Source organism: Nocardia blacklockiae (assembly GCF_015477355.1).
In the GTDB taxonomy this organism is placed as follows: domain Bacteria; phylum Actinomycetota; class Actinomycetes; order Mycobacteriales; family Mycobacteriaceae; genus Nocardia; species Nocardia blacklockiae.
Genome location: NZ_JADLRJ010000001.1, coordinates 115343 through 170723, shown reverse-complemented (window position 1 = coordinate 170723; position 55381 = coordinate 115343). Strand labels below are relative to the sequence as shown.

Here is a 55381-nt window from a genome sequence, read left to right as displayed (position 1 = left end):
TTGGTGATGCGCGCCAATCCCTTCAGCAGGTACGGCAGGTTGAACCCCACGTACGCGAACTTGTCCTTGCCGTCCACGAAGTGCTGGGCGAAACCCGGCTCGCGGTCGACGAATTGGTTCAGCGCGGGACTCGCGCCGCGCACCACCGCCGCGGCCCGGCCCAGCGTGCCCGAGATCGCGTCGATCTGCCCGAACAGCTGATCGCGCTGCTGCGCGAGCCCGTCGAAGATCCGCCGCGTCTGCCGCAGCACGGTCTGCAAGTTGTCGCTCTGCCGCGACAGGTCGCCGAGCACGCTGCTCAGATTGTCGATGACCTGCCCCAGCACCTGGTCCGGTCCCGCGAAAGCCTGTGCGAACGAGGCGGTTTCGGCGATCAGGGTGGTGATCGCGCCGTCGTCGCCCTGTAGCGCCCGCACCACCGCCGCGCTGATGTTGTCGACCTGCTGCGGATCGAGCACGCTGAACAGCGGCTCGAAACCGTTGAGCAGCCTGGAGATGTCGAACGAGGGCTCGGTGTGCTCGAGCGGAATCTGCCAGCCGGGCCGCAGCACCTGCGGATCGCCGAAGTCGCGCAGCGACAGTCCGAGATAGCGCTGCCCGATCAGGTTCTGGTACGTCACCGACGCCGCGGTGTTGCCGTACACGGCCTGGCCCCGCTGCACCTCGAAGGTGACCTTCGCCCGAACCCCGTCCAGGTCGACGGATTTCACGCGGCCGACCCGCACCCCGGCCATCCGCACGTCGTCGCCGGCGTGCAGGCCGGACACGTCGGTGAACAGCGCGGAGTAGGTGTCGGTCCGCCCACTCACGCTGCGCGACAACGTGACATACATCGTCCAGGTCAGGCCGAGCGAGACGACCAGGAACACGATCAGCGCCAGCAGCGGCTTGCGGTAGCTCATCGGGGCTCCTCCACGGAGTCGGGCGCCGGGAGGACCTTCGCGTCGTTGCCGCGCAGCAGCGGGCCGAACAGGATGTCGGCCGCGACATTCGGCGCGCCGCCGAGGATCGAGGCGATCTGCTCCTGCTCCTGCCGGCTGCCGATCGCGCCCACATTGCCGCCGATCAGCGTCGGCACGCTCGCGGGCGCGGCGTTCGGGCCGATGATGGTGGGGCCGCCCGGCGGGCCGGTGGCGCAGCTCGGCCCTGCGAGGTCGCCGTAGCGCGGGCAGTCGGCGCGGGTGTACTGCCGGTGCGGCGTCATCTCGATGATGACCTTGGCGGTCATGTTCTGGTCCGCGGTGTTCCAGAGCTTGATGAAGTCGTAGGACATCTGGCTCTGCGAGGTGGCCATCTGCGCGAAATTCGGGCTGCCGTCGGCGATCACGCCGAGCGCCGGGCCGAGCTTGCCGGTGATGTCGGTGAGAGTGCCGGTGTTGTTCTCCAGGGCGGTGCCCACCGTGCCGGTGGTGGTCAGGCCGCTGCTGAGCAGATTCGCCAGCTGGTCTCGGCGCTCGGCCACCGCGCGCAGCGGGGCGACCGAATTGTGTACCGCGCCCAGCAGATCGGGCGCGGAGGACCGCAGCCCGGCCAGCGCCTGGGACAGCGCGTCGAGGGTCGAGCCGGTGCCGTCCGGGGCCATGGCGGCGTTGAACGCCTGCGCGATCCGGGTGAGCTCGGTGCCCGCGCGCACCGCTTCGGCGCCGTGCCCGGCGGTGGCGCGTTCGACGACGGCCAGGATGCCCAGCGCCGGATCCGAGCCGGAACGTCCTGCGGCGGCGGCGATTCGGCTGAGCGCGGTCAGCGAGGTCTGCAACCGCACGGTCTCCTGGCTGCGGTCCTCCGGGATGTGCGCGCCCGCGGCCAGCGGCGCGCCGGCGCCGTTGTGGACCAGCTGGACGGACGGCACCGCGAACACGTTGCTCGGCACCACGCGGGCGGTCACCGTGGCCGGAATGCCTTGCAGGTACTCGGGTTTCAGGTCGATGTGCACCTGGTTCGGTCCGCCGTCGGTGGCCGGGGACACGCTGTCCACCTGGCCGACCAGCACGCCCTGGTATTTCACATCCGATTTCGCCGGCAGCCCGTCGCCGACGTTGACCAGCTCGGCGGTGACCCGCACGGTCTCGCGGAACGCGCCCTGCGAGCGGGCCAGCATCAGGCCCGCGAGGGCGGCGACGACCACCAGGCAGGCCACGCCGCGCAGCAGCAGCTTCCAGTTCGGCAAGACCTTGCCGTCCGATTCGAACGCAATCGACATCTGCTACCCACTGATTCTCGCGCCGGCGTCGAAGCCCCACAGCGTCATCGTCATCATCAGATTCACGAAGATCATCACGGTGATACCGGCGCGCATCGCACGCCCGGCCGCCACCCCGACGCCCTGCGGGCCGCCCGAGGCGTAGAAGCCGAAATAGCACTGGATCGTCGTGGTGAGAATGACGAAAACGACCGCTTTCGACAAGGAATAGAGGATGTCCGTGCCGCTGAGCACGAGACGGAAGTAGTGTTCGTAGGTGCCCGGCGACTGCCCGCCCGACAGGCCGACGACGATTTCCACGGCCAGGTAGCTGAACGCCAGGCACGCCAGGTACAGCGGAATCATCGCCACGATCGAGGCCAGCATTCGCGTGGTGACCAGATACGGGATCGGGCGAATGGCGATGGCGTCGAGGGCGTCGATCTCCTCGGCGATCCGCATCGAGCCGAGTTGCGCGGTGAACCGGCAGCCCGCCTGCGCGGCGAAGGCGATCGAGGCCATGATCGGCGCCAGTTCCCGGGTCGCCGCGGTGGAGGCGATCATGCCGGTGGCCGGGGCCATGCCCAGCAGTTTCAGCGCGCTGAAACCCTCGATGCCGACGATGGCCCCGGCGGCGGCGCCCAGTACGAGAATGACCTGCCCGGTTCCGCCGCCGACGACGATGGAGCCGTTGCCCCACGTCACGTTCGACAGCATCTTCAGAAACTCCGCCCGATAATGCCGCAGCACCACGGGAATTCCGGCGAGCACCCGGACGAAGAACGTCGCCATGTACCCCAGCCGCATGACGGGAACCGACACCGCCGTCCCGGCGACGAGGACAGGCCGAACCCCCGGCGGATAGTATCGCGAGGCCATCAGAGCGTCGTCCTCGGAAAGAGAATCGTGTACAGCTCGGTGAAGCCCGCGTTCACCAGCATCAGCAGGATGATCGAGGCGACCACCGCGGCATTGACCGAATTCGCCACGCCGCCCGGGCCGCCCTTGGCGTTCAGCCCTTTCTCGCACGAGACGATGGTGACGATGACGCCGAACACCACGGCCTTCACCATCGCCAGATACAGATCTCCGACGCGGGCGAACGAGGAGAACGTGGCCAGATAGCTGCCGGGCGTACCGTCCTGGATGTAGACGTTGAACAGATATCCGGCCAGGAATCCGACGAACGCGCTCAGCCCGGTCAGCCCGAGCGCGACCACGACACCGGCCGCCAGCCGCGGCACCACCAGCGCGCGCAGCGCCGAGACGCCCATGACCTCCATGGCATCGATCTCCTCGCGGATCTTGCGCGCGCCGAGATCCGAGCAGATGGCCGATCCGACCGCGGCCGCCAGCAGGATCGCGGTGACCAGCGGGGCCGCCTGGCGGATCACCGCCAAGCCGCCCGCGGCACCGGCCAGCGACGTGGCGCCGACCTGTCCGGCGAGCAGGCCGAACTGGATGGACATGGTGGCGCTGATCGGCAGCGCCACCGCGATGGTCGGCACGTAGGCGGTCTTCGCCATGAACACCGCCTGCTGCACGAACTCCCGGAACGGGAACTGCCCGCGGGCGATGTCGACGAACAGGTACTGGACGGCGCGGACGGCCAGAACGAACTGTCCCCCAACGGTTTCCAGCGCGGCGCCGGGATGGCGGCGCAGGTATCCGCCCGCCCACTGCCTGATCTCACGGACCGCGGACCGCTCGGCGATCCCGTCCGGCGTGACCGACGGCGCGGCCATCACGAGCCCGCTTCCCGCGCGGCGCGGTCCTCGGCGTCGGTCATCGTTTCCTCCCTGATGCGCCGGCCGCATCCGGTGCTGTGCACTTGCTCAGCGCGAGGCCGCGCACTTGTGTAGCATCTGCGGTCGCGGGGGTCGAGAGAGCGCCGGGCATCGCCCCTCCTCGTCGGGGTGGAAAGTTTCATTCTCGTTATCGGAGAATGATACATCCATCACACGAGGACTGTAGCAACATTCCGACCACGGCAACACCCTCGACGTCAGGCCGCCGGAGTGCGCTCGCACTCCGGCGAACGAGTTCCACAGGGACATCGGGAAGCTGCTGCGACGAACAGTCGCGAGAGTACGGTTCTCACCGACGGAACTTGGATTCTTTCAGCCGCCGGAGGCTGCCGCTATGCGCAGGCAGGCTTCGGCGATGTGGTCGATGTCGGGCGGCGTGGGTTCGGTGCGCTCCCAGAGGAATTCGGCCAGCTTCCCGATCGTGGCGTGACCGGCGAGGGAGGCGTCGAATTCCGGTGTCGCGCTGCCAAGTTCGGCGAAGGGCGCGTGCAGCAGGTGGGCCAGGCGCACACCGGCCGCGCCCGCGCCGGAGACGACGCCCTGGCCGGCGCCGCTCGCGTTCCACAGCACGGCGCGGGTGGTCGCCGCGATCTCGGCGTCGGCCTGGACCATGATGGCCGCCACCCAGGCCCGGACTCGGTCCGCCGGGGTGTGCGCCTTGCCCATCCGGTGGGCGACGTAGCCGTACAGCCGCTCGGTTCCGTCCTCCAGCAGCGCGGCCACCAGCGCGTCCTTGGATTTGAAGTGCCGGTAGAAGGCGTCGTTGGACAATCCCGCGGCCGCCACGATGTCGGCCACCCGCGACGGGGCCACGGTGCCGCCGGTGCGCATGAGTTCCAGTGCGGCATCGAGCAATCGGCGCACCTCACCGGCATAGTCCGCCGCCCGCGCGGCCAGCGACTGCCGCGCGATCCGGTCCGCCACATCCCCCGGCGCGCTCGCCGCGGCTCCGTTCCGCTCGGCTCGCGCGCCGGGCCCTACCGCCGTCATTCGCCCTCCACAGCTGATCAAGAATTGCATTCTTCGATACAAGAAGCATATTCTCACTCGGACGAGAGGAGGGCGCAAGATGGCGTGGGACTTCGACACCGACCCCGACTACCGAGCCCGGCTGGACTGGGCCGACGAGTTCGTCCGCGAGCAGGTCGAGCCGCTGGATCTGGTGTGGCCGCACCAGGAATTCGTGCCGCTGGCGGGCGCGCGGCGCGCGGCGATCGAGCCGCTGAAACAGGAGGTGCGCCGGCAGGGATTGTGGGCCACGCACCTGAGTCCGGAGTTGGGCGGCCAAGGGTACGGGCAGCTGAAACTCGCACTGCTGAACGAGATTCTGGGCCGCTCGTCGTGGGCGCCGATCGTGTTCGGCTGCCAGGCGCCCGACACCGGCAACGCGGAGATCATCGCCCACTACGGCACCGCCGAGCAGCGGCGGCGGTATCTGCGGCCGCTGCTCGACGGCGAGCTGTTCTCCTGCTATTCGATGACCGAACCACAGGCCGGAGCGGACCCGTCGGAGTTCACCACCCGCGCGGTGCGCGACGGCGACGACTGGATCATCGACGGCTGGAAGTTCTTCTCCTCCAACGCCCGCACCGCCGCGTTCCTCATCGTCATGGCGGTCACCGACCCGGATGTCGCGGTGTACGAGGGCATGTCGATGTTCCTGGTGCCGGCCGACACCCCCGGCATCAGAATCGTCCGCGACGTCGGGCTGTACGGCGAGCCGGACAACGAGGGCCAGCACGCGCTCATCCACTACGACCGGGTCCGGGTGCCCGGCGACGCGCTGCTCGGCGGCGAGGGCAAGGCGTTCGCCATCGCCCAGACCCGGCTGGGCGGCGGCCGCGTCCACCACGCCATGCGCACCATCGGCCTGGCCCGCCGCGCGCTGGACATGATGTGCGAGCGCGCCCTGAGCCGCCGGACCGCCGGAACCCGCCTGGCGGACAAGCAGTTCGTGCAGGGCTACATCGCCGACTCCTACGCGCAGCTGCAGCAGTTCCGGCTGTTCGTGCTCTACACCGCCTGGGAGATCGACAAATACAACGACTACCGCAAGGTGCGCAAGGACATCGCGGCGGTGAAGGTCGTCATGCCCACCGTGCTGCACGACATCGCCTGGCGCGCCATGCAGGTGCACGGCGCGCTCGGCGTCACCAACGAGATGCCGTTCTTCCGGATGATCCACGGCGCGGGCGTGCTGGGGCTGGCCGACGGTCCCACCGAGGTGCACAAGGCCACCGTCGCCAAGCAGGTGCTGCGCGACCACTCCCCCGCCGAGGGCGCCTGGCCCACCGCCTGGATTCCGGCGAAACGCGAAGCGGCACTGGCGAAGTACGCGCAGTATCTGGAACACGAGGTGGGCAACCGATGACCGCCGAACCGCAGACCGCACCGTCGATCGATACGGCCCGGCTGGCCGAGTGGATGGACCGCCGGGGGCTGCCCGGCGCGGGCGCGCCCTTGCACGCCCGCTTCCTGTCCGGCGGCACGCAGAACGAGATCTACGCACTGCGCCGCGGCGAGCACCGCAGCGTACTGCGCATTCCCCCGCCGCACGCGCCGGCGGACCGCGACCGGGGCATCGTGCGGGAGTGGCGCATCATCGAGGCGCTGGACCGCACCGACGTGCCGCACCCTCCGGCCATCGCGGTCTGCATCGACACCTCGGTACTCGGACGCACCTTCTATCTGATGGGGTTCGTCGACGGCTGGTCGCCGATGGACCATCAGAAGACCTGGCCGCGGCCGTTCGACACCGACCTGGCCGCCCGCGCCGGGCTGGCCTACCAGCTGGCCGAGGGCATCGCCCTGCTCGCTCGGGTCGACTGGCGCGGTGTGGGCCTGCACGACCTGGGCCGTCCCGACGGCTTCCACGAACGCCAGGTCGACCGCTGGACAAGGTTTTTCGAGCGGATCAAGAACCGCGAACTCGACGGCATGGACGCGGCCACGAACTGGCTGCGCGCCCACCGGCCGCTGGACTACATCCCGGGCGTGATGCACGGCGACTACCAGTTCGCCAACGTCATGTACCGCGACGGCGCGCCCGCCCGGCTCGCCGCCATCGTCGACTGGGAGATGGGCACCGTCGGCGACCCCAAACTCGACCTGGGCTGGATGCTGCAGGACTGGCCCGAGGACACCCGCACGCCCGCGGCGAGCGCGGCCGGCTACGTCGACATGTACGCCATGCCCGGCCGCGGCGACCTGGCCGCGCACTACGCCGAGGTGTCGGGCCGCCAGGTCGACGATCTCGACTACTACCTGGTGCTGGCCAAGTGGAAGCTCGCGATCGTGCTCGAACAGGGCTTCCAGCGGGCCGGTGACGACGTGAAACTGCGGTCGTTCGGCCCGATCGTGCCCGAGCTCATGCGGTCCGCCGCCGAGCTCGCCGAGACGAGCGAGTACCGATGAGCGAGAACGACGACATCCTGATCGAGCGGCAGGGCGCGGTCCTGATCGTGCGGTTGCACCGCCCGCGGGCCCGCAACGCCCTGACCGTTCCGATGATGCGCGGCATCGGCGCGGCCGCCGCGACGGCCGAGCGCGACCCGGGCGTGCGGGCGCTGGTGCTCACCGGTTCCGGCGACCGGGCCTTCTGCTCCGGCATGGACCTGCGCGCCTTCGCCGACGGGGCCGCGTTCGACGACAGCGACGCCGATATCGAGACCTACACCCGCCTGACCCGGGGGCAGCTCGCGGTGCCGGTCGTCGGGGCGGCCAACGGGACCGCGGTCGGCGGCGGCCTGGAACTGCTGCTCGGCGCGGACATCATCATCGCCTCCGCCGCAGCGGAATTCGCTTTTCCCGAGGTGAAGCGGGGACTGTTCCCCGGTGGTGGCGGCACGTCGATCGGCGCCCGCATCCCCTTGAGCGTCGCGCTGGAGATGACGCTGACCGGCGACCCGATGAGCGCCGCGCGCGGCTACGAACTCGGATTGCTCAACGCCGTCGTCGAACCCGAACGGGTTCTGGCGACCGCACTGGAGTTCGCCGAGCGGGTCGCGGCCAACGCGCCGCTGGGCCTGGCCGCGTGCAAGGAACTGGTCCGGCTGGCCGTCACCGACGCCGAGCGCGCCGACCGGCGGCTCCTCGAACTACAGAGCACGGTGTTCGCCAGCGACGACGCGCAGGAAGGCGCCCGCGCGTTCGTGGAGAAGCGAGCGCCGGTCTGGCGGGGGCGCTGAGGTGCGCGCGGCCGTCTGCCTCCGCTACGGTCCACCGGAAGTCGTTGCGGTGCAGGAGCTTCCGAGTCCTGCCGTGAACGCGGGTCAAGTGCGGGTGCGGGTTTCGGCGGCGGCCGTCAACTATCCGGACGTGCTGCTGATCGCGAACCGGTATCAGCTCACCGTGCCGCCGCCGTTCGTCCCGGGCAGCGAATTCGCCGGAGCCGTCATCGAACTCGGCGCGCGGGTGAGCGGGTTCGCGGTCGGCGACCGCGTCACGGGCACCGGCCTCCACGGGGCGTTCGCCGAGGAGGTCGTCGTGGACGCCGCGGCCGTGGCCCGCATTCCCGACGGCGTCGACGACCGCGTCGCCGCGGCCGCCGGGGTCGCGCACCGGACCGCCTATCACGCCCTGCGCTCGGTCGCCCGCGTCCGGCGCGGCGACCGGGTGATCGTGCTCGGCGCGGGCGGCGGGGTGGGCCTGGCCGCCGTGCGACTGGCCACCCTGCTCGGCGCCGAGGTCACGGCCGTGGCCTCGACGCCGGAGAAACTGGCGGCCGCCGCCGCGCATGGTGCCCGCCACCTGATCGACCACCGGGCCGTCGGCGCCGGGCCCGCGCTGCGCACCGCCCTGCGCGCGGCCGTGCCCGACGGCGCGCACGCGGTCCTCGACCCCGTCGGCGGCGATCTGTCGGAGCCCGCGCTGCGGTCGCTCGGGCGCGGCGGGCGGTTCGTCACCCTCGGCTACGCCTCCGGCGTCATCCCCCGCATCCCGTTGAACCTCGTGCTGGTCAAGGGAATTCACGTCGTGGGCTTCCAGTTCCAGGACATCGACCCGGCCGAGTTCCGGCGCACCGAGGCGGAGTGGACCGGGCTGCTCGCCACCGGCCGGATCCGCCCGCACATCGGCAGCACCTATCCCCTGGAGCGCACGGCCGACGCCCTGCGCCTGGTCGCCGACGGCCACGCCGTGGGCAAGGTCCTCATCGACCCGACCGCCCGCTAGCACGATTCCCGTCCGATCGCGAGATTGACTCCGGAGCGCCCGCATGGAAATCTAATGGTTAGAAATTGAGAATATAATTCTCGTGAGAGGAGTGCGGATGCGCGTGCCGCCGCTGCCGGACGACCAGTGGGACGACCGGACCCGCGCCGCGTTGCGGCCGTTACTACCGCGCGCCCGGCGCAATCCCGCCGGGGCCGGGCCCGCGATGTCCACCCTGGTCCGGCACCCCGACCTGACCGAGGCGTTCCTGAATTTCGGTGTCTACCTACTGTTCCGCTCCACCCTGCCGCCCCGGATCCGGGAGCTGGCGGTGCTGCGGGTGGCGCATCTGAGCGGCTGCGCCTACGAGTGGCAGAGCCATGTCGACATCGCCCCGCAGGTCGGCCTGACCGACGCCGACATCGACGGGATCCGGCGCGGCCGCCTCGCCGACGCCTTCGAGCAGACGGTGCTCGACGCGGTCGCCGAACTGCGCGAGCGGTCGCAGCTGTCCGACGCGGTGTGGGACGAGCTCGGCGAGCGGCTCGACGAGCAGCAGCGCATGGACCTGATCTTCACCGTCGGCGGCTACGGCCTGATGGCCATGGCGTTCAACACCTTCGGCGTCGAGCCGAAGCCCGGCGGACACGACGCCGTACCGATCGACACCCGACGAAACGACCGAGAGCAGGTGGTCTGAATGCCCAAGGGCTACGTCATCTTCACCGAAGCCGTCAAGGACCCCGAGGGCATGCGCGCCTACGCGGAGGCCGCCGGACCCGCCACCAAGGGCGTGCGGGTGCTCGCGGTCGAGTCGCGGCCGGAGGTGCTCGAGGGCCGGTGGCACGGCGACCAGACCGTGATCCTCGAATTCGACTCGGTCGAGGACGCGCGCGCCTGGTACCACTCCGAGGCCTACCAGAACGCCGCGCGGCTGCGGCAGCGAGCCGCCGACACCAACGCCGCCATCGTCTCCGGGCTGGGCTGAGCGGACCATGCTGACCCTCAGAGCGGCGGGGCTGCTCGACGTCGATTCCGGCGAGATCGTGCGGCCCGGCATCCTGCGCATCGACGGCGACCGGATCGCGGGCGTCGGCGGCGCCGCGCGCGCCGGCAGCGACGAGGTGATCGACCTCGGCGACCTGATCCTGCTGCCCGGCCTGATGGACATGGAGGTCAACCTCCTGATGGGCGGCCGGGGCGAGACGGGCCTGTCCTCGAGCGTGAAAGACGATCCGGCGCTGCGCATGCTGCGCGCGGTCGGCAACGCCCGCCGCACCCTGCGCGCCGGGTTCACCACCGTGCGCAACCTCGGCCTGTTCGTCAAGACGGGCGGCTATCTACTGGACGTGGCCTTGGGCAAGGCGATCGACCAGGGCTGGATCGAGGGTCCGCGCATCGTCCCCGCCGGCCATGCCATCACCCCGACCGGCGGCCACCTGGACCCGACCATGTTCTCCGCCTTCGCGCCCGACGTGCTGAAGCTGACCCTCGAGGAGGGCATCGCCAACGGCGTCGACGAGGTCCGCAAGGCGGTGCGGTACCAGATCAAGCACGGCGCGCAGCTGATCAAGATCTGCGTCTCCGGCGGCGTCATGTCGCTCACCGGAGCACCCGGGGCACAACATTATTCGGACGAGGAGCTGCGCGCGATCGTCGACGAGGCGCACCGGCGCGGGCTCAAGGTCGCCGCCCACACGCACGGCGCGGACGCGGTGAAACACGCTGTGGCGGCGGGGATCGACTGCATCGAGCACGGTTTCCTCATCGACGACGAGACCATCGAGCTGATGGTGGAGGCGAACACCTGGCTCGTCCCCACCACCCGGCTCGCCGACGCCATGGACGTGTCCAAGGCCGACCCGGCGTTGCAGGCCAAGGCGGCCGAGATGTTCCCGAAGGCGCGGGCGTCGGTGCGCGCCGCCTACGAGGCGGGCGTGCGGATCGCCGTGGGCACCGACGCACCGGCGATTCCGCACGGGCGCAACGCCGATGAGCTGGTGGCGCTGGTCGAGCGCGGGCTGGAACCGGCCGACGTGCTGCGCGCGGCGACGGTGCGCGCCGCCGAGCTGATCGACGCGCCCGACCGCGGCCGGCTGGCCGAGGGACTGCTCGCCGACGTCATCGCGGTGCCCGGGGATCCGTTGCGCGACATCACCGTCACCCAGGACGTGCGGTTCGTGATGAAAGGCGGCAAGGTCCATGTCGACAAGCGATGATCTGCTCGAGTTGCAGCAACTGCTGGCCCGCTACGCGGTGACCATCACCAAGGGCGACATCGACGGCCTGCTCGGGGTGTTCACCCCCGACGGCACCTACAGCGCCTTCGGCGACACCTACACCCTGGACCTGTTCCCGGACCTCGTGGCCGCCGCGCCGAAGGGTCTGTTCCTCACCGGCACACCGCTGCTCGACCTCGACGGCGACGCCGCCACCGGCACCCAGCCGCTGTGCTTCATCGACCACAGCACCCACGACATGCGGATCGGCTACTACACCGACACCTACGCCCGCACCGCCGACGGCTGGCGGATCAAGACCCGGCGGATGACCTTCATCCGCCGCAACGGCGACCACGATTCGGGCATCCCGCACGCCTTCGAGCCGACCCGCGGCTGAGCCTGCGGCACAACGGAATTCACAGAAGACAACGGAGGACGCCCCGATGGCGAAGGTACTCGCGGATGACGTCTCGACCTGGCCGGCGGACGACCCGCAGCTGATCGGCAGCCGCTGCGACGCGTGCGCCGCCACCACCTGGCCGCGCCAGCCGCGCTGCCCGCGGTGCAGCGGCGCGCGGATGTCGGAGCTGCTGCTGCCCCGGCGCGGCACGCTGGTGGCCTGGACGACACAGGGATTCGTGCCGAAACTGCCCTACGCCGGCAAGGAGAACGCCGACAACTTCCAGCCCTTCGGCATCGGCCTGGTCCAGCTCGGCGACGACGTGCGCGTGGAGACCCGGCTGACCGAGGCGGATCCGCAGGTGCTGCGCTTCGGCATGGAGGTCGAACTCACCTTCGTCCCGCTCTATGTCGACGAATCCGGGGACGAGGTCTTGACGTGTGCTTTCTCCCCGGTGTGAGGCCGAGGGTACGGGACGAAGGAGATTTCGGATGAACGACGTCGCGATCATCGGGGTGGGCCTGCATCCGTTCGGCCGCTTCCCCAAGACCGCCATCGAGATGGGCGCCGAGGCGATCCAACTCGCGCTGTCCGACGCCGGTGTCCGGTGGCAGGACATCCAGTTCGGATTCGGCGGCAGCTACGAGGTGAGCAATCCCGACGCCGTCACCCGCCTCGTCGGGCTGACCGGGATTCCGTTCACCAACGTGTTCAATGCCTGTGCGACAGCGGCCAGTTCGATCGAGCAGACCGCCGAGGCGATCCGGTCGGGCCGCTACGACATCGGCATCGCCGTCGGCATGGACAAGCATCCGCGCGGCGCCTTCACCGACGACCCCGCCAAGCTCGGCCTGCCCGCGTGGTACGCGGAGAACGGCCAGTTCGTGACCACGAAGTTCTTCGGCATCAAGGCCAATCGCTACATCCACCGGCACGGCATCTCACAGCGCACGCTCGCCAAGGTGGCCGCCAAGAACTTCCGCAACGGCGCGCTCAACCCGAATGCCTTCCGCCGCAAGCCGATCAGCGAGGACGACATCCTCGCCTCGGCCGTACTCAACTATCCGTTGACCCAGTACATGTTCTGCGCGCCCGACGAGGGCGCCGCGGCGGTGATCATGTGCCGCGGCGACCTCGCCGCCCGCTACACCACCAAGCCGGTCTACCTGCGCTCCACCGCGATTCGCACCCGCCGCTACGGCGCCTACGAGGTGCACAGCACCTGGGCGGCCATCGACGAGGACGCCTCGCCCACGGTCTACGCCTCGCGCGCCGCGTACGAGGCGGCGGGGATCGGCCCCGAGGACGTCGGCGTCGCCCAGCTCCAGGACACCGACGCCGGTTCGGAGGTGATCCACATGGCGGAGAACGGATTCTGCGCCGACGGCGAGCAGGAGAAGCTGCTCGCGGAGGGCGCGACCGAGATCGGCGGGCGCATCCCCGTCAACACCGACGGCGGCCTGATCGCCAACGGCGAGCCGATCGGCGCCTCCGGCATCCGGCAGGTCTACGAGCTCGTGCTGCAGCTGCGCGGGCAGGCCGGCGACCGGCAGGTGCCCGGCCGCCCCACGGTAGGCTACGCCCAGGTATACGGGGCGCCCGGGACCGCCGCCGCGTCCGTGCTGAGCATCTGAGGGGGCCGCTACTTCCCACAGTTGAGAATTCAATTCTCACAAATTCAAATCGCTAATCTCGTGAATGTCGATGGACACGCGACCTGGACAACGGTTACCACGCCATTCTCCGGTACAGTGCGTTCATGTTCTCTTCAAGTGACCGAGGACCGTGGCGCCCGTGACCAGTCCCAGCGAAGAGCCCGCCTGGAAGCAGCGCGCCGTCGAGCGCTCGCTGCGCACCGCGAAACGGCGGGCCGAACAACGGGTGCAGAAATTCCTCGACGCCGCCCAGGCCATCATCACCGAGAAGGGCACCACCGACTTCACCGTGCAGGAGGTCGTCGACCGCTCGCGGCAGTCACTGCGCAGCTTCTACCTGCAGTTCGACGGGAAGCACGAGCTGTTGCTGGCGCTGTTCGAGGATGCGCTGAGCCGCACCGCCGAGCAGTTGCGCGCGGCCGCGGACGGCAAGAAGAAGCCCCTGGACAAGCTGCAGGTCACCGTCGAGCTGCTGTTCGAGCTGTGCCGGCCCGACCCGTCCGCGCAGCGCCCGCTGTTCACCGACTTCGCCCCGCAGCTGCTGGTCTCCCATCCCACGCAGGTCAAGGTGGCGCACGCGCCGCTGCTGGCGCTGTTCACCGAGCTGATGGAACAGGCCGAGCAGGCCGGCCAGTTGCGCAGCGGCGTGCAGCCGCACCGGGCGGCCGCGATGGTGATGCAGACCGTGATGTTCACCGCGCAGTCGGCGGGCACGACGGACGACGAAAACCAGAACCCGCTTTCCGCCGACGAAGTCTGGAACTTCTGCGCGCACGGTTTCACCAAGTAGCGAGAAGGCCGTTCTCGCTCCGGATCCTCAGCCGTGCCCGGTTGCCAGGACGCGGCGCAGCACCTTGCCGGAGGGCAGGCGCGGGATCTCCGGCACGAACACGATGCGGCGGGGACGCTTGTAGGAGGCCAGGCGGTCGGCGACGAGGGCGATCAGATCCTCGGCGGGCACCGGCTCGTGCGTGGTGACCGCGGCGACGATCGCCTCCCCGTCGGCCGGATCGGGCAGGCCGAAGACGGCGCAGTCGGCGACGGCCGGGTGCCCGTGCAACACGGCCTCGATCTCGGCCGGGGCCACCTGGAACCCGCGAACCTTGATCATCTCCTTGGCGCGGTCGGTGATGCGGACCCAGCCGTCGGCGTCGACGGAGCCGACGTCGCCGGTGCGGAACCAGCCGTCGTCGAAGGCCGCCGCGGTGGCGTCGTCCGGGAGGTAGCCGGCCATCACCGACTCCGAACGCGCTTGCAGCTCACCGGTTTCCGACGGGCCGAGGGGTTCGCCGGTCGTCAGTGAGACGACCCGCAAACGCACTCCGGGCGCGGCGCGGCCCACGCTGTCGAGCCGGGCGCCGCGGATCGGGTTGCAGGCGATGACGGGCAGTTCGGTGGCGCCGTAGGCGGGTAGCCAGCCGGCTCCCGTTCTGCGGGTGACGGTTTCGGCGATGCTCGGCGTCACCGGCGTCGCGCCCCACATGATGTAGCGCAGCGACGACAGGTCGAAGCGCTCCAGGTCGGGGTGCGAGGCGAGGGCCAGCGCGATCGGCGCCACCGCCATCTCGACGGTGATCCGGTCGCGTTCGACGCAGCGCAGCATCCGCTCCGTGTCGAACCGGCGGTGCAGGCGCATCCAGGCGCCCGCGTCCAGCACCGTCACGATGTTGAGCAGGCCCAGGATGTGCGAGGGCGGGGTGGCGATCTGCAGGCGGTCGTAGGAGGTCAGTTCCAGCACCGCGCGCCAGTGCCGCACGGCGGCGGCGATCGACGCGTGGGTGTGGCGGACGGCCTTCGGCAAACCCGTTGTGCCGGAACTGAATACCAGCACGGCGTCGGCCCCGGGATCCGGCTCGGGGAAGGTCCGCGACGACGGGGTGATCGGCTCGTCCAGGTGCCGCATCGCCAGCAGCTCGGCCAGGACCGGATGGTCGCCCACGCCGAACGCGGCACCGGTGATTCGCAGGGCGTGCTCGACCTCCGCCCGCTTCCAGGCCGGACTGAGCAGGACGACGGCCGCGCGCGCCCGCCAGATCGCCAGCACCGCGATCACGAATTCCGGCCGGTTCGACGACATCAGCGCCACCCGCTCCCCCGCCCGCACCCCGCGGCCGGCGAGTTCGGTGGCCAGCCCGGCGGCGAGGCGTTCGAGCTCCCCGAGCGTGTAGTCGCGGCCCTCGAACGCGAGCACGACCGGCTCCGTGCGTTCCGTCACCGATGAGAATATAATTCTCCTAGTGACAGAACACAACTACCGCTCAGGATCCGTCCGCCGCATCCTCGCGCGCGGCGGCGGCCAGGAAGTCGTCGACGATGCGGGCGCAGTCGGCCCGCGTGGCGGTGCCGATGCCCACCAGGCGCACGAAGACGAGCGGCCCGACCAGCTGCGCCAGCACCGAGACCAGGTCCCGGTCGCCCAGCACCGCACGGGCTTCGGCGCTGTCGAACAGTTCGTCGAACGGGCGGCGGTAGTTCTCGATCAGCCGCAGTCGCAGCGAACCGGCCGGTGCGCCCGCGCCGTCGTCGGCGGGATCCGCCGTGGCCAGCCACGCCAGCGTCGTCAGATGCAGCGGCGCCTCGCCGATCGCGGCGGCCTGGCGGGCGACCAGCTCGACCAGACGCTCCCGCAGCGTCCCCTCGGTCGGCGCCTCGAGCACCGGCGGCAGCAGATGCTCGAGCGTGGCGGCGCGCAGGTGCACGACATTGTCGAAGTGGCGGTACAGCGTCGTGCGGGCGACGTGCGACACCCGTGTCACCGCGTCCACCGTGATCGCTTCCAGCCCACCGGTTTTCAGAAGTTCGGCGGCGGCCTCGAGCAGCCGGGCGCGGGAGCGGATCTTGCGCGGGTCGACATCGGCACGCGGCGGCCGCCCGTCGGCAGTGGTCGTGGTCATGAACGCAGGATTCCTCCTCGGTAGCCCTATTGCCACGCACCCTACTTATGATACTTCTAGTATCGTACCGATACTGTCAGTTTCCTTTCTGCGGGAGAACCCATGGCCACGACCGTGACAGGACTGTCGGCCCGGCTGCGGTGGGTGGTGACGGTGTCCTGCCTGGCGGTGGCGCTGGTCGTGGCCGCCATGGCCGCCCTCTACACCGCGCTGCCCGCGATCGCCGCCGACACGGGCGCCACGCAGGCGCAGCTGACCTGGGTCATCGACGGCTACACCCTCGCGCTGGCCTGTCTGGTGCTGCCCGCCGGAGCGCTCGGTGATCGGTACGGGCGCCGGCTGGTGTTGATCGCGGGGCTCGCGATCTTCGCCGGCGCGTCGGCGGTGCCGCTGATCGTCGACGAGCCGATCTGGCTGATCGCGGCGCGGGCCGCGGCCGGTGTCGGCGCGGCGCTCGTCATGCCGTCCACGCTGTCGATCCTGACCGCCGGGCTGCCGAAGGAGAAACGCAGTGTGGCCGTGGGGATCTGGGCGGGGACGGTCGGCGGCGGCGCGGTCCTGGGGATCCTCGGTTCCGGGCTGCTGATGTCGCGCTGGTCGTGGTTGTCGATCATGGTCGCGATGGCGGCGGCCGGGGTGGTGCTGGCGATCGCGGCGTACACGATTCCGGAGTCGTCGGATTCCTCGCGGCCGGCGTTCGATCCGTGGGGCGCGCTGTCCGGGGCGATTGCCATCGGATTGGTCACGGTCGCGGCTCTCGAAGCGCCGCAACGTGGTTGGACCGATGCGGTGGTGCTGGGCGCGGGTCTCGCCGGTGTGGTCGCCGGGGCGGTTTTCGTGCTCGTGGAGCTGCGGGTGGCGCATCCCCTGCTGGATGTGCGGCTGTTCACCGGGCGGCGGTTCGGCACCGGCACCGCGTCGGTGACGGTCCAATTCGGTGTCTCCTTCGGCCTTTTCATGGTGATCGTGCAGTTCTTCCAGCTGATCCTCGGCTACGGGCCGCTGCTCTCGGCGCTGGCCATGGCGCCGATGATCGTGCCCATGATCGCCCTGTCGATCGTGGCGCCGTGGCTGGCAGAGCGTTTCGGGCTGCGGCTGCCGACGGCCGTCGGGCTGGGCGTCGTGGGCGCGGGCGTGCTGTCGCTGGGACACCTGTCCGCCGACAGCACATTCGTGGACGTGCTGTGGCCGCTGCTGATCATGAGCGTCGGCCTCGGGCTGGCGGCGGCCCCCGCGACGGCGGCGATCATCGACGGCGCGCCCGCCGACAAGCACGGCGTCGCCGCCGCGGTGAACGACGCGGCCCGCGAAGTCGGTGCGGCACTGGGCATCGCGCTGTCGGGCAGTATTCTCGCCGCCGGCTACAGCGACCGCATCGCCCCCGCCCTGCCGATGGTCCCCGAGCAGGCGCGCGAACCGATCTCCAGTTCCCTGGCGGGCGCCCTCGAGGTGACCGAACGCCTGGGCGCCCCCGCGAAACCCCTGGCCGAGTTCGCCGAATCCGCGTTCATGCACGGCGTCCAGCAGGCCACCACCGTGCTGGGGGTGATCACCGTCGTCGTCGCGGTGCTCCTCGGCTTCTGGGCTCCGGGGCGGGAGAAGGCGAAACCGGCGACCGGGTCCGACAGTGCGCCCGCGGTCGCCGCGGTCGGTGCCGGGGAATCCCGTTCGAAGGAATCGCCCTCGTGATCACCGAGTTTCGGGGCGGCGGCGGTCGCAGTTGGCCACGATGGCGTCGTGGATGTACTGCGACAGGCCGGGGGCCATGTCGTCGTAGTTGCGGCCGAGGCGGCGATTGGCGCGGTAGTCCTCGGCGAGGCGGCGGTGGGTGTCGTAATCGCAGTCGTGGAACCACTTCTCCAGGTGCCGGCGGTGGCGTTCGGCGAGGTCGGTGACCTCGGGGTCGGTGGCGGGCGTGCCCGCGCGCATCGCGTCCGCGAGGCGCTGGTGGATGTCGGCCTGCTCGGCACGCAAGGCCAGCCAGTCCTGCTTGCCGTAGTTCGCGGTGCGTTCCCGTCGCTGCGCGAAATCCGCTGTGCCGCCGTACATTCGCTCGGCCGCGTCCGCCGCCTCGACGAGCCGGTCACCGCCGAACACCTCCAGCCGCTCCGCGGGCGTGAGCGCGATACCGGCCCGCCGGGCGGCCAACTCCTTGTCGATCACCGCGACCATGGCCTGGTACCGCTGGATCTTCGCGCTCAACAGCTCGTGCTGGCGGCGCAGATGGTCCTCGTCCCCGACCGCCGGATCCCCCAGCACCGCGGCGATGTCGTCGAGCCCGAGCCCCACCTCGCGATAGAACAGAATCCGTTGCAGCCGTTGCAGATCGCCATCGTCGTAGAGCCGATACCCACTCGCACTACGCCCGTGCGGCTCGAGCAACCCGATCTCGTCGTAATGGTGCAACGTCCGCACCGACGTCCCGGTCAGCCGCGCCACCACCCCGACGGTGTACTCCTCGGTATCCATACCGCCCACTGTGCCGCCTCACGTGACGTGAGGGTCAAGGGCGAGGCCGGGACACGCCGGTGCGCGAGTGGTTGAGAATGCCGCGCTATTTCAAGATCATTTAGTTGCTGCGGAGTGTGTCTGCCACGGCGGGTGTGTCCTGTCTGTTCATCGCGGGGGCAGAGGGAGGTTGTCGTGTTGCAGGCCGGTCCGGTCACTTCGAATTGTGCGGCGATTCTCGAGCGCGGCCGGCATGTGATGCTGGCGGTGAGCCCGTTCAACAGTCGTTATTGCGACGCCCATGTGGCGCGAATGGTGGAGTGGGCGCGGCACCGTGTTCTGGACTTCGACGTATTGCTGCCGGGCGAGGTGTCCACGTCGTGGTTGCTCGAAGCCTGCGGCGAGCGGAAAGCGCGGGCCAAGGCGCGCCACGAGGTGGCGCGCAAACGTCGCGCGGTGGAGCGGGCGGTGCGGGCACACGACCCGCACCGCGTGGTGGGAATCCACGACTTCGCCGATCTCGCGGAGAATCCGCAGTACATCCAATTGCACGCGGAAGTGCGGCGCGGATACGCCGAGGACCCTGATTTCCGACGGGCATGCCTGGAAATGAGCGCGCAGGCGGTCACCGGCCGACTACGAGCCGTGCGCGGCGCGGCGGCGGAAGCCGACGAATGCCGAGCCGCCGCCGCGGTGCGGTACCTGCTGGACGAACTGCCGTATTTCCTGGGCGGCGCCGACATTCTGGGCCGCGAGGAATCACTGATCGCCTACCACCGCCCTTGGAAACTGTGGAACCACATCGATCGAGGAGATTTCCCCGTCAAGATCCGGCCGAATCAAGGGTTCCTGGTTCTGAACGAACCCTGATATCGACGCCGCGTGTTCGTGGGCGGCATCATCCGTGCCATTGTTGTCGGGCCCGGTGCACCGGTTATTGCTCGCGCATGCGGGCGCGGACTATCTCGCCGTTGTCGACGATGTAGTAGCCGGTGTACAAGCGGTGGCCGCCGTCGGATTGGGTGGCGTCCAAGGTCACCTCGACCTGGTTGCCGGTGACGGAGACTATGGTGACCTGGTCTCGGGCGGTGGTCGCGAAACCGGCGGCGAAATGGTCGAAACTGGTGTCGAGGTTGTGGCCGCCGAGGTTCCAGGCGGCGAGGTAGTCGCGGCGGTTCGCCGCGTCGAAGTAGTTCCACACCACCGCGGCCGGTCCCGTCAGGGCGGGGAGGGTCGGTGTGGGAGTGGCGGTCGTCAGCGACGGCCGGGTGCTGGACGGCGGTGGGTTCCAGACCGTGGTGCGCGCGGGTAGTTCGGCGACCACGGCGGGTTTCGGGGGCGGGTCGTCGCGGAGCAGGAACACCGCTGTCACCGCGCCCAGAGCGGCGAGAACCAGGATCACCGGAATCAGAAATCCCGCCGACAGCCGTGCCGTGCGTCTCGGCCGCGGGCCGACCGGCGCCGGTGCGCCGCGAGGAAGCGCGGCACCGCAGTCGGTGCAGTATCGGCGGTCGGGATCGTCGACGGCGTGTCCGCACTGCCAGCACAGCGACGCCCCGCACGCCGTGCAGTGACGCTGTCGCGCGCCGGTCAGTTCGTCTCCGCAGTGCCAGCAGGTCGGCATCGGTGCTCCCCCGTTCGGTGTCAGCTGCCGAGCACGGTGTCGACCGCCGTGCGCAGGGTGACGGCGAGTTCCGAGACGGCACCGAGGCCCGCTACCGCGTCACCGACCACGTCGAGAAAGGCGGTCAGCAGACGCCGTCGGGGGCGGGGTTTTCCGGCCTCGTCGAGCGCGTGTTCCACGGTGGCCACGACCTCGTCCCGGTCCTCGAGGTCGTCCGCCGCGCGGACCCGGGTGAGCAGTTCCGCCAGCCCGGCGCGCAGGTCGTCGAGTGTGGCCGGTGCGGCGGTCTGGGCGATCGTGTTGTGCGTGACCACCGACCCGTCGCGGCCGGCGATCACCGAACCCGTTGCGGTCACATCGCCGGCGATGTGTACTCCGTCGTCGCTCATCGAATTCTCCTACGATTCCTGGCTTTTCCGTCCGACTTGGGTGGCCGCCATGCTCACGACCGCCGACATGCCGCCGATCGCCGAGTTCACCAGGTGCACATCCCCGCCGATGGTGACGTTCGAATTGACGATCTGCTCTGCCCGGCGGCGCAGCTCCGCGGTGGCGATGTTGTGTTCGGCCAAATAGCCGGAGAGGGTGTCGATAACCCGCTTTTCGACCGTCTTGGTGTACATCTGCTCGTCGAGAAACTGGAAGTGCCGCTGGTAGCCGAGGGAAAGCTCGCCTTTGTGGCGGCGCAGGTCGCTGGCGGCTTCCCGGACACTGAGGACCGCGCCGTGATCGAAGGTGAAGGACTGCTCGATACGGTCCTGCTGGCGGCGCATCTTGCGGCGAAAACGCCACGGCGCCAAGACATGATGCAGCGAACTGGGCACACACCGCACCGCCAGCCGGGGCAGCGCGCGCAGACTGCGCCACATCAGTCGCAGCACCGGTTTCGGCGACGGGCGCAGCAGCAGGTCGTCGATCTCGTGGTAGATCTCACGCAACGGCGGCAGCACACAATAGTTGGCCTCGACGAACAGCGACGTATCGGAGATCACCAGGCGCACGAACGCGGACCACACGAATTCGCCCTGCCAGCCGACGATCTCGGTCGTCAGATAGGGGCGGGCGTGGTCTTCGGGATGCGCCATCAGCGCCGACATGGTGGCGTCGTCGACCGAATCCACCGGGCAGCCTTCGGGGTCGGGGACGAATCGGCCGTCGTGGTGGGCGTCGGCGCCGTTGACGAACAAGCGGTCGTAGACCTTGACCGCCGGAATATCCAAGTCGGTGATGCCCTTGGTCAGGCGCTGGTACAGGTCGGTGACGGTGAACGGTTCCACCGGTTCGCCGTCGCGGTCGGGCTTGGTGACATCGAGGGCGAACGACCAGCCGCGCACGCTCCACCCGTGTCCCATGAACGGGTTGTAGCCCTGATAGACGGTGACATTGCCGCTCGCGCTGCGCGCGACGTGCGGCAGCTGGCCGCGGGCCGGCTCGGCGCGCACGGCCGGGGCGTCGGCGGGCCGAAATGCGTTCTGCCGCAGACCGCGTGCCGTCGGGCCCCACCGCGCCAGATATCCCTCGGCGAAGACTATGCACCAGCCGAGCACCGCCAGGTACAGCGCGCCGCCCAAGGCCGCGTTGAAGAGATCGAACACGACGAAAAAACCCAGCGACAGCTCGCTCGGCCCGAAGAGCGTGTACAGCACGAACCCGAGGAGCAATGTCGAGAGGGCGAGATCGCGGACGATGTGGTGGCGCCGCGCCGCCACGGCGTGACGGCACACCGCATCCAGATTGACCGCCGGTGAATGCGCGACCGCGCGACGCGGCTCCTCCAGCACGTTCTCGACCACGATCCGCGCGAGGGTGCTGTCGAAATGCACTGCGGCACAGAGATAGCGGGTCGCCTCGTCATTACTTCCGGATTCCTCCAGCCGCGCTTGGGCGCTACCGGCGTCATCGGGTTTGCGGCCGCAGCCGCCGCAATAGGTGTACCCGTCGGGATTTTCGAAATGACATCCCGGACAGCGCATCAGCGCACCCCCTCGAGAATCGGAAGATCATCAATTGCTGCGAGTTCCCCGGCAACTCGACAATTTCCTCAGACTAGCGATCATCGAATCCCACCGAATCCGTCTACCGGCCGGTAGAAGACGAAAGTCCCCGAAGTTCGTCCCGGAAGTCCCCGCCGCGCCGTCGAAGGTTGCGCACCCTAACCCCCGACTGACGTTAGGGGCGGGGTTCGTTCGATGTATTCCTGCGGTGCCTGTGGACGGTCCGGGGAGTCGTTAGGGTGGGGGCATGGGGCGTGCGGTGGTGCTTGGTGGGACGGGGGTGGTCGGGGCCGCTGTGGTTCGACGGCTTTTGCGGGGTGGGTGGGAAGTGGGAGTGGTGGGGCGGGATTCGGGGCGGTTGGCCGGTGATGTTGCCGCGTTGGGTGGGCGGTTCATGGGGGCGGATCGGCATGATCCGGTTCAGTTGGCGGGGGTGTGCGGGGGTGGGGTGGATCTGCTCGTGGACTGTTTGTGTTTTACCGCCGAGCACGCGCGGCAACTGGTGCCGTTCGCGCGGGAGTCGACCTCGACGGTGATGATCTCGAGTAAGGCGGTGTATGTCGACGAGGACGGGAGGCACGTCAATTCGGATGTCGCGCCGCGGTTTTCACGGCCGATCCGGGAGACCGATGCGACGGTGGCTCCCGGCGACGGCGAATTCCGTACCCGAGCGGGCTACGGGCCGAACAAGGTTGCGGCCGAACAGGTTCTGCTCGACAGCGGGGCCCCGGTGACCGTGTTGCGCGCGTCGAAGGTCCACGGCGTGGATGCGCGGCGGCCGCGCGAATGGTATTTCGTCAAGCGGGTGCTGGATCGGCGGCCGGTGGTGCTGCTGGCCGGACGTGGTCTCGGAGCCGATCACCCCAGTGCCGCAGTGAATCTCGCCGCGCTCGTGGAGACCGTCGCGGGGCGGCCGGGCCGTCGGGTGCTCAACAGCGCGGACCCCGATGTGCCGACGGGCCGGGAGATCGCCGCCGGCGTCGCCGAACGGCTCGGGCACCGCTGGGAGGAGATTCTGCTCGACGAGTCCGCCGACCCGGCCCTCGGGAGACATCCGTGGGACTCCCGACCGCCGATCGTCCTGGACACCACGGCGGCCACCGACCTCGGTTATCGTCCGGTCGGCGACCACGCCGCCACTGTCGCGGAGACGGTCGACCGGCTCGCCTCGGCCGCGGTCGCCGGTGCGGACGGCTGGGAGCTGCCGAGCGGCTACCAGGCGCTGCCTACCGGCTCGTTCGACTATCCCGCCGAGGACGCCTATCTGGCCGCGGCGGAACAGCATTCGGGTCGGTGAAGGACGTGGTGCCGATTCTCACCAGGACAGGTCCGGGCGGCCGGAGCGGTGTGCCTCGTCGTACCAGAGGTGCGGGATCGACCAGTCGGGCTCCGGCTCGACGCCGGACTCCTGCTGCGCGCGGTGGTACTCCGCGTAGATCCCGGCCGCACCGCAGGATGCCGAGCCGAGCAGCACGATCCCGCGCACGAGGTGTTGCCACACCACTGACCTGGTGATGTCCCGCCACATCGAGAGCCTCCTGTCCGGGAGCCGGCGCCGTGGTGGCCGCCGACCGATACCGATCACCGTTGATGGTTACCCACCGCGCCGGACCGCGTAATCGGTTTCCGGAAATTCGTCAACGGGGTTCTCGGTGGCGCCCGGCAGGCTCGGGCGGACCCGGTGTGGTGGTCGAGCCACCACCGCGCGGGGTCAGCTCGCGGTGGTCAGGTCGTAGAGGGTCACGCCGTCGAGGGTTTCGGCGGTGAAGTGCTCTTTCACCCAGGCGGCGATCTCGGCGGAGATCCGGCTGCCGGTGGTGGGGCCGCGCAGCCCGAACATCACCGAGCCGTCGATGAAGTAGTGGATCTTGTGCTCTGCCACGTACTGCTGGAACTGCTCCAGTGTGGGGGCGGGGTCGGTGCCGTTGTAGCCGCCGATCGCCATCACCGGGGCATCGGTCGCGAGCTGGTACCCGGCAGCGTTGTCGGAGCCGATTATCGCTGCGGCCCAAGTGTATTCACTCGCGTCGGTCTTCAACGCGGCGACGACGTTCGCCCCGGGCCGCACCGAGCCGAACGGCCCGCCCATCATGCCGCCGGTACGACCTCCGGTGGTCCCGGTGCCGGGCTGCGCGCCGGTGCCACTCTGCGCTCCGCTGCCCGGCACTGCCGCATTGCCCTGTCCTCCGGGTCCGGAAGGAACACCCGCGCCGGGCTGGCTACCGGCACCGGGCTGGCTACCGGCACCAGACTGGCTACCAGCACCAGACTGGCTACCAGCACCGGACTGGCTACCAGCACCAGACTGGCTACCAGCACCGGGCTGGCCGTTCGTGCCAGGTTGGGTGCCGGGGAACACGCCGGTGCCCGGGGTGACAGCACCGGTGCGGCCGTCGCGACCTTGGCCGTCACCGCCGGGACGTGGGCCGCCCGGGCCGAAGCGACCGGCTCCGGGCGGGCCCGCGGACGGCATCGCGCCGGAGTGGGCGCTCGTCACCGTCGCGAGCGAATAGGCCGCGGGGCCCGCACCGGCGGCGATCAGGGCCAAGGCCACCGAACCGGCGGCGACCGCCTTGGGCAGGCGGGTCCGCACCAGCAGCAGGACCGCCGCGAGCACCCCCGTCACCACGATGGCCGGGGCCAGCCACGGCAGCCAGTCCGGCGTGCGATGCAGCAGCACGTAGGCCAGGGCGACGGTCGCGGCCAGCGCGGCCACCAGCACCAGCGCGGCCCGGAAGTCGTTGCGGCGCTGCCAGATCGACGCGGCGCCGACACCGATCGCACCGCCGATGGCCGGGGCGAGCGCCACGGTGTAGTAGGGGTGCAGGATGCCGCTGGAGAAACTGAACACCACGCCGGTCACGATCAGCCACCCCAACCACAGCAGCAGGGCCGCTCGCGCCGGGTCGGTGCGCGGCGCCCGGCGGCGCGCCCAGACTCCGGCGACACCGAGGATGAGCGCCGCGGGGAGCAGCCACGCGATCTGCCCGCCCATCTGATCGGCGAACAGCCTGTCCCAGCCGGCGTCGAAGTTCGTATTGCCCAGTCCGCCTGTCTCATTCCCGGTGAGGCGACCGAAACCGTTGTAGCCCAAGGTCAATTCGAGAATGCTGTTGTCCTGCGAACCGCCGATGTAGGGCCGGGAGTCGGCCGGCCACAGCTCGGCCAGCAGCAGGTACCAGCCCGCCGACACGACGACGGCGAGCACCGCCAGCACCGACCGGACGATGCGGGTGCGCCACGGCACCTGTGCCGCAAGCAGATACACGACCGCGAAGGCCGGGAGCACCAGGAAGGCCTGCATCATCTTGGCCAGGAACCCGAATCCGACGGCCACGCCCGCCAGCGGCAACCACCATGCGGCAGCGTCCTTCTCGACCGCGCGCAGCACGCAGTAGGCCGCGACGGTCAGCAGCAGGACCAGCAGCGCGTCCGGGTTGTTGTAGCGAAACATCAACGCCGCCACCGGAGTCAGCGCCAGCGCGGCGCCGGCCAGGATCGCGGGCCAGTGCCCGCTGACGCGTCGCACGGTCGCGTACAGCACCGCCACCGCGGCGACGCCCTCCAGCGCCTGCGGCACCAGCAGGCTCCACGAGTTGAACCCGAACAATCGCGCCGACAGGTCCATCACCCACAGCGCGCCGGGCGTCTTGTCGACCGTGATCGCGTTGGCGGCGTCGCTGGATCCGAACAGCATCGCCTTCCAGCTGGTCGATCCCGCCTGCACCGCGGCGGCGTAGAACTGGTTGGCCCAGCCGCTGGACCCGAGATCCCACAGGTACAGCACCGCGGTCGCCACCAGCAGTCCCGACAGCGACATCCGCCGCCACATCCGGGCGCGCGCGCCCGCAGGCCGCGGTCGCTCGGCGGGCACTTCCACAGGTTCCAGCACGGTCGAAGTCACCGTTCCGATCTTGCTCACCCTTCGTGGAGACCGCCTGGGTCACAGCTGTGTGTTTCCTGGGAGCCGACGCTAGTTGTTGGCGCGCTGGATCGCGCGTCGGACGAGGCCGCGGATGCCGGGGAGTTGGATGGCGCGGAGCGCGAGTTCGCCCGCCCACACGTGCGCGCGGGTCGGTGGGGCGAAGCGCCCGATGCCCTTGCGGGCCAAGGCCTGTCGCTTGGCGACCTCGGGACGCAGCGAGGTTTCCCACGACTCCAGCGCGGCGGGAAGGTCATGGGCGGCCAAGGCCGCGCCGAGGCGGTCCGCGCCGTCCAGGGCGAGGGCCGCGCCGTAGCCGGCGAAGACGGTGACGCACCAGGCGGCGTCACCGAGCAGCACGACTCGGCCGCGGCTCCAGCGATCGAGGACGACCTGGCCGACCGAGTCGAAGTAGGCGTCGGCCGGGATCCGGCGCAGGGCCGCGGCGACGCCTCCGCCGAGGTCACCGAACGCGTCGGACAGCGCGGCGGCCGGGCCGAGCGCCCGGTCGGCACCGGGGTCGGGGCAGTGGTAGGCGAAGAATGCGGAGGAACGGCCCGGTCCCAGGTTCATCACCGCCGCGGTGCGGCGCGGGCCGAGGAACGTCGTGCCCGCGCCTTCGGGCACGTGGTCGGGTGGCAGGTCGAGCGGGAACGCTCCCACCATGTGGCCGAGGTCCACCACGCAGTCGGCTTCCGGGCCGAAGAGCAGTTCCCGGATTCGGGAGTGCACGCCGTCAGCGCCGATGAGCAGGTCGGCCGAGAGCCGGGTGCCGTCGGTGAGGGTGAGGTCGACCGCGTCGTCGTCCTGATCCACCGCATGCACGGTGGTGCCGAAGCGGATGTCGGCGTGCTCGGCCACCGCGTGATACAGCGCCGATTCCAGGTCGCCGCGAAACAGGCTCAGCGCCCGCTCCCCCACCGCGGCCTGCGCGACGGCAGCGGGAACGGTGAATTTCTCCCGGCCGTCCGCATGCACCAGTACCGAGGTGAAGAATCCGATGTCCCGCGGCGTGAGGGCGGGCAACAGGCCGAGACGTTCGGCCGCGTCGTAGCCGGGGCCGTGCAGGTTCACCAGGTAACCACCGCTGCGCCGGGCCGGTGCGCGCTCGAGCACGATGACCTCCCAGCCCGCCTGGTGCATGCGCAGCGCCGCGGCGAGTCCGGCGATCCCCGCGCCCACGATCACCGCCCGCCTGTTTGCCGCCGGACGTCGCGCCGAGTTTTCGATTACCGCCACTGCCGCTCCTAGGTCTGCCGATCGCTTGCGTCAACTAATAGTTGACTCGACCATGTATCGTCAACCATTGATTGACGGCATGATGGCGCGGATTCAGGATCGAGAACGCATTCGGCCGGGATCCACCCGTGCGGTGGATCCCGGCCGAGGGCGCCGGAAGGCGGGTTGTTCTGCCGCACAAGCGTTTTGAGCGGAGGCGGCAGCGTGGGTGCTACGACACGGGCTTGGTGAGGTCGTAGACGGTGGTGCCGCCGACCTCGGTGGCGGTGAAGTGGGCCTTCACCCAGGCCGTGATCTCCGAGCTGGTGCCGGAGCGGCCGAAACCGCCGCGGTCGTCGTTGCCGCCCAGGAAGTAGTGGATCTCGCCGTCGGCGACATACTTCTGGAAGCGGTCGAGGGTCGGGTAGGCGTCGCCGCCGGTGAATCCGCCGATCGCCATCAGGGACTTCCCGGTCGCCAGTTCGAGACTGCTGACCTCGTGGGACCCGATCGCGGCCGCCGCCCAGCGATTGTCGGTGTGCTCCAGCAACTCCCGCAGGGCGGCATTGTCCGCCGAACTCCCCGGGCCGTTCCGCCGAGCCGCGTCCCCGCCGTCACCCCTTGCGCCCGAGGGCGTTTCGCCCGGCGCTCCCATTTCTCCCGGACCCTCCGAGCCACCAGAACCTCGGCCGCTGCCCGGAACGCCCTGTCCGCCTTGGCCTTCGAAGCCCGGAGCACCGGGGGCGCCCATTCCGCCGGAGCCTGGAGGCTGCGTACCGTTCGAACCGCCGGGGCCGTCGGGAGCGCCCGGTATGCGCGGTGCGTCCGGGCCGAAGCCGCCCGGGCCGAAGCCGCCCGGGCCGTTCGTACCGCCTGGAACACCCGGAACCCCCGGAGCGCCAGGGGTATTCGTCCCTCCGTCACCCGGTCCGCCGCCCTGGCCCGCGGGGCGCGGTCCGCCCCAGCCGCCGCGATCGGTCTTCGGGCCCGAGGTGGGCATGCCGCCGGTGTGCGAATCCGCCACGGCCACATTGTCTAGCGCGAAGGCCGCCGGGCCGGCGAGGCCGGTCACCAGGCCCGCCGCGGCGACGGCCGCGGTCAGCTTGCCGAGTCGGTGCGCACCGACGACCAGGACCGCGGCGACCAGCAGGCAGCCGATCAGTACGACCCAGCGCAGCACCGGGAACCACTCGGGTGTGCGGCCGAGGAGCACGAACCCCCACACGCCGGTCACCGCCGACATCGCGCCGAGCACCGCGCGTGCCGTGAAATCCGTTCTGGCGCGCCACAATTCGACGACCGTCAGCGCCACCAGTGCCGCCAGGGCCGGAGCCAAGGCGACCGTGTAGTAGGGGTGGATGATGCCCTTCATGAAGCTGAACACCAGGCCGGTGACCAGCACCCAACCGCCCCACAGGAGCAGCGCGGCCCGCGTGCGGCCGGTGCGGGGCGTGGCCCGGGTGAACCACAGCAGCGCGACCAGTCCGAGCAGTGCCGCCGGGAGCAGCCACGAGATCTCGGTACCCATGGCGTCACGGAACAGCCTGGTCAGCCCGGTGTCGCCGCCGAACATCGCGCCGGGGCCGCCACCGGGACCACCGCTCGGGCCGCCTCCGCGGGGGCCGCCACCCGGCCCGCCGTTGCCATTGCCGCCGAAGACCCGGCCGAGTCCGTTGTAGCCGAGCGCCAGTTGCAGGAGGCTGTTGTCGGTGGAACCGCCGATGTAGGGTCGCGAGTCGGCCGGCCACACCGTGCCCAGCACGAGGTACCAGCCGCACGAAACCACCACCGCCGCAGCGGCTCCCAGCAGTTTCCAGATGCGCGGCCAGAGCCCGATCGGCGCGGCGACCAGGAAGGCCAGCGCGAACGCGGGCAACACCAGGAACGCCTGCAACAGCTTGGTGAGGAAGCCGAACCCGATTGCCACGCCGGCCGGCGCCAGCCACCGCCCGCTGCCGTTCTCGGTCGCGCGCACCACGCAGTAGGCGGCGACGACCATCAGGAACACCAGCAGGGCGTCGGGGTTGTTGTCGCGGAACATGGTGACCGCCACCGGCGTCAGCGCCAGGATTCCGCCCGCGAGCAGCCCGGCCTCAGGCCCGCTCCACCGCCGCACGGCCGCGTAGAGCAGGGCGACCGAGCCCACGGCCATCAGCGCCTGCGGGAGCAGCATCGAGAAGGTCCCGAATCCGAGCAACCGTCCCGACAACCCCATCACCCACAGCGAGGCGGGCGGCTTGTCGACGGTGATCGCGTTCCCCGCGTCCAGCGACCCGAACAGCAGCGCCTTCCAGTCCTGGGTACCGGCCTGCACCGCGGCCGCGTAGTACTCGTTCGCCCACCCCAGGGCGCTCAGACCCCACAGGTAGAACACCAGCGTCGCCACCAGCAGCGCCCACAACGCCGGGCGGGCCCACCGCGGCTGCTCGGGCGGCCCGAACAGCAGGCGTCTCCCGCGCGAACGCCACTGCGGCGCCTCTCGCGGTGCGGTGGGCTCGGCCCGATCGGCGGGCGCTTCCGTCGTCGTCATAGCAGTCCTCTCGCGCGTGTCGCACCCATGCTGCGGCAATCCCCTGGGGATCGGCCCGACGCTCCCTGGGGATTCGCTGTGAGTCCACCCTCGTGGTGCTTACCTCCGGCGTAATCGACGCGGCACCGCGGGCGTGGGAATGTCGTGCGCGACAGTCACCGAAGGTAGGAGAGTCACATGAGTGCGGCAGCCGAGACCCGGAGCACCGTCGACGCTTTTCTCGCGGCCCGGGCCGCCGGGGATACCGCGGCCTTGACCGCGCTGTTCGCCGAGGAGGTCGACTGGCTGCTCGCGGAGAATCCGGGGGTGCCGTGGATCCGGCCCCGGCGCACCGCGGCCGAATGTGCCGCTCAGCTGGAGGAATTGCTGGCGCACGTGGTGCCCGAGGAGGCGCGGGCCACCGTCGATACGATCCTCGTCGACGGCGCGGACGCCGTGTTGTTCGGTGCGGTGTCCGGCAGGGTGCGCGCCACCGGCAAGACCTTCGACGGGCCGTTCGCCCTGCGGCTGACCGTGCGTGACGGGCGCATCACCCGGCACCACCTCTACGAGAACAGCGTGTCCGTCGCGGCGGCCTGCGCGCCGTGAGCCGGGTCAGGCGGTGAGCCGGTCGTCCTCGCTGATGAACAGGGTCGCGATCACGCTCACCACCGCGGTCGCCACCAGGTAGCCGCAGGCCAGCCACGGCATGCCGCCGGCCGCGGCGATGAGCGCGGTGACGATCATCGGGGTGACGCCCGAGGCGTAGACGCCCGAGACCTGGTACACGAAAGACAGTCCGGTGTATCGCACTTCGGGCGGGTACAGACCGGCGTACAGGGTGCCCTGCGCGCCGTAGAACAGCGCGTGCGCCACGCCGAACACCGCGATGATCGCGACCGTGAACACCACGATATCGCCGACTTCGAACAGCGCGAACACCGGAAACACCAGCAGCCCGTAGGCCGCGATGCCGACCGTGTAGACCCGCCTGGGCCCGTACCTGTCGGTCAGCCGGCCCGACACCGGGATGAGCGCGGCCATCACCAGCGCGGCAATGGTGACCGAGGTGAGCACCGGCACCTGCCGGAAGCCCAGGTGCCCGGTCGCGAAGCTGATCGCGAACACGCCCCAGGTGTTGAACGCCGCGCCCTCGCCCCACCGCGACAGCAGGCCGAGCACGGTGTTGCGCCGGGTCCGCACGTTGCGGAACAGCTCGACCACCGGCACCTTCGAGATGCGGTTGAGCCGGTCGATCTCCCGGAACGCGGGCGTCTCGTCGATCCGCAACCGCACCACCAGGCCGATCACCACGAGCACCACGCTGGCCCCGAACGCGATCCGCCACCCGTAGTCGAGGAACGCCGACTCGCTGAGCGTGGCGCGCAGCAGCGCGAAAACCCCGGTGCCCAAGGCCAATCCGAGCGCCAGCCCGACCTGCGGGTAGGACCCGAACACCCCGACCTTCCGGCGCGGGCTGTGCTCGACGGCCAGCAGCACCGCCCCGGCCCACTCGCCGCCCAGCGCGAAGCCCTGCAGAATCCGCAAGCCCAGCAACAGGATCGGAGCGGTGATGCCGATGGCGGCGCTGGTGGGCAGCACACCCATCAGCGCGGTGGAGCCGCCCATGATCGCCATCGTCAGCGCCAGAGTGCGCTTGCGCCCGATGCGGTCGCCGATGTGCCCGAACACCAGCCCGCCGACCGGCCGCATCACGAACCCGACGGCGAAGGTCGCGAACGACAGCATGGTGCCGACGAACGCGCTGCTGTCGGGGAAGAACAGCTTGTCGAAGACGATGCCCGCGGCGGTGGAGTAGAGGAAGAAGTCGTACCACTCGACGGTCGTGCCGATCAGGCTCGCCGCGATCGCGGTGCGGGTTTCCGCGGCGCCCAGCGGCGCATCCCCTCCGGCGCCGTGTTCGTCCGCGCGTGCGTCCGCCGACGCGGTGTCCAGCAACGACATGTTGCCCCTTCCTTCGTCGACTCGCCGTGCGAGAGTAGAGCCACGCCGGGGCGCGCTGAAGGGTTCGACTCAGTGAGATTCCAGGTCGCGAGGGCGGAAGCCACCGCGACAGCCGTGCGGAAGCCCGGCCCGGCACTCGGCGGGCGATAGGGTCGACAGGGGGCGGGTCGCGAAATCTGTCCGACATGCGTGACAACGACGCTCGGCGCACGCGCCGGGCCGGGGAAAGGGGCGTCGTCATGAAGGCGATGATCGTGTGCGTGTCCGTCTCGCACGGCAATACGAGGCGCGTTGCCGAGGTCATGGGCGAGGTACTCGGCGCGCGGGTGGTCGAACCCGAGGAGGTGGGGGCCGCCGAACTCGCCGAGTACGACGTGGTCGGGTTCGGGTCGGGAATCTTCAACCAGGCCTTCCATCCCCGGCTGCGCGGCTTCGTGCGGTCGCTTCCGGACGGCGGGCGGGGACGCGCGTTCGTGTTCGCCACCAGCGGTTTCCCGCCTTTCGCCCGTCCGCTCGTGAAACTGCTGGAGCGCAAGGGCTTTCAGGTGGTGGACACCTTCTCCTGCCGCGCGTGGGACACCTGGCTGCCGTTCAAGCCGTTCGGCGGTATCCGGAAGGGCCGTCCCGATACCGACGATCTGACGGCCGCGCGCACGTTCGCCGAGAGCCTGCGCACCCGCATCACCACCTCCTGAGCCCGCGCGCCGCGACCGTGCCGCACCCTTCGCCACAGACTGCGACCTTGCCACATCGCTACAGACTGCGACCTTGCCGCACCCATCGCTACAGATCGCGGCCTTGCCGCACCCGTCTCTACAGACATAGAGTCGAGCGGTGGCAGCGGCACGGTCGACCTCGGACAACACTCCCCCGCGTCGCCACGCGATCTGCGAAGCGGTCCTGGACCTGGCGGCCGCGGGCGGCAATCGCGCGGTCACCCACCACGCCGTCGATGATCGCCTCGGCATCGCCCGCGGCTCGACGTCGTACTACTACCGCACCCGCCACGACCTGCTCACCGCGGCCATCACCCACCTGACCGCGGCGTCCCGCGACGCCTTCCACACCGCCCTGGACACACCGGCCGAACCCGCCGATCCGCTCGACCGCGCCACCGAACTCGTTGTGGGACAACTGGATCTGCTCCTGGGCGACCGCCGCCGCGACGCGCTGGCCCGCTACGCCCTCGCCGCCGACACGGCCGGGAACGACGACCTGCGCGGCGCGCTGGCCGTCTGCCTGTTCTCGCCCACCGCCGCCGAATCGCTGCTCACCACGCTCGGCGCCGACGACCCCGCTCGCGCCGCCCGCGATCTCGTCAGCCTGCTCGAAGGCCTGCTCTTCGACCGCCTGCACGGCGCGCGCTCCCTGCTCGGCCTCACTCCCGGCACCCCGGCCGGGCGCGCCGACCTGCGGCCCGCCATCCGCCGGTGGCTGGCGGCGCTGAGCGGGCGCGGCTAGCCGCGGGCCCGCCATTGTGCGCCCGGCAGGCCGCCGGTGCCCATCGTTGCGACCAGGGTGAGTGAATGTCTTCCGGCAAATGCCTTGTTGCGGCGTTAATTTCGGCAGGAAACGGTGGCGGCGGGCGCGCTCGCCCGCCACCGGAACGGCACGACAACGAGGTAGTCCATGGCCGCAGTCGACGCTCTCCCCTCCGCCCGGCGCACCGTCCGCGCGCTCTGCGCGACCGTCGCGGCGCTGCTGTTCGGGGCCGTAACCGCCTGCGGCGGCGGCACTTCCGCCGACGCCGGCGCCGCGGAGATCATCTACGTCACCAACGCGCCGATCGGGCAGAACCAGTTCCTCGAACTCGGCAGGACCGGCACCGAGCGGGCGGCCGCCGCGCTGGGTGCGCGGGCCCGCACCTACGAGAGCACCGACGAGCAGTCGCGCCGGGCGAATCTGGAGGCCGCCATCGCCCGCCGGCCCCTGGCCATCGTGCTGATCACTTACGAATTCAACGATCTCGCCGTCGAATTGGCCGAACGCCATCCCGACCAGCAGTTCGTCCTGGTCGACTCCTGCCCGCCGCAGGTGCCGGAGAATCTGCGGTGCGGGAAGTTCAAGGAGTACGAGTCGTCGTATCTGCTCGGTGTGGAGGCCGGGCTGCTCACCCGCGGCGGCCGCATCGGCACCGTCGCGGCCAAGGACTCCCCGTTCTTCCATCGCTGGTCCGACGCCTTCGCCCTGGGGGCGCGCAGCGTTAACCCGCAGGTGCTCGACTCCCAGCTGTTCGTCGGCGGCGAGAACGCCGTGGGCGACCCCGCGCGGTCGAAAGAGTTGGCGCTCACCACGATTCACACCGGCGCCGACCAGGTGTACGCGGTGACCGGCGGCGGCAACGGCGGCGTGTTCGAGGCGGCCGCGCAGAGCCGCGACGTGCTCGCCTACGGCGTCGACGTCAACCAGTGCCCGCAGGCGCCGGGCGTCGTGGTGGACAACGCGATCAAACGCGTCGACAAGGTGGTGCTCGACCTGCTCACCCAGGTCCGCCAGGGCGCCCCGGGCGGTACCTCCACCGAATTCGGCCTGGCACAGGACGGTTCGACCGTGACGAGCCTGACCGCCGACGCCGCCGCGAGCGGTTGCGTGATCCTGCGGCACCCCGACGTGCTGCAGCGGGTCCGCGAGGCGCGCGACGCGATCGTGGCCGGGCACGTCACGATTCCGCACGCCGACAACTAGGCCGCCCGATGCACACGCTGGAACTCGAGGCGATCACCAAGCGGTTCGGCGCCGTCCTGGCCAACGACGCCGTCTCCCTGACCGTCGGGCGCGGCGAGATCTTGGCTCTGGTCGGGGAGAACGGGGCGGGCAAATCCACGCTCGTGTCGATTCTCTACGGCATGCTCGGCCCGGACTCCGGCCGCATCCTGATCGACGGGCGGCCGGTCGAATTCGATTCGCCCGCAGCGGCTATCGCGCACGGGCTCGGCATGGTGTTCCAGCACTTCCAGCTCTTCGACCAGCTGTCCGCGGTCGAGAACATCGTCTACGGCGCCGAACCGGGTCGGTGGGGGCTGCTGCGTCGCCGGACCGCGATCCGGCAGGTGCGCGCGCTCGCCGCGGAGTACGGGCTCGAGGTGCCGGTGGCCGCGCCGGTGGCCGACCTGCCGGTCGGGGTGCTGCAGCGCGTCGAGATCCTCAAGGCGCTGTACCGGGGCGCGGAACTGCTCATCCTCGACGAGCCGACCGGCGTGCTGACACCCGGCGAGACCCGCGAGCTGTTCCGGGTGCTGCGCGCGTTCGCCGACGACGGCCGCGCGGTCATCCTGATCACCCACAAACTCGACGAGGTGACCGCCGTCGCCGACCGGGTCGTCGTGCTGCGCGACGGGCGGCGGGTGTTCGCCGCCGCGGTGCGCGACACCACGAGCGCCGAACTCGCCCGGCACCTGACCGGGCGGCAGGTCGACCTGCGGCCGCGGCGGGCGACGCGACCGCCGGGCGCGCCGGTGCTGACCCTCGACCGGGTCCGCACCGGCGGGCGACGCGGCGCGCTGCACGGGCTGTCGCTGACCGTGCGGGCCGGTGAGATCGTCGGGATCGCCGGGGTGGCGGGCAACGGCCAGGAAGCGCTGGCGGCCACCGTCGCAGGACATCTGACCGGAATCGCGGGCACCGTTACCCTGGCCGGTGTCGACGTCACCGCGGCCGGGCACACCGAGCGTCGTGCCCGCGGGCTGGCGCACATCACCGAGGACCGCAATCGCGACGGCGTGGCCCGCGACGCCGACGCCGTGGTCAACCTCGCCGCCGGATTCCACCGCGCTCCCCCGCTCGCGGTCCGCGGACTGCTGCGGCCGCGGGCGCTGCGGGCGCACGCCGAGCACCTGATCGAGCGGTTCGGCGTCCGGCTGCCCGACCCCGCCGCGCCGGTGCGCACGCTGTCCGGCGGCAACACCCAGAAGCTGGTGGTAGCAAGGGAACTCGCGCACGACGCGCCGCTGCTGCTCGCCGAGCAGCCGACCCGCGGCGTCGATCTGGGCGCCATCGAATTCATCTACCGGCGGCTCGACGAGTACCGCGCGCGAGGCGGCGCGATCCTGCTGATCTCCACCGAGCTGACCGAACTGCTCACCCTCGCCGACCGCATCCTGGTGCTGACCGGCGGCCGCCTGGTCGGCGAGTTCGACGGCGCCCACGCCGACCCCGAACAACTCGGCGCACTGATGTCCGGCGGCTCCCCCACCCCCACCCCGAGCGCCGCATGAGCACCCCCGAACACCCGGACCCAACCACGCCCGCCGCACCCACCTCCCCTGCCCCGCCGAGCACAACCGCCCTGCCGACCACACACGACCAGGAGACCGAGCACCCCGCGGCGACCACATTCGTGTCCGGCGAGGACGCGAGCGGCGCTTCGCGGTTCCTGTCGCGTCTTGCTGCTCGGCTGCGAACGAGCCGACCGGATCGTGTGCAGGTTGCCGATGTCGCCGCTGCCGTGTTGCTGACCGGGGTGGCGACGACGGTTCTGTTCGCTGCTACCGGGCACGATCCGGGGGCGGTCTACGGGAGTATGTGGCGCGGGGCGTTGAGCGGGGCGGGGCTGGTGACCACTGTGCAGCAGGCTGTTCCGGTGATCGGGCTGGCGCTGTCGTTCTCGTTCCGGGCCGGGCAGTTCAATCTCGGTGGTGCGGGACAGTTCGTCGCGGGCGGGCTGGCGGGCACGGTCGCGGTGCTGGGCGCGCCCGGTCCCGCGCCGCTCGCGATGCTCGCCGCGTTCGCGGCGGCCGCACTGGCCGGGGCGCTGCTGTCCGGGACCTCGGCCGTGCTCTACACCCGTTTGGGCGCACCGGTTTTCGCGACGTCGCTGCTGCTGAACTATCCGGTCGTCTCGATCACCTCGTATCTGATCAAGACGGTGCTGAAGGACCCGGCCTCGGCGCGCGACGCCTCGCGCAGCGTGCCGCGCGAGCGGCGGCTGGGTGCGCTCGCCGGGCCGGACTCCGCGGCGGGCCGATTTCTGGCCGACCGGTTCGGCCGCACCCACCTGCTGACCTTGCTCGGGTCCGGGGTGAACTGGTCGCTGGCGGTGGTCGCCGCGGTCTTCGCCGGGTGCGTGTTCGTCGGCACGCGGCTGCCGATCGGGTTCGAGACGCGGATCATCGGGCTCAATCCGCGGTTCGCCGACGCGGTCGGCATCCGCGCGCCGCGCGCCGTCGTCGCCAATATGGCCACCGGCGGCGCCCTCGCCGGGCTGATGGGCGCGCTGGTCGTGCTCGGCTCGCACTATCGGCTCATCGACGGCGCGCTGGACGGCAGCGGTTACCCGATCACCGCGCTGCTGGTCGCGCTGCTGGCCCGCAACCGGCCCGGCGCGGTGCTGGTGGTCGGCTTCCTGTTCACCGCGCTGGGCGTCGGCGGGCAGGAGATCGAACGCGAATTCGGGCTCTCCGCTTACGTTTCCACGGTCGTGCAGGCCATGGTGGTGTTCCTCGTGACGATCAAGCCGACGCCGCGCGCGCTGGCCCGGCGCTGGGGTGTGCGCCGATGACGCACCTGGATCTGCTGCTGTCCGCCGATATCCTCGCCGCCACCGTGCGCAGCGGTATACCGCTGCTGCTGCTCGGGCTCGGCGGGCTACTCTGCCATCAGGCGGGAGTGTTCAACGTCGCGCTCGAAGGACTGTTGCTGATCGGGTGTTTCGCCGCCGTCGCCGGGAGCGCGCTGTCGGGCAGCGCGGCCGTGGGCGTGGCCGCCGCCGTCGCGGCCGGTGTCCTCACCGCGTTCGTGCTGTCGGTGGGAACCGTTGCGCGCCACGGTAATCCGCTGATCCTCGGTACCGCGGTGAACATCGTCGCGGCCGGGCTCACCACCTTCGCGCTGCAGGCGCTGTTCCATGTGCGCGGCACCTACCATCGACCGGACCTGGCCCGCCTGCCGCACTGGTTCGCGCCCGCCGAGCACGCGCTGCCCTGGGTGGGGCCGATCCTCGCGGCGCTGAGCCCGCTCGGCCTGCTCGCATTGGCGGCGGTGCCCGCCACGGCGATCTTCCTGCGCCACACCGTCGCCGGGACACGGCTGCGCGGCGTCGGTATGCACGCCGAGGCCGCGCAGTCGCTCGGGGTGCGGCCCGATCGCTATCGCGCCGCCGCGCTGCTGGTGTCGGGGGCGCTGGGCGGGCTCGCGGGTGCGGAGCTGTCGCTGGGGTCGGTGGCGTTGTTCACCGAGAACATGTCGGCCGGGCGCGGCTGGATCATCGTGCTGGTGCTGCTGCTGACCGGGGGCCGCCTGCGGCCGATGCTGGGCACCCTCGCGGTCTACGCGTACACCCAGTCGCTGGGTTTCCGCCTGCAGACCTTCGGGCTGCCGATGCAGTTCGGCGACGCCGCACCGTATCTGGCCACTCTGGTCGTGCTCGTGGTGGTCGGCGTGCGGGCGAGGCGACGGGCAGGCCGGGCGGCGGTGTGACCCGCCTCCTGTGCCATCTCACAGAAACCGGCGACAATCCGCTGTTCCGCTGCGGCGCACCATAATCTCGACGCATGGTGAGTAGAGGTGCGCTGTCGCGCCGAGCGTTCTTCTCGGCCACCGCCGCCGGGGCGGGGGTGCTGCTCGCGCCGGACATCGCGCGGGCCCAAGCCGACACCGGGACCACCCGCTATGCGGGCTACTCCCCCGCCGATTGGTCGCAGCCGTACTCGCGGTTCATGACCGAGCACACGCTGCCCGCGCCGCCCACCGTCACCGCGGCCTTCGACGGGCCGCCGACCGCGCCGGAGCTGATCCCCGAATTCGGCGGGCTCGCCGCCGAACTCGGGCCGACCGGCTACTCCGCGGTCGAGACCGGATACGGGCAGCTGCCGTCCGGGGTGGTGTGGGTGGCCGTGCACACCCACATGCCGCGGGTCAGCGCGGCCATGTGGGACTGGTGGTTCGACTGGCACAGCATCGAATCGGCCCGCTACAAGCTCTGGCATCCCGACGCGCACATGTTCGCCGCCACGACCGTCGGCAACCTCGCCGACCGCGTGCCGGGACGGCCCGGGTACATCGGCACGGTGTCCTACGTCGACGAATACATCGGGCCCGCACTGCAACAGCTCGCCATCGCCTTCGAGGATCCGCGCGCGCACGGGTTCGAGGTGCCCGGCGACCAGACGATCGTGTTCGCCCGGGTCGGCAGCGCGATCGCGCCGGTCGACCTGGGCCGGCTCGCCCACCAGGTCCGTCCCGTGCCCGGCGGCAGCGAGATGCGCAGCCGCTTCTACCTCAACGTGTACGGGCTGCACGTCCCCGACGCCGAGCAGGCGGCCCACGCCGTCCAGCGCGGCCCGGCCGCCGACCCCCGTGACCTCGTCCTCGATCTCGCCCTCGCCCGCAACCTGCTGCTGCACTGCGGCCAGGAGATGAACCACCTCGCCCAGTTCCTCCCCGAATTGCACGCCCAGTTCGCCTGATTCGGGGTCGCGAGCCGCGACCCGTCCGTTCCGGCACCTCCAGTACCGGGTCACCGACGCGCCCTCGAGTAGGGGTCGGCGCGCGGTGGGAGCGCGTATCCCGGCGAGTGCGGGCTCGATGGGCGAGAATCGCGGGCGACACGAGCGACGGGCGAGACGACAGCGAGGTGCGAGATGGGCGGCAGGCACAAGACGGCGGCCGGGCTGGCGGCACTGGCCGTCGCGGGCGCGTTGACCGCGACGGCTCCGGCGGCGGACGCCGCGCCGGTGTGTCCGGGCAGCGGACAGGGCACCGTCCCGGTGGCCGCGGTGCCGGGCGCGGCGCTGGAAGGACTCACCGTCGACGCCCGCGGCCGCGCCTACACCACCGACCTGGTGAGCGGCCGGGTCTTCCGCATCGACGCACCGGGCGCACCGGCGGTCCCGATCGCGACGGTGCCCGGCGGCGGCGCCGGGGCCCTGGCGTGGACGCCCGACGGCAAGCTGCTGGTCGGCTACGGCGCGGACCCGCGCGTCGTGGCCGGTGACGTGCTCCGTCACGCCGGGATCGTCACGGTCGACCCGGACACCGGCGCGACGGCACCGTTCGCGGCCGGGCTCAGCGCCGCCAACGGCATGGACGTCGCCGCCGACGGAACGGTGTTCGCCACCAACGACTTCGCCACCCTCGTGGGCCGCGTCGCCCCCGGCGGCGCGGTGCAGGCGGACTGGGCGCGGCTGCCCAGCGCCAACGGCGCGGTCCTGGGCTCGGACGACGAATACCTGTACGTCTCACGCACATTCGTCGACCCGGGCGTGAGCCGGATACCGCTGGCGAATCCGGCCGCACCGCAGTCGCTGCTGGATCTGAGCGGGCCCGACGCGCTCGCCGCGCCCGACGGGCTGACCCTGGACTCGCTGGACCGGCCCGTGGTGCCGTTCAACCCCTCCGGGCAGATAGTGCGGGTCGACGGACCGGGCCGATACTGCCTGCTGGGCACGGGCAGCCCGCAGACCAGCGTGGTCAGCTACGGGCGCGGCGCCACCGGTTTCGCCGCGGGCCGCTTGTTCGCCGCCACCTTCACCGGCGCGGTCTACGAGGTTCCCGGCGGCTTCGACCCGAACGCCCGCACCGCGACACCGTAGGCGGCGCACCGGAACTCATCGGCACCGACCGGTCCCGGCGTCGTGTGCGCCGTCGATCGCGGCCTGCCGCTGGTCCTCGCTGAAGACCTGCCAGTCGGGGGTGCCCGGCAGGCCCGCGACGGCCTCGGCGACCGCGCGGTCCACACCCGCCTGGCCGGACGCGCCGCGCGCACGCTCGACCTCCGGTGCGAGTTGTTCGCAGGTCCTGCGGCGGATCTCACGCGGAGCGCTGCCCGAAGGCACCGACACCGAACGTGAACTCTGCGGCGGCAGAATGACATTCGGCACGGTGGCGGTGTCCGTCGACGACACCGGCGTCGAACTCGTGGCGTCCCGTGCGGGATTCAGGTCTTCGGGGCCCCGGTCGCAGGCCGTCGGCAGCAGCGCCGCGACGCAGGCCAGCAGGGCGATCGAGAAGTGGCGCATGGACTTTCCTTCGAGAGCGTCGATTGCGTTGCTGCCCTCGGCATACCCCGGACAGGCCCGGCTATCGGCCGAAGCTGCCGAATGCCTCCACCAGCGGCAGCATGGCCATGCCGGTGTCCCGGATGAGCGCGTCCAGATCCTCCAGCACCACCGCCAATTCGCTCTCCAGCTCGTCGGTGGGCTCGGACTCGTTGCCGCGCAACCGCAGTCGCAGGCCCGCGTCGAACAGATGGCGCACCAGCCGGTCGCACGCGATGACGAACTCGTTCACCTCCCGCTGCGACCACCCCGCCGGAATCGGCCCGCCGCACCGGCCCGCGTCATCGAACATCCGGTCGTTCTCGAACATCGGCGGCTCACCCTCGCACAGCACCTCCGCGGCGCGCGCTCGGGCGCCACGCCCGGGCACCGCGGGGCCGGTCGGCCCATCGTCGGCGACGAGCGCACTACGATCAATTCTCTGTCCGACCGTAGCCTTCCCCGCTGGTGCACGGCGAAACCTGCGGAGCCGCAGGCCATTCCGATACCGACCGGTGTTTCGGGCCCGAGTCGGCGAAATCGACTGTCAAGTGCGCTTTTTCGAGCCCTGCCGCCGGGCCGCGGCACCATACAATTAGCGCACTACTGCGAATTCACACTGGCGGCTCCCACTGTGATACCGCTTGGCCTCACGGAGTAGGTCATGGCAGATATCGATCGACCCGACATTCCCGGTCCGGGCCCGGAACTCGACTCCGTCGAGTTGTCCTCCGGCTACCTCGCCGCGCTCACCGATGCCAACGATCGCCTGGTCCGCGGGGTGTTCCACGTCGGACTGCGCCTGCACACGCTGAGTACGGCGCTCACCACGCCGGGCGCGTCCACGGCGGCGGCCCGCAGCGCCCGGGCGACCGTCGCCGACACCTTCGACGACCTCGACCGATTCGTGCGCGACGCCGGGCTCACGATGCTGCCGCTCGCCACGCGCAGCATCCTGCCCGGCCCGTTCGACGCGTGGCGATGAACCCGCGCGCTCGGAGCGCTCGCCGCCGTGCCGGTGCGGATCGACGGCGTCGGCGAGCCGCACACCGGCCTGACGCAGCGCTCGGCCCGCAGAAGTCGTCCGGCGGGGTGGATGTCGCGCTGGTGGCTCCCGGGTGCGACACCCACCCGCATCACCGTATCGGCGACCGGCGGGGCCCGATCGACTCGCCGTGCACCGGAACCGGTCTCACAGTGCACCACCCCCGAAGGAACACGACATGGCCGTCCTCATCGATACCGCGACAGTGCCGCCGCGCGACCGCGTCGAGTTGATCGCGGCCGCGCTGCAGCGGGCGTCCGCTCCCGCCCGGGTGGTGCTCACCGAGCCGGAGCGTCCGGTGCACGGGCGCATCGAGGAATGGCGGTTCGGCGACGCCGCCCTGGTGCGGGCGCGCATGGGCGGCTACCGCTACGCGCGCACGCCGAATCTGGTGCGGGTCGCGCCGTCGCCGCAGTTGCTGATCATGGTGTCGCCGACCGGTGTCACCCGGTGGGCGCAGGACGGCGACCGGCACGAGTTCGTGTCGGGCCGGCTGTGGGTGGCCGACCTCAACCGGCCCTACGACGCCGACTGGTGCGGCGGCGAGATCATGGCGCTGCAGGTGCCGCTGGCACAGCTGGACATGCCGGCCGACACCGTCCGCCGCGCCGCCGAGCGCCTGCCGGGCAGCCCGCTGTACGCGCTGGCGGCCACGCACGTGGCCATGACCGCCCTGGTCGCCGACACACTGCCCGGCGACCCGGGATCCCGCGATTTCGGCAGCGGCTGCGTGGAATTGGTGCGGGCACTGCTCACCTCGGCGGCCACCGGCGCGGGCGACGGCACGGCGCTGCCGACCGACGTGCTGCTCGCCCGGATCCGCGACTACGTCCGCCGCCACCTCGCCGACCCGGATCTCGACGCGGCGCGCATCGCCCGGGCGCACCACATCTCGGTGCGCTACCTCTACAAGCTGTGCGCGCAAGCGGATTTCAGCCTGCGGCAGTCGATCATCGAGCAACGCCTGGACCAGGTGCGCCGCGACCTCGCCAGCCCGCGCCACCAGCACCGGCCGATCGCCGCGATCGCCCAGCACCGCGGTTTCCGCGATCCCTCGCATTTCGCCCGCCGCTTCCGCATCGCGTTCGGCATGACGCCCCGCGAATGGCGGCACGCGGCCCGGCAGGCGGCCGGGCGCGAGGACGTCACGGTCCGAGCTCAACCTGCGTCTTCGCGGTGAGCGTTCGGCCGACAGCGCGCGCCGGTTGCTGTCCGGGGCGGCGCGTGCGGCGATCTGCCCCGGCCGGGCGCCTGCGGTCCGCAGCGCTGAACGTTCGCCCCGCCGCGGCGCGGGTTCGTGGGATGATCCGCTCGGTGTGATCGGCGGCGCGCCGAGAAGGACGGAGAGGGCGGACCTTTCGTGAAAGTGCATCTACAGGTGGAGGGGTCCCCGGCGCGGGTGCGTGACAGTGCCCGCGCGATCGCCGCGGCGGGCGCGGACGGCCTCTTCTCCTTCGAAGGGCCGCACGACGTCTTCTTCCCGCTGGTGGTCGCGGCGGGCGAGACCGGCCTCGAGCTGATGACCAATGTCGCGATCGCCGGTCCGCGCAGTCCGCTGCATCTGGCCCACGCCGCCTACGACCTTCAGGTGTACAGCGGCGGGCGGTTCCGGCTCGGGCTCGGCTCGCAGATACGCGCGCACATCGAGAAGCGGTACGGGAGTACGTGGGATAGGCCCGCGCGGCGCATGGCCGAATCGGTGGCGGCGGTGAAGGCCATCTTCGCGGCGTGGGAGGGCAAGGCGCCGTTGGACTTTCGCGGCGAGTTCGTCACACACACGCTGATGCCGCCCACCTTCGACCCGGGCCCCCATCCGTTCGGGCCGCCGCCGGTGCTGCTGGGGGCGCTCGGGCCGATCATGACCCGCACCGCCGCCGAGGTCGCCGACGGCCTGCTGGTGATGCCGTTCAACAGCACCCGGCACTTCGCCGAGCGCACCGTGCCCGCGCTGACCGAGGGCCTGCGGCGGTCCGGGCGGACCCGGGCCGGCTTCCAGGTGATCGCGCAGGCCATGGTGGCGGTCGCGCGGACCGAGGCCGACCTGGCCGCCGCGATCGACGGCGTCGCCACCCTGATCGCCTTCTACGGTTCGACCCCGGCGTACCGCCCCGCCCTGGCGGCCGAGGGCCGGGAGGAGTTGCAGCCCAGGCTCAACGCCCTGTCGAAACAGGGCGGCTACGCCGAGATGCGCGCACTGATCGACGAGCCGCTCGTCCGCACCTTCGCCGCCGTCGGCACACCGGAGGAATGCGCCGCCCAACTGCGCGAACGCTACGGAACCGACGCCTCCGACCTGTGCTGCTACTTCCCCGGCTACACCCCCGACCCCACCGACGTCACGGATCTGGTCGCAGCGCTACACGCCGTACCACCTCCCACCACCGAGAGCCGATAGGGACCGGCGTTGCGCAGCCCACTCACGAAGGAGGACAGCGCATCCCGGGCCGGACGGATAACTATGCCCGGGATACGCGGTCGGGATCGTCAGCGCGTGGGCAGGTGCGCTGTGCGGTCGTAGCTCAGCTCGAGGTCGAGGGTGTTCGGGCCGCCGGTGACCGTGACGCTGTCGGTGACGGCGGGGTAGCCGCGGGTGACCACGGCGTAGTCGCCGGTGGGCAGGTCGGGGACCAGGTAGCGGCCCTCGCCGTTGGTGCGGGCGGTGGCGACCGGGTCGCCGTGGGCGTCGAGGACCGTCACCTGCGCGTCGCGCACCGCGTGGGCGCCCGCCCGCACCGCGCCGGCGAGCGTCGCGACCGGAGCGAGTTCGGCGTCGTAGCGCAACAACCCGCTCTCGGGCACGTGCAGGGTGGCCGCGTGCGGGCGCATGCCCTCGGCGACGACGACCACGGTGTGCGTGCTCGACGGGACGCCGCGGCACACGTACCCGCCGTCGCCGCCGGTGACCGCCGCGCCCACGACGTCACCGTGCGGATCCGTGACCGTCACGGTGGCGCCGGCGACCGTCGCGGTGTGCCCGGCGGCCGCGCCGACCCGCCGGACCGTGCCGCACAACTGCCCGGAACTCGGCAGCGTCAGGTCCACCGGCAGCGGCCGCGAGCCGACGGCGATGTTGACCGCCACCGGACGGTGCCCGTTCGCCGCGCCGATCAGGACGTAGTCGCCCACCGCGGGCACGGCGATGTGATAGCCGCCGTCCGCGTCGCCGGTCGTCCGCGAAACCTGGTGTCCGCGTTGGTCGATCAGCGTCAGCGCCACGCCGGGGACCGGTTCGCCGTTCTCCCGCCGGACCCGGCCGGCGACCGACCGGTCCGCGCTGTCGAGCCCGGACACGACTCCCGCCGAGACGGCCGGCTCGGCCGCCGCACCCGCCGCGGCCAGCAGCTCCGCGTCGGGAATCCGGTCGGCCACCTCGCCTCGCGGCTCCGCCGCGGCGACGGCGACCTGCGGCTCGTGCGCCCGCACCGACGGCACCACGATCGCCGCCAGCGCCGCCAGCACGGAGACGCCCGCCAGGAACCAGAAGACGTTCGTGTAGCCCGAATCCGCGGGCAGCCCGTGCGCGGTCTGCGCCCCCGAGGTCAGGATGACCGACGAGATCGCGCTGCCGATGGCGCCGCCGACGGTGCGCACGTTGGCGTTCATACCGGTGGCCGCGCCGGTCTGCGCGGCCGGCACCGCGGCGACGATGATGGCCGGCATCGAGGAGAATGCCAGGCCGATACCCACCCCGAGCAGCGCGCCCGCCAGGTAGACCTGCCAGCTGTGGTCGTGCCCGACGGCCAGCAGCGCGAACGCCGGAATCGTGATGAGGCTGCCGATGAGCACGATGAACTTGGGGCTGATCCGCGCGGCCAGCGGTCCGATCGACAGGCCGATCACGAACATCGCCGCCGACAGCGGCAGCATGTACAGCCCCGACTGGGTGATGCTCGCGCTCAGGCCGTATCCGGCGACGGACTTCGGCGTCTGCAGCAGCTGCGGCAGGAACGTCATCATCGCGTACATCGCGGCGCCGGTCAGCACGGCCACCAGGTTGGTCGTCCACACCGCCGGGATTCGCATCGTGCGCATATCGATCAGCGGCGTGCGGGACTTCAGCTCCACCACGATCCACGCCGCGGCACACAGCACCGCCAGCGCGAACAGGCCCAGCGTCGGAACCGACACCCAACCCCACGACGGGCCCTTGCTGACGGCCAGCAGCAACGCCACCAGCCACGCCGAAAGCAGCAGCGCCGCACCCCAATTGATCCGGCCCGGACTGCGCACCGGGGATTCGGGAACGAACAGCACCGCGGCCACGGCGGCCACCGCCGTGATGATCATCGGCACCCAGAACAGCCAGTGGTAGTCCAGGTGGTCCACGATCGGGCCGGCCAGCACCAGGCCCACGCCGGAGCCGACCGCGATCAGCGACGAGGCGATGCCGACCGCGCCGTGCAGTTTCCGCGCCGGGAACTCGTCGCGAATGATGCCGAACGCCAAGGGAATGACGCCGCCGCCGAGGCCCTGGATCACCCGCGCCACGATCATCACGCCGACCGAGTCGGTCAGGGCGGCGATCAGGGAGCCGAGCGTCAGCGCGACCAGCGTGACGACGAGCATGCGTTCCTTGCCGACCTTGTCCCCGATCCGGCCCAGGATGGGCGTGGCGACCGAGGCGGACAGCAGGTAGCCGGTCATCAGCCAGGTCGCGGTGCTCTGCGTGGTGTGCAGGGCCGGGATGAGCAGCGACAGCACCGGCACGATCATCGACTGCAGCAGCGCGTACGCGGAGATGCCGAGCAGCAGCACCGCGAACACGACGTTGTAGTGCGGCCGGGTTTTGACACGCGCCATGAGTAAGGGATCCTCCACCAGTTGAAACGGAGCGACTCTCCGGTTAGTTACCGTAACAGATACCGGCCGCCGATCCCGCTGCCGCCGCTGTGATCTCACCCTCGTTCGCGGGCCGTTGTGAGCCGCGCCGCACCAGGGGCGCCGAGAACGCGGGCGCTCAGGCGACCGGCAGGGCGGGCACCACCCAGCGCGTGACGAAGCGGCGCACGTCGTCGTCGGTGTCGAGGTCCTCGTCGTCGAACAGGACCAGCGACAGGCCCAGGCGGATCACCAGCTGGGCGATGTCGTCCAGGTCCGGCTCGAGCCCGGGGTCGAGGGCGATCAGCGGCGAGAGCAGCTCTCGCGCAACGAGTTTGGCGCGGGCGATCATACCGGTGTCGAAGACCGGGTTGCCCGGCTCGGGATGCAGCAGGCAGGACAGGACCGGATTCGCCCGCACCACGGAGCGACCGGCGACGAAGACCTCGGCGAGGTACTCCGGCACGTTGTCGATCGACGCCAGCCGGGCACGGAGGTCCGCGGAGGTGCGCAGCAGCAGATCCGTCACGGCCTGCGAGACGAGATCCTCGCGGGTGCCGAAGATGGAGTACACGGTCTGGCGGGTGACCCCGGCCGCCTGCGCGACCGCGGCGATGGTGATCCCCCCGAACCCGCCCTCGGCGACCAGCCCGAGGGTGGCATCCACGATTTTGCTCCGCGACCGCATGGCACCAGTATCGGCGATTCGCCGCGGGCGGGTATCGCCGTCGGTGGCCCGGCTCGCCCCGGCGCACTCGGCTCGGTACGCCGCTGTCGGACAGGCGGCTATTTTCTGGTGTACAGACGGCGCAGGGGCGGCAGGGCTCTCGCGGTGGGCGATATTTTCGCTTCGGGCGGATTTCGAGTTCCGGCCAATGAATCCCGGCTCCGGCCTCTACCAGCTAAGCTCGTCTGCGACATCGGGTCCCGAAGTGTGGCCGTCCGTGCGTTTCACGTCATTCCCCCGGGGGATCCGAGATGAATTCTGTCGCGTCCTCGAGTGCCGGTGACCGGCCCGCGCACCACCGGCGACCGTCCGGCGACCAAGGCCCACCGGCACCGGCGGTGCAGCGAGATGTGCTCGCGGAGTTGAGCGATCACCTGATCGATCGCATGTTCGCGATCGGGCTGCGGGTGCACAACGAGCTGATTCGCTCGCGCCGGGACAGCGCCGCGCCGGCGCAGCGGGATGCCGCGATCGTCACGATCGGGGACGCCGTCGACGAGCTGGAGTCGCTGAGCCGCCACCTCCGTGCCTCCATCGACAGGCTCGAATACGATTCTCCGCGACCGTGATTCGAGGCCGTGCCGTCACGCCGAGGACCGTGGCCGGTGTCCGTCGTGATGCCAGCGGATCGCGCGCTCCGTCGCGTCCGCGAGCAGGCCGAGGAGTTGCTGGTCGTGGTCGAATCGTGGCCGCCCGGTGTAGTGGCAGGACACGACGCCCAGCACCCGCCGGTCGGGGGCGAGCAGGGGCATCGACTGGACGGCGCGAGTCTCGGAGTCCCTCAGCACGTCCCGGCCCGCGGCGGTGAACAGCGTGCTGTGCTCGACGTCGGAGACCGTGACGGGTTCCGCCCGCTGCGCGGCCGCCGCGCACGCCGAGCCCTCGGTGCCGACCACGCGGAAGAAGGCCAGGAATTCGGCCTCGAACCCGCGTTGCTCCGCGATCACCAAGCCGCCGCGTTCGTGGTCGTACAGCTGCACGTCCACCTTGTCCGCGTCCGAGTTGGCCAGGATCGTGTCCGGGAGCAGTTGCAGCAGCGCGCGGGGACCGAGCGCGGCGAGCAGGTAGGGGTCGAGGACCTCCACCCCGGCGAAGGCGTCGGTGCGCCGCACGACCAGGTCGTCGATGTTTCTCGCCGTCGCGGAGATCTCGGCGTCCACCCGCACCTGCTCCATCGTGGCACGCTGGCGCGCCAGCAGGCCGGTGGTCGTCGCACGCAGCGCCGCCGCCCGTTCGCGCGCCAGTTCGCCTTCGTGCCGCTGCCGCTTCGGCGCCGCGGCCCGTGCCGCCGGGCCCGGCCGCGGCCCACCGGAGGGAGCCGACGGGAACTCGCTCATCACTCCACTATGGACCCGAACGGGCCGCCGCGGGGGCTGAGCGCGTCATGTTTGTCGAGCGCCGCGCGGGTACTCGGGCCTCATGACCGAGATCGACGACGTGACCCGCACGGCGAGCGACGCGGTGACGGGCGACGCGGACCTGGTGACCATCCTGAGCAATGCGCGTGCGGCACAACCCGCCTGGGCGAGCACGGCGGCGACCGCACGCGCCGCGGCGCTGCACGCCGGGGCGGCCGCGCTGCGCGAGCACGCGGACGACTTGGCCGCGACCCTCGAACGCGAGACCGGACGACCGGCCGCGTCGGGGCGCGAGGGCGTGCTCGCCGGGGCGGGCACGCTCGTTCAGTACGCCGAACTCGGCCCCGTGCATCGGGGGCGCACCCTGCACGGCACGTGGGCGGCGACCGATTTCATGATCCCGCAGCCGCGCGGCGTCGTGGTGGCGCTGACGCCGTGGAACGATCCGGTGGCCATAGCGTCGGGCCTGCTGGGCGCCGCGCTCGCGACCGGGAACACGGTGGTGCACAAGCCGAGTGAGCGGTGCCCGCGCACGGGTGCGCTGCTCGGGCGGCTGCTGGCCGGGCATTTCCCGGACGGGGTGCTGCAGACCGTGACGGGGGACGGCCGGATGGGCGCGGCGCTGGCCGGGTCGTCGGACGTCGATGTCGTCGCGCACGTCGGCGGCAGCGCGACCGGGCGCGACATCGCCGCGGCCGCCGCCCGCACCGGCGCGAAAGTGCTGCTGGAGAACGGCGGGAACGATCCGCTGCTGGTCGATGCCGACGTGGACCCGGTGTGGGCCGCCGAGCAGGCCGCGACCGGAGCGTTCGCCAACGCGGGGCAGATCTGCGTCGCGGTGGAGCGCGTCTACGTCCACCAGGCGGTGGCCGAGGAATTCGTGACCGCGCTGTGCGCGCAGGCGGAGCGCTGGAATCTCGACCCGCAGCCGCTGGTCGACGAGCGGCTGCGTGACGAGGTGCACGCCCAGGTGCGCGAGGCGGTCGACGCGGGCGCGGAAGTTCTTGTGGGCGGGCGTATTCCGGACGGTCCCGGCAGCGGCTACCCGGCCACCGTCCTCACCGGGTGCACGCCCGGGATGCGGGTGCTGCGCGAGGAGACCTTCGGGCCCGTCGCGCCCGTGCGCGTCGTCCCCGATTTCGAGACCGGGCTGCGCGAGGCCTGCGACGACGAATACGGTTTGGCCGCAACGGTTCTCACCGGGTCGATGGCACATGCGCAGCAAGCCTGGCGGACCCTGCCGGTCGGCACGGTGAAGATCAACGCCGTCTTCGGCGGCGCACCCGGCGGTGCGGCCCAGCCCCGGCGGCAGTCCGGCAGCGGCTACGGCTACGGTCCCGAACTCCTCGACGAGATGACCACCACCAAGGTGGTGCACTTCGAGCCCGCGGTGGAGCGGAACGGATCCGGGACTTGACCGGATTCAGCGCGCCCGGCCCAAGAACATCATGAATTCGACGGCCAAGGCGAGTAGGGACAGGACTACACCGATCACCGCCAGCGCCTTGCCGCGCCGAATTCCGGTGCAGCCCACGATGCCCAGCACGAGCCCCGCCACGCCGAACGGCAGCCCGAGATAGGGCCGCAACCCGGTGGGGTCGATGTCGAACGGATAGGCGGGCAGCAGCGGCACCACACACCCGGCGATCCCGAGCAGCACCGCGCCCACGGCGAACCAGATTCCCCCACGGCCCGCGCCCGCCGCCGATGCGCCGGGATGCGCCCACGGTTGTTGCGGTGCAACCGGATACGGTTGCGGCGCAGGGGCGTTCGGGTACGACGGAGGCGGTGCTCCGTATCCCGCCTGCGGTCCCGGATGCCAGGCCGGATCGGGCGGGTTCGGCGGCGAGCCGTGCGTCATCGAAGCGTCCTTGATCGATTCCCCAGACAGATCCCCCACGCCCCCATTCAAACGCATTCGTCCCCGCGCCGCGCGCCGAACCGGCGGCCGAGGGCGGCCGCCGTGAGCGCGCCGAAACAAGAGGCTGGTCACACCTTGTTTCCAGCGGGGAATCGGGGGAATAGCCCGGGTGTATCGGTTCCGGGAAGGGATGGCGTGATGAGTCGTGAGAATGGCGACGGCGTTGCCGTGAGCGTGGCGGCGGACGACGAGGGGGCCGTGGTGCAGTGGCCCGAGCCCAGTCCGCTGGAGGATTGGTGGAGCGAGGTCATGGCGGCGACGCCGGCGGCGGGGAATACCGCGGCGTGAGGCCGCGGGCTCAGGGACTCATTTCGTAGGTTCCCGCGAGATCGAGGATTTCGGCGTAGAGGCGGGCGGAGCGCGCTTCGTCGATCACCGGTTTGCGCAGGACGCTCTTGGCCCAATTCTGCTGAGCCTCGGTCGAGGACGCCTTGGCGTGCAGGTCGAGGGCGTAGGCGGAGAAGTCGCGGACGAGCAGCTCGAACACGGAGTCGACGACATCGTCGGAGACCCGCGCGATATTCGCCTGTTCCACGATGAGCTGCGCGTAGGACAGCAGCGTGAACAATTCCCCCAGGGCCAGTTGGTAATCGAGATCGCCGAGCTGGGCATCGGTCACCGGGGCCTCGACCGCGAAACCGGCGAAACGCTCCGCGAGTTCCTCGAACAGCGCCACGTTCGGCAGCTGGCGGCGAGTGGCGAGCACCGGCCGCCAATCGTGGAAACGTACCTTTCCCAGCCCCGAGGCGCGGGGCTGGCGGAACAGGGTGTCGTCGTCCCCCGGGTCGCGGCGCACCGGAACCTCCGGCAGGGCAACCGAATTGAACAGGTAATTCGGCATGAATTTCAGCGTCAGCGACATGTTCACATGCGCGGTGCCCTCCAGCCGCGGCATCGACGCGATCATGCCGCGCCCCAGGGAGAAGTAGCTGTCCTTCTCGAAACCCTTCGCGGAGATGACATCCAGCAGCTCCGCCAGCGCGCGCTCGGCCTCCCGGGTGACCTTCATCTTGCCGATCGAATTGAACATGACGAAGCGCCGGTCCTCGGGCGTGGAGCAGCGCAGGTAGTCGATGGCGCGCTCGTGGTAGAGCTTCATCGCCAGCAATCGCACGTAGTTGTCGGTGAGAATGCGGCGCACCTGGCCGAATTCGGTGACCGGATGACCGAACAGGATCTTGGCGGCGGCCCGGTTGATCGTCTCGTGGAAACAGTGCTCGGCGATGCCGAGGGCGACCATACCGATATTGAACTTGCCGCAGTTCACGGCCGCCATCGCGGCGTCGAACGCCGTGCGCCCCGAGTGCAGGATGTCGCCGGGACCCACCGGATACTCGTCCAGATCGAAGGCGCTGACGTAGTTCTGGCCGTGGATGACGTTCTACCGAATCCGATGAGGCCGCCGCGGTCCAGTTCCTCGGCCGCGAGGCGGTGCGCGGCGGCGTTGTCGCTCTGCCAGATGACGGCCAGGCCCAGCGTCGACACGCCCCACGCGTACCAGTACTGCGCGCCGTAGAAACCGGTGAGCTCGTTGAATTTCGAGATGAACGCGGTGTCCCAGCGCTTGTCGGGATCGCCCTGGGCGTGTTTGGCCGGGGTGGCGAAGTAGGCGAGGATCCGCGACCGCGCGAGGAACCCCATCCAGTCGTCGTACCAGGCGCCGGCGTGCGCGTCGGCGCACACCGCCTGCTTGCCTTTGGTCTCGAAGAACTCGACCACCGCGCGGAGCAGCCCGCGGGTGTTCGGGTCGAATTCGGCGAACGTCTCGGTCTTCGGATTGAGCAGCTGCATGACGACTCTCAGACCAGCGCTTTCTGTTTGCGAATCCGGCGTTGCACGTCGCGCATCATCGCCTTGGTCCCGGCGAACCGGATGAACTTGGGCACGAACCGGTTGACGAAGCCCACGAACAGGAACAGGTGCTCGAAGCGGCGCTGGTCGGCGGCGCTCCACGCCACCCCCATCTGGTCGCGGAAATGCGGCGGCAGGAATCCGGCGGTCAGGAAGCGCAGCAGACCGCCGAACAGGATCCGCAGGGACCAGTGGATCATCCGCAGGTGCAGCAGATCGCTGATGTAGGCGCGGAAGTCGTCGTCGACGATCACCTGCTCGCACGCCGCGACCCAGTACTCGTCGAATTCGGCGCGGGTCTTCGGCCACATGTCCGGATGCACCTGCAACGTGGTGCCGAAGGTGTCGGCGCCCTGATAGAAGGCCTCGAGTTCGGCCGGGCTCATCTTGCCGTGGATGAGCTGATGGGAATCCTCGAACCCGATGTAGATGCACGCCGCCACGTACAGCTGCAGATTCCGGTCGAAGGCGTTGTACTTCACCTTCGAATCCGGCCGCGACCGCACCTGCCGGTGCGCGACGTTGACCGCCTCGCGGAACTCCCGCTTCTCCTCCGGCGTGCCGAGAATGGCCACCGCCAGATACGACGCCGTGGTCCGCAATCGCTTCCAGGGATGCACCATGAGCGCCCCGGACTCGACCGTGCTCTCCATGACACCGGCCGCGACCGCGGGATGGGCGAATTGCATGGCCACATTGGCCGCGGCCCCGGCGAACATCCAGAAGTCGAGCGCGTCGGGCAGCTGCGCGGGCCGCTTGCGCGGCGACCGGTGGGTGTCCGGGATGTGGATGCGGGCCTGCTCCGGCGTCACCGGCGTGCGGGGCCGCCGCCCGGCCGCGGCCTCCTCGGCCACGAACGAATCGCTCTGCGGGTCTTCGTAGTTGGGCTCCCAAGGCTGCGTCGCCGTGGTCATAGGGGTCCTTCCTCGAGACTTCATCGGCTATGTTACTCACAATTCTCGTCGGTTAGGAAGTAGATCACACGACCTTCGAAGCACGAACAGCTCGTAACTTTTTGGATCGACCGACGCACCCGCTAAGGCGCTATGCACGGCTGCGCCTGCATGTTTGCGTCGAAGAAGTTTTCCGAGAACCCTTCACATCTAGAGAATGTTCAGTAACATACGCTCCTGCGGCTCCCCGGAAGTCACCGTGGGGTGCGGTGAAAGGACTTGCGTTACATGATCGAACGGCTGGACAGGCTACTCAGCTACGAGATGAAGGTGTCCGAATTCCTGGGCACGCTGATCATCCTCGGCATCCCCTACGGCCTGGTCGGGGTGATCTGGACCCTCACCCACACGTCGCACCTGCACGACCTGCACGGCGTCGACGTGGTGATCTCGTTCCTCGGGTCGATCGTCTGCTGGCCGGTGCTCACCTTCTCCGACGTCTGCATGACCTAGTCATGATGGCGCTGGTGTGGTTCATCGACCTCTTGGTGATCGGAATCAAGATCCTCGGTGGACGGACGAAGGTGAATCCCGTACTGCGATACGGACTCTGGGCCGCGGTACTGAGCGCCACGATCGCGGGGTTCGTGGCGCTCGGCGCGCTGCTCGTACTCCTGCAGCACACTCTCGAAAGGCTGTGACCGGTGACATCGACGTCGACCCGCGTCCCTCCGCACCCCGCGCCGCCCTGGCGGGTGCACGACGAGGGTGAGCTGCGCAAGATCACCGACACGCTCGGCGGGCTGTGGCAGCGGCACCCGCAGCGCTCCCTGGAGACCCTGGGACGGCAGGTGGCGCTGGGCCGCGACGCGTTCGTCCAGCTGTTCGTCGCGCTCGCCCGGCGGCGCTTCCCCTACCGGGAGTTCATCAAGCAGTGCGCCTTCATGGCGAACGTCTCCGCGGCGCCGACGGTCTTCGTGGCGATCCCGATCGCCGTGGTGGTGTCCATCCAGGTCGGCGCGCTGGTGAATCAGGTCGGCGCGACCACGTTCATCGGCGCGGTCGCCGGGCTGGGCATCATTCGCCAAGGGGCGCCGCTGGTTTCGGCGCTGATGATCGCCGGCGCGGTCGGCTCGGCGATCACCGCGGACCTGGGGTCGCGCACGATCCGCGAGGAGATCGACGCCATGATGGTGATGGGCGTCGACCCGGTGCGCCGGCTGGTCGCCCCGCGGCTGGCGGCCGCGGTGCTGGTCAGCGTGCTGCTGTGCGGGTTCGTCGTCTTCGTCGGCTTCGCGACGGCCTACATGTTCAACGTGTACGCCCAGTCCGGCACGCCGGGCTCGTTCATCGGCTCGTTCGCCTCTTTCGCGGTAGCCAACGACTTGATCATCGCGCTGCTCAAGGCGGCGATCTTCGGCGTGCTGACCGCGATCATCGCCTGCGACGTCGGGCTGCACACCCGCGGCGGCCCCGCCGGCGTGGCCGACTCGGTCAACTCGGCCGTGGTCACCTCGGCGCTGATGTTGTTCGCCACCAACATCATTCTGACCCAGCTGGCCAACACGCTGTTCCCGGCGAAGGTGGTGTGAGATGGCCAGTTCCTACACCCCGCCGGCGGCGCGGCCGCTGCGCGCGGTCGGCAACGCCGTGCTGGTGCCGGTGCACGCCAATCAGCGGCTCGGTCATCAGGCCCTCACCTTCTTCGAGGCGCTGGCGGCGATTCCCTTCGCGCTGAAGCACTATCGCAAAGAGGTGGCGCGGCTGGTCGCCGACGTCAGCTGGGGCAACGGGTCGCTGATCGTCG

Annotated in this window: 58 protein-coding genes (2 of these 58 cut by a window edge); 33 read left to right on the top strand and 25 right to left on the bottom strand. The window is 70.5% G+C overall.

Features of this window, described 5'->3' with window-relative positions; all coding sequences use genetic code 11:
- The 5 genes from IU476_RS00710 to IU476_RS00690 all read right to left on the bottom strand — a co-directional run.
- On the bottom strand, window positions 1-902 hold the 5' portion of the coding sequence (locus IU476_RS00710; RefSeq protein WP_195095493.1) for an MCE family protein. The gene continues 136 nt to the left of window position 1, outside the view; 902 of the gene's 1038 nt are visible here — the first part of the coding sequence; it begins with the start codon at window positions 900-902; its stop codon lies off the left edge, out of view.
- Window positions 899-2200 (bottom strand): MlaD family protein, encoded by a 1302-nt coding sequence (locus tag IU476_RS00705; RefSeq protein WP_195095491.1) that lies wholly within the window; start codon window positions 2198-2200, stop codon window positions 899-901. Before IU476_RS00705 ends, IU476_RS00710 begins: the two co-directional genes overlap by 4 nt.
- Window positions 2201-2203: 3 nt before the next feature.
- Entirely contained in the window at window positions 2204-3058 is an 855-nt protein-coding gene (locus IU476_RS00700) for an ABC transporter permease (RefSeq protein WP_195095489.1), read from the bottom strand.
- Window positions 3058-3924: an MlaE family ABC transporter permease gene (locus IU476_RS00695; protein ID WP_195095487.1), complete on the bottom strand. Its 867-nt coding sequence runs from the start codon at window positions 3922-3924 to the stop codon at window positions 3058-3060. Before IU476_RS00695 ends, IU476_RS00700 begins: the two co-directional genes overlap by 1 nt.
- A 375-nt stretch (window positions 3925-4299) precedes the next feature.
- Window positions 4300-4977 (bottom strand): TetR/AcrR family transcriptional regulator, encoded by a 678-nt coding sequence (locus IU476_RS00690; RefSeq protein WP_195095485.1) that lies wholly within the window; start codon window positions 4975-4977, stop codon window positions 4300-4302.
- Window positions 4978-5056: 79 nt separating this feature from the next.
- On the opposite strand from IU476_RS00690, the gene IU476_RS00685 reads away from it, so the two are divergent.
- From IU476_RS00685 to IU476_RS00635, 11 genes are all read left to right on the top strand, one after another.
- On the top strand, window positions 5057-6358 hold the full coding sequence (locus IU476_RS00685) for an acyl-CoA dehydrogenase family protein (protein WP_195095483.1): 1302 nt from the start codon (window positions 5057-5059) through the stop codon (window positions 6356-6358).
- Complete coding sequence (locus tag IU476_RS00680) at window positions 6355-7401, top strand: phosphotransferase family protein (RefSeq protein ID WP_195095481.1); 1047 nt, start codon at window positions 6355-6357, stop codon at window positions 7399-7401. Before IU476_RS00685 ends, IU476_RS00680 begins: the two co-directional genes overlap by 4 nt.
- Window positions 7398-8174, top strand: a complete 777-nt coding sequence (locus IU476_RS00675; protein WP_195095480.1) for an enoyl-CoA hydratase/isomerase family protein — start codon at window positions 7398-7400, stop codon at window positions 8172-8174. The genes IU476_RS00680 and IU476_RS00675 overlap by 4 nt, the downstream gene beginning before the upstream one ends.
- Before the next feature lies 1 nt (window position 8175).
- Complete coding sequence (locus IU476_RS00670) at window positions 8176-9159, top strand: NADPH:quinone oxidoreductase family protein (RefSeq protein ID WP_195095479.1); 984 nt, start codon at window positions 8176-8178, stop codon at window positions 9157-9159.
- A 97-nt stretch (window positions 9160-9256) separates the two neighbouring features.
- Window positions 9257-9838 carry a carboxymuconolactone decarboxylase family protein gene (locus IU476_RS00665; protein WP_195095478.1) on the top strand — a complete coding sequence of 194 codons (582 nt, stop codon included), beginning with the start codon at window positions 9257-9259 and terminating at the stop codon, window positions 9836-9838.
- Window positions 9839-10126: a DUF1330 domain-containing protein gene (locus IU476_RS00660; protein WP_195095477.1), complete on the top strand. Its 288-nt coding sequence runs from the start codon at window positions 9839-9841 to the stop codon at window positions 10124-10126. It begins immediately after the preceding gene.
- Window positions 10127-10133: 7 nt separating this feature from the next.
- A complete protein-coding gene (locus tag IU476_RS00655) occupies window positions 10134-11357 on the top strand; it encodes a metal-dependent hydrolase family protein (RefSeq protein ID WP_195095476.1) in 1224 nt (407 codons plus the stop codon).
- Window positions 11341-11757 (top strand): nuclear transport factor 2 family protein, encoded by a 417-nt coding sequence (locus tag IU476_RS00650; protein WP_195095474.1) that lies wholly within the window; start codon window positions 11341-11343, stop codon window positions 11755-11757. The genes IU476_RS00655 and IU476_RS00650 overlap by 17 nt, the downstream gene beginning before the upstream one ends.
- Window positions 11758-11803: 46 nt before the next feature.
- Window positions 11804-12220: a Zn-ribbon domain-containing OB-fold protein gene (locus tag IU476_RS00645; RefSeq protein ID WP_195095472.1), complete on the top strand. Its 417-nt coding sequence runs from the start codon at window positions 11804-11806 to the stop codon at window positions 12218-12220.
- Between the two features lie 31 nt (window positions 12221-12251).
- Window positions 12252-13394 (top strand): thiolase family protein, encoded by a 1143-nt coding sequence (locus IU476_RS00640; RefSeq protein WP_195095468.1) that lies wholly within the window; start codon window positions 12252-12254, stop codon window positions 13392-13394.
- Window positions 13395-13554: 160 nt separating this feature from the next.
- The gene (locus tag IU476_RS00635; protein WP_195095465.1) at window positions 13555-14205 is read left to right on the top strand and encodes a TetR/AcrR family transcriptional regulator; all 651 of its coding nucleotides are present in this window, start codon (window positions 13555-13557) and stop codon (window positions 14203-14205) included.
- A 27-nt stretch (window positions 14206-14232) separates the two neighbouring features.
- On the opposite strand, the gene IU476_RS00630 is transcribed toward IU476_RS00635, so the two are convergent.
- Window positions 14233-15630, bottom strand: coding sequence for a class I adenylate-forming enzyme family protein (locus IU476_RS00630; RefSeq protein ID WP_195095463.1), 1398 nt, complete (start codon window positions 15628-15630; stop codon window positions 14233-14235).
- A 43-nt stretch (window positions 15631-15673) separates the two neighbouring features.
- Complete coding sequence (locus IU476_RS00625; RefSeq protein ID WP_195095461.1) at window positions 15674-16309, bottom strand: TetR/AcrR family transcriptional regulator; 636 nt, start codon at window positions 16307-16309, stop codon at window positions 15674-15676.
- 102 nt (window positions 16310-16411) lie between these two features.
- Here IU476_RS00625 and IU476_RS00620 point away from each other — a divergent pair, with 102 nt between their 5' ends.
- On the top strand, window positions 16412-17998 hold the full coding sequence (locus tag IU476_RS00620; RefSeq protein WP_195095460.1) for an MFS transporter: 1587 nt from the start codon (window positions 16412-16414) through the stop codon (window positions 17996-17998).
- Here the strand turns inward: IU476_RS00620 and IU476_RS00615 are convergent, their stop codons facing one another.
- On the bottom strand, window positions 17999-18778 hold the full coding sequence (locus IU476_RS00615; protein WP_195095459.1) for a MerR family transcriptional regulator: 780 nt from the start codon (window positions 18776-18778) through the stop codon (window positions 17999-18001). It lies immediately after the preceding gene.
- 174 nt (window positions 18779-18952) lie between these two features.
- Here IU476_RS00615 and IU476_RS00610 point away from each other — a divergent pair, with 174 nt between their 5' ends.
- A complete protein-coding gene (locus tag IU476_RS00610; protein WP_195095458.1) occupies window positions 18953-19627 on the top strand; it encodes a tRNA-dependent cyclodipeptide synthase in 675 nt (224 codons plus the stop codon).
- 64 nt (window positions 19628-19691) lie between these two features.
- Here IU476_RS00610 and IU476_RS00605 read toward each other — a convergent pair whose 3' ends face one another.
- From IU476_RS00605 to IU476_RS00595, 3 genes are read right to left on the bottom strand one after another with little or no spacing between them, the layout of a single operon-like run.
- Complete coding sequence (locus tag IU476_RS00605; protein WP_195095457.1) at window positions 19692-20381, bottom strand: zinc ribbon domain-containing protein; 690 nt, start codon at window positions 20379-20381, stop codon at window positions 19692-19694.
- Window positions 20382-20401: 20 nt separating this feature from the next.
- Complete coding sequence (locus IU476_RS00600; RefSeq protein WP_195095456.1) at window positions 20402-20770, bottom strand: hypothetical protein; 369 nt, start codon at window positions 20768-20770, stop codon at window positions 20402-20404.
- A 9-nt stretch (window positions 20771-20779) separates the two neighbouring features.
- Entirely contained in the window at window positions 20780-22354 is a 1575-nt protein-coding gene (locus tag IU476_RS00595; protein WP_195095455.1) for a zinc ribbon domain-containing protein, read from the bottom strand.
- A gap of 268 nt (window positions 22355-22622) precedes the next feature.
- Here IU476_RS00595 and IU476_RS00590 point away from each other — a divergent pair, with 268 nt between their 5' ends.
- The gene (locus IU476_RS00590) at window positions 22623-23672 is read left to right on the top strand and encodes an NAD-dependent epimerase/dehydratase family protein (protein ID WP_195095454.1); all 1050 of its coding nucleotides are present in this window, start codon (window positions 22623-22625) and stop codon (window positions 23670-23672) included.
- An 18-nt stretch (window positions 23673-23690) separates the two neighbouring features.
- Here the strand turns inward: IU476_RS00590 and IU476_RS00585 are convergent, their stop codons facing one another.
- The 4 genes from IU476_RS00585 to IU476_RS00570 all read right to left on the bottom strand — a co-directional run bounded on the left by IU476_RS00585 (window position 23691) and on the right by IU476_RS00570 (window position 30045).
- Window positions 23691-23903, bottom strand: coding sequence for a hypothetical protein (locus tag IU476_RS00585; protein ID WP_195095452.1), 213 nt, complete (start codon window positions 23901-23903; stop codon window positions 23691-23693).
- 183 nt (window positions 23904-24086) lie between these two features.
- Window positions 24087-26279: a glycosyltransferase family 39 protein gene (locus IU476_RS00580; RefSeq protein ID WP_324193803.1), complete on the bottom strand. Its 2193-nt coding sequence runs from the start codon at window positions 26277-26279 to the stop codon at window positions 24087-24089.
- A 69-nt stretch (window positions 26280-26348) separates the two neighbouring features.
- Window positions 26349-27536: an FAD-dependent monooxygenase gene (locus IU476_RS00575; RefSeq protein ID WP_324193802.1), complete on the bottom strand. Its 1188-nt coding sequence runs from the start codon at window positions 27534-27536 to the stop codon at window positions 26349-26351.
- Window positions 27537-27747: 211 nt separating this feature from the next.
- On the bottom strand, window positions 27748-30045 hold the full coding sequence (locus IU476_RS00570) for an ArnT family glycosyltransferase (protein ID WP_195095449.1): 2298 nt from the start codon (window positions 30043-30045) through the stop codon (window positions 27748-27750).
- Between the two features lie 177 nt (window positions 30046-30222).
- On the opposite strand from IU476_RS00570, the gene IU476_RS00565 reads away from it, so the two are divergent.
- Window positions 30223-30633, top strand: a complete 411-nt coding sequence (locus IU476_RS00565) for a nuclear transport factor 2 family protein (RefSeq protein ID WP_195095447.1) — start codon at window positions 30223-30225, stop codon at window positions 30631-30633.
- Window positions 30634-30639: 6 nt separating this feature from the next.
- Here the strand turns inward: IU476_RS00565 and IU476_RS00560 are convergent, their stop codons facing one another.
- On the bottom strand, window positions 30640-31989 hold the full coding sequence (locus tag IU476_RS00560; RefSeq protein WP_195095445.1) for an MFS transporter: 1350 nt from the start codon (window positions 31987-31989) through the stop codon (window positions 30640-30642).
- A gap of 239 nt (window positions 31990-32228) precedes the next feature.
- On the opposite strand from IU476_RS00560, the gene IU476_RS00555 reads away from it, so the two are divergent.
- The 8 genes from IU476_RS00555 to IU476_RS00520 all read left to right on the top strand — a co-directional run bounded on the left by IU476_RS00555 (window position 32229) and on the right by IU476_RS00520 (window position 40517).
- Window positions 32229-32684: a flavodoxin family protein gene (locus tag IU476_RS00555; RefSeq protein WP_195097294.1), complete on the top strand. Its 456-nt coding sequence runs from the start codon at window positions 32229-32231 to the stop codon at window positions 32682-32684.
- A gap of 139 nt (window positions 32685-32823) precedes the next feature.
- Window positions 32824-33450 (top strand): TetR/AcrR family transcriptional regulator, encoded by a 627-nt coding sequence (locus tag IU476_RS00550; RefSeq protein WP_195095444.1) that lies wholly within the window; start codon window positions 32824-32826, stop codon window positions 33448-33450.
- Between the two features lie 168 nt (window positions 33451-33618).
- Entirely contained in the window at window positions 33619-34674 is a 1056-nt protein-coding gene (locus IU476_RS00545) for a BMP family ABC transporter substrate-binding protein (protein ID WP_195095443.1), read from the top strand.
- Window positions 34675-34682: 8 nt separating this feature from the next.
- Window positions 34683-36203, top strand: a complete 1521-nt coding sequence (locus IU476_RS00540; protein ID WP_195095442.1) for an ABC transporter ATP-binding protein — start codon at window positions 34683-34685, stop codon at window positions 36201-36203.
- Window positions 36200-37486 carry an ABC transporter permease gene (locus IU476_RS00535; protein ID WP_195095441.1) on the top strand — a complete coding sequence of 429 codons (1287 nt, stop codon included), beginning with the start codon at window positions 36200-36202 and terminating at the stop codon, window positions 37484-37486. The genes IU476_RS00540 and IU476_RS00535 overlap by 4 nt, the downstream gene beginning before the upstream one ends.
- Complete coding sequence (locus tag IU476_RS00530; RefSeq protein WP_195095440.1) at window positions 37483-38403, top strand: ABC transporter permease; 921 nt, start codon at window positions 37483-37485, stop codon at window positions 38401-38403. The genes IU476_RS00535 and IU476_RS00530 overlap by 4 nt, the downstream gene beginning before the upstream one ends.
- A 74-nt stretch (window positions 38404-38477) precedes the next feature.
- The gene (locus IU476_RS00525) at window positions 38478-39392 is read left to right on the top strand and encodes a DAPG hydrolase family protein (protein WP_195095438.1); all 915 of its coding nucleotides are present in this window, start codon (window positions 38478-38480) and stop codon (window positions 39390-39392) included.
- Window positions 39393-39566: 174 nt separating this feature from the next.
- Window positions 39567-40517, top strand: coding sequence for an SMP-30/gluconolactonase/LRE family protein (locus IU476_RS00520; protein ID WP_195095436.1), 951 nt, complete (start codon window positions 39567-39569; stop codon window positions 40515-40517).
- Window positions 40518-40532: 15 nt separating this feature from the next.
- Here IU476_RS00520 and IU476_RS00515 read toward each other — a convergent pair whose 3' ends face one another.
- The gene (locus tag IU476_RS00515; protein ID WP_195095435.1) at window positions 40533-40943 is read right to left on the bottom strand and encodes a hypothetical protein; all 411 of its coding nucleotides are present in this window, start codon (window positions 40941-40943) and stop codon (window positions 40533-40535) included.
- 61 nt (window positions 40944-41004) lie between these two features.
- Window positions 41005-41292 carry a hypothetical protein gene (locus IU476_RS00510; RefSeq protein WP_195095434.1) on the bottom strand — a complete coding sequence of 96 codons (288 nt, stop codon included), beginning with the start codon at window positions 41290-41292 and terminating at the stop codon, window positions 41005-41007.
- Window positions 41293-41625: 333 nt separating this feature from the next.
- Here IU476_RS00510 and IU476_RS00505 point away from each other — a divergent pair, with 333 nt between their 5' ends.
- From IU476_RS00505 to IU476_RS00495, 3 genes are all read left to right on the top strand, one after another.
- Window positions 41626-41946 carry a hypothetical protein gene (locus tag IU476_RS00505; RefSeq protein WP_195095433.1) on the top strand — a complete coding sequence of 107 codons (321 nt, stop codon included), beginning with the start codon at window positions 41626-41628 and terminating at the stop codon, window positions 41944-41946.
- A 238-nt stretch (window positions 41947-42184) separates the two neighbouring features.
- Entirely contained in the window at window positions 42185-43186 is a 1002-nt protein-coding gene (locus tag IU476_RS00500) for a helix-turn-helix domain-containing protein (RefSeq protein WP_195095432.1), read from the top strand.
- Window positions 43187-43366: 180 nt separating this feature from the next.
- Entirely contained in the window at window positions 43367-44401 is a 1035-nt protein-coding gene (locus IU476_RS00495; protein ID WP_195095431.1) for a TIGR03617 family F420-dependent LLM class oxidoreductase, read from the top strand.
- 89 nt (window positions 44402-44490) lie between these two features.
- Here the strand turns inward: IU476_RS00495 and IU476_RS00490 are convergent, their stop codons facing one another.
- Together IU476_RS00490 and IU476_RS00485 are read right to left on the bottom strand one after the other, a co-directional pair.
- A complete protein-coding gene (locus tag IU476_RS00490; protein ID WP_195095430.1) occupies window positions 44491-46806 on the bottom strand; it encodes an MFS transporter in 2316 nt (771 codons plus the stop codon).
- Between the two features lie 157 nt (window positions 46807-46963).
- A complete protein-coding gene (locus IU476_RS00485; protein WP_195095428.1) occupies window positions 46964-47512 on the bottom strand; it encodes a TetR/AcrR family transcriptional regulator in 549 nt (182 codons plus the stop codon).
- 290 nt (window positions 47513-47802) lie between these two features.
- Here IU476_RS00485 and IU476_RS00480 point away from each other — a divergent pair, with 290 nt between their 5' ends.
- Entirely contained in the window at window positions 47803-48120 is a 318-nt protein-coding gene (locus IU476_RS00480) for a hypothetical protein (protein WP_195095426.1), read from the top strand.
- Window positions 48121-48135: 15 nt separating this feature from the next.
- Here the strand turns inward: IU476_RS00480 and IU476_RS00475 are convergent, their stop codons facing one another.
- Complete coding sequence (locus tag IU476_RS00475) at window positions 48136-48888, bottom strand: GAF domain-containing protein (protein ID WP_195095423.1); 753 nt, start codon at window positions 48886-48888, stop codon at window positions 48136-48138.
- Window positions 48889-48970: 82 nt separating this feature from the next.
- On the opposite strand from IU476_RS00475, the gene IU476_RS00470 reads away from it, so the two are divergent.
- The gene (locus IU476_RS00470) at window positions 48971-50326 is read left to right on the top strand and encodes an aldehyde dehydrogenase family protein (RefSeq protein ID WP_195095421.1); all 1356 of its coding nucleotides are present in this window, start codon (window positions 48971-48973) and stop codon (window positions 50324-50326) included.
- 6 nt (window positions 50327-50332) lie between these two features.
- On the opposite strand, the gene IU476_RS00465 is transcribed toward IU476_RS00470, so the two are convergent.
- Window positions 50333-50770 (bottom strand): hypothetical protein, encoded by a 438-nt coding sequence (locus tag IU476_RS00465; RefSeq protein WP_195097571.1) that lies wholly within the window; start codon window positions 50768-50770, stop codon window positions 50333-50335.
- 198 nt (window positions 50771-50968) lie between these two features.
- On the opposite strand from IU476_RS00465, the gene IU476_RS00460 reads away from it, so the two are divergent.
- Window positions 50969-51118 carry a hypothetical protein gene (locus tag IU476_RS00460; protein ID WP_195095419.1) on the top strand — a complete coding sequence of 50 codons (150 nt, stop codon included), beginning with the start codon at window positions 50969-50971 and terminating at the stop codon, window positions 51116-51118.
- 10 nt (window positions 51119-51128) lie between these two features.
- Here IU476_RS00460 and IU476_RS35810 read toward each other — a convergent pair whose 3' ends face one another.
- Genes IU476_RS35810 through IU476_RS00450 form a run of 3 tightly spaced genes read right to left on the bottom strand, consistent with a single transcriptional unit; the run spans window position 51129 to window position 53595 of the window.
- Complete coding sequence (locus IU476_RS35810) at window positions 51129-52157, bottom strand: acyl-CoA dehydrogenase family protein (protein ID WP_324193801.1); 1029 nt, start codon at window positions 52155-52157, stop codon at window positions 51129-51131.
- Entirely contained in the window at window positions 52094-52621 is a 528-nt protein-coding gene (locus IU476_RS35805; protein ID WP_228822937.1) for a hypothetical protein, read from the bottom strand. Before IU476_RS35805 ends, IU476_RS35810 begins: the two co-directional genes overlap by 64 nt.
- A gap of 8 nt (window positions 52622-52629) precedes the next feature.
- The gene (locus IU476_RS00450) at window positions 52630-53595 is read right to left on the bottom strand and encodes an oxygenase MpaB family protein (RefSeq protein WP_195095417.1); all 966 of its coding nucleotides are present in this window, start codon (window positions 53593-53595) and stop codon (window positions 52630-52632) included.
- Window positions 53596-53862: 267 nt separating this feature from the next.
- Between IU476_RS00450 and IU476_RS00445 the strand changes: the two genes are divergently transcribed.
- The 4 genes in view from IU476_RS00445 to IU476_RS00430 are tightly spaced (at most 54 nt apart) and all read left to right on the top strand, a layout consistent with a single transcriptional unit that may run on beyond the window.
- Complete coding sequence (locus IU476_RS00445; RefSeq protein ID WP_195095414.1) at window positions 53863-54087, top strand: hypothetical protein; 225 nt, start codon at window positions 53863-53865, stop codon at window positions 54085-54087.
- A 2-nt stretch (window positions 54088-54089) separates the two neighbouring features.
- On the top strand, window positions 54090-54275 hold the full coding sequence (locus IU476_RS00440; protein ID WP_195095412.1) for a hypothetical protein: 186 nt from the start codon (window positions 54090-54092) through the stop codon (window positions 54273-54275).
- 54 nt (window positions 54276-54329) lie between these two features.
- Window positions 54330-55166, top strand: a complete 837-nt coding sequence (locus IU476_RS00435) for an MlaE family ABC transporter permease (protein ID WP_195097293.1) — start codon at window positions 54330-54332, stop codon at window positions 55164-55166.
- Window position 55167: 1 nt separating this feature from the next.
- On the top strand, window positions 55168-55381 hold the 5' end (the start) of the coding sequence (locus IU476_RS00430; RefSeq protein ID WP_195095410.1) for an ABC transporter permease. Its footprint extends 650 nt past the window's final position; the window shows 214 of its 864 coding nt (coding positions 1-214); its start codon is at window positions 55168-55170; the stop codon falls past the right edge of the window.

Excerpts from the sequence above, each read along its gene's own strand:
- IU476_RS00705 (WP_195095491.1), bottom strand. The coding sequence starts at position 2,200 with ATGTCGATTGCGTTCGAATCGGACGGCAAGGTCTTGCCGAACTGGAAG.
- IU476_RS00700 (WP_195095489.1), bottom strand. The coding sequence starts at position 3,058 with ATGGCCTCGCGATACTATCCGCCGGGGGTTCGGCCTGTCCTCGTCGCC.
- IU476_RS00695 (WP_195095487.1), bottom strand. The coding sequence starts at position 3,924 with ATGGCCGCGCCGTCGGTCACGCCGGACGGGATCGCCGAGCGGTCCGCG.
- IU476_RS00690 (WP_195095485.1), bottom strand. The coding sequence starts at position 4,977 with ATGACGGCGGTAGGGCCCGGCGCGCGAGCCGAGCGGAACGGAGCCGCG.
- IU476_RS00685 (WP_195095483.1), top strand. The coding sequence starts at position 5,057 with ATGGCGTGGGACTTCGACACCGACCCCGACTACCGAGCCCGGCTGGAC.
- IU476_RS00680 (WP_195095481.1), top strand. The coding sequence starts at position 6,355 with ATGACCGCCGAACCGCAGACCGCACCGTCGATCGATACGGCCCGGCTG.
- IU476_RS00675 (WP_195095480.1), top strand. The coding sequence starts at position 7,398 with ATGAGCGAGAACGACGACATCCTGATCGAGCGGCAGGGCGCGGTCCTG.
- IU476_RS00665 (WP_195095478.1), top strand. The coding sequence starts at position 9,257 with ATGCGCGTGCCGCCGCTGCCGGACGACCAGTGGGACGACCGGACCCGC.
- IU476_RS00660 (WP_195095477.1), top strand. The coding sequence starts at position 9,839 with ATGCCCAAGGGCTACGTCATCTTCACCGAAGCCGTCAAGGACCCCGAG.
- IU476_RS00655 (WP_195095476.1), top strand. The coding sequence starts at position 10,134 with ATGCTGACCCTCAGAGCGGCGGGGCTGCTCGACGTCGATTCCGGCGAG.
- IU476_RS00650 (WP_195095474.1), top strand. The coding sequence starts at position 11,341 with ATGTCGACAAGCGATGATCTGCTCGAGTTGCAGCAACTGCTGGCCCGC.
- IU476_RS00645 (WP_195095472.1), top strand. The coding sequence starts at position 11,804 with ATGGCGAAGGTACTCGCGGATGACGTCTCGACCTGGCCGGCGGACGAC.
- IU476_RS00640 (WP_195095468.1), top strand. The coding sequence starts at position 12,252 with ATGAACGACGTCGCGATCATCGGGGTGGGCCTGCATCCGTTCGGCCGC.
- IU476_RS00625 (WP_195095461.1), bottom strand. The coding sequence starts at position 16,309 with ATGACCACGACCACTGCCGACGGGCGGCCGCCGCGTGCCGATGTCGAC.
- IU476_RS00620 (WP_195095460.1), top strand. The coding sequence starts at position 16,412 with ATGGCCACGACCGTGACAGGACTGTCGGCCCGGCTGCGGTGGGTGGTG.
- IU476_RS00615 (WP_195095459.1), bottom strand. The coding sequence starts at position 18,778 with ATGGATACCGAGGAGTACACCGTCGGGGTGGTGGCGCGGCTGACCGGG.
- IU476_RS00605 (WP_195095457.1), bottom strand. The coding sequence starts at position 20,381 with ATGCCGACCTGCTGGCACTGCGGAGACGAACTGACCGGCGCGCGACAG.
- IU476_RS00600 (WP_195095456.1), bottom strand. The coding sequence starts at position 20,770 with ATGAGCGACGACGGAGTACACATCGCCGGCGATGTGACCGCAACGGGT.
- IU476_RS00595 (WP_195095455.1), bottom strand. The coding sequence starts at position 22,354 with ATGCGCTGTCCGGGATGTCATTTCGAAAATCCCGACGGGTACACCTAT.
- IU476_RS00590 (WP_195095454.1), top strand. The coding sequence starts at position 22,623 with ATGGGGCGTGCGGTGGTGCTTGGTGGGACGGGGGTGGTCGGGGCCGCT.
- IU476_RS00585 (WP_195095452.1), bottom strand. The coding sequence starts at position 23,903 with ATGTGGCGGGACATCACCAGGTCAGTGGTGTGGCAACACCTCGTGCGC.
- IU476_RS00570 (WP_195095449.1), bottom strand. The coding sequence starts at position 30,045 with ATGACGACGACGGAAGCGCCCGCCGATCGGGCCGAGCCCACCGCACCG.
- IU476_RS00565 (WP_195095447.1), top strand. The coding sequence starts at position 30,223 with ATGAGTGCGGCAGCCGAGACCCGGAGCACCGTCGACGCTTTTCTCGCG.
- IU476_RS00560 (WP_195095445.1), bottom strand. The coding sequence starts at position 31,989 with ATGTCGTTGCTGGACACCGCGTCGGCGGACGCACGCGCGGACGAACAC.
- IU476_RS00555 (WP_195097294.1), top strand. The coding sequence starts at position 32,229 with ATGAAGGCGATGATCGTGTGCGTGTCCGTCTCGCACGGCAATACGAGG.
- IU476_RS00545 (WP_195095443.1), top strand. The coding sequence starts at position 33,619 with ATGGCCGCAGTCGACGCTCTCCCCTCCGCCCGGCGCACCGTCCGCGCG.
- IU476_RS00540 (WP_195095442.1), top strand. The coding sequence starts at position 34,683 with ATGCACACGCTGGAACTCGAGGCGATCACCAAGCGGTTCGGCGCCGTC.
- IU476_RS00535 (WP_195095441.1), top strand. The coding sequence starts at position 36,200 with ATGAGCACCCCCGAACACCCGGACCCAACCACGCCCGCCGCACCCACC.
- IU476_RS00530 (WP_195095440.1), top strand. The coding sequence starts at position 37,483 with ATGACGCACCTGGATCTGCTGCTGTCCGCCGATATCCTCGCCGCCACC.
- IU476_RS00525 (WP_195095438.1), top strand. The coding sequence starts at position 38,478 with ATGGTGAGTAGAGGTGCGCTGTCGCGCCGAGCGTTCTTCTCGGCCACC.
- IU476_RS00520 (WP_195095436.1), top strand. The coding sequence starts at position 39,567 with ATGGGCGGCAGGCACAAGACGGCGGCCGGGCTGGCGGCACTGGCCGTC.
- IU476_RS00515 (WP_195095435.1), bottom strand. The coding sequence starts at position 40,943 with ATGCGCCACTTCTCGATCGCCCTGCTGGCCTGCGTCGCGGCGCTGCTG.
- IU476_RS00510 (WP_195095434.1), bottom strand. The coding sequence starts at position 41,292 with ATGTTCGAGAACGACCGGATGTTCGATGACGCGGGCCGGTGCGGCGGG.
- IU476_RS00505 (WP_195095433.1), top strand. The coding sequence starts at position 41,626 with ATGGCAGATATCGATCGACCCGACATTCCCGGTCCGGGCCCGGAACTC.
- IU476_RS00500 (WP_195095432.1), top strand. The coding sequence starts at position 42,185 with ATGGCCGTCCTCATCGATACCGCGACAGTGCCGCCGCGCGACCGCGTC.
- IU476_RS00490 (WP_195095430.1), bottom strand. The coding sequence starts at position 46,806 with ATGGCGCGTGTCAAAACCCGGCCGCACTACAACGTCGTGTTCGCGGTG.
- IU476_RS00485 (WP_195095428.1), bottom strand. The coding sequence starts at position 47,512 with ATGCGGTCGCGGAGCAAAATCGTGGATGCCACCCTCGGGCTGGTCGCC.
- IU476_RS00480 (WP_195095426.1), top strand. The coding sequence starts at position 47,803 with ATGAATTCTGTCGCGTCCTCGAGTGCCGGTGACCGGCCCGCGCACCAC.
- IU476_RS00475 (WP_195095423.1), bottom strand. The coding sequence starts at position 48,888 with ATGAGCGAGTTCCCGTCGGCTCCCTCCGGTGGGCCGCGGCCGGGCCCG.
- IU476_RS00470 (WP_195095421.1), top strand. The coding sequence starts at position 48,971 with ATGACCGAGATCGACGACGTGACCCGCACGGCGAGCGACGCGGTGACG.
- IU476_RS00465 (WP_195097571.1), bottom strand. The coding sequence starts at position 50,770 with ATGACGCACGGCTCGCCGCCGAACCCGCCCGATCCGGCCTGGCATCCG.
- IU476_RS00460 (WP_195095419.1), top strand. The coding sequence starts at position 50,969 with ATGAGTCGTGAGAATGGCGACGGCGTTGCCGTGAGCGTGGCGGCGGAC.
- IU476_RS35805 (WP_228822937.1), bottom strand. The coding sequence starts at position 52,621 with ATGCAGCTGCTCAATCCGAAGACCGAGACGTTCGCCGAATTCGACCCG.
- IU476_RS00450 (WP_195095417.1), bottom strand. The coding sequence starts at position 53,595 with ATGACCACGGCGACGCAGCCTTGGGAGCCCAACTACGAAGACCCGCAG.
- IU476_RS00445 (WP_195095414.1), top strand. The coding sequence starts at position 53,863 with ATGATCGAACGGCTGGACAGGCTACTCAGCTACGAGATGAAGGTGTCC.
- IU476_RS00440 (WP_195095412.1), top strand. The coding sequence starts at position 54,090 with ATGATGGCGCTGGTGTGGTTCATCGACCTCTTGGTGATCGGAATCAAG.